Below are 53,617 nucleotides of genomic sequence, written 5' to 3' on the forward strand. Positions count from 1 at the left end.
CGCCGCGGCATGGCGGCGGCGCTGCGCGGCTATGCCCGCGCCCAGGGCGCGGACGCGCCGTCAGCGGCGGCGACGCGGGCGAGCTATCTCGCCGCGTCGGATGCGCTGTGGCGGCGTCTCGAGCGCCGGTTCGGCGCGCGCCCGGAGGCGCAGAGCGCGCGCAGCTATGGCGCGAGCCTGCCGCTGAAGGACGCGGAGCGCACTGCTTTTGAACAGTTTCTGAAGTGGGACGAGGCAGCGCGCTGCGGCGGAGATGACGCGTTCCGTCCGCCGACCCCGCAGCAGCTTATGGACGTTGTTCATACGCTCAAGAGCCGCAGCTCCGCTCGGGGCGGAGGCACAAGAACTTACCAGCAAGACGGAGCTGTTCAATAAGTTAATAAAAGGGTTGAGCAGAAAATGCCCAACCCTTTTTTGTTTATTGCAGGCGATCAACTTCAGCTGATACAAATTTCTGTACTCCACGCATTAATTCAGCCCTATGCAATAGATGAGAGGCGGAAGTATGCATACTATGCAGATATTTTGCGTAATCAGCTCATATCGATCCTCAACGAGGCCCAGTTCCTGTGTACATTACTCGTAGCGGTCTAATCGTCATTCCCTACTCCACACGCCCCTTATATTTCCCCGTACTTATAATGGACACCTTGACACGGACATGGCGCAGCGATTGTTCGTCAAGCGTAGTAGCTTTGAGACGCTTCCACACGGATGGGTGGTTCCGGTAAAGCTGCTGTCGAAGCTTGAACACGTCGCAATTCGCAGCAACACCTTTTCGGTACGTCTCTTCGATTTGCTCCTTGATCGTTTGCGCTCCAAGCTGCTCCAGCTTCGGGAGGCTCTCCTGCTCGAGCAGCTCCGCCAGCCGACCACTGATTCGTACCTCCAGGTCATACTGCACCTTACTGCCCGATATGACGGGGTGAATAGAAAATTTGGGCCTTCTCAGGAAAAGTACAGCAATAGGCTTTCCTTGCTTAGGCACTTGGAGATAGGCCTGCCCTAAATTGCGCTGCGTCCATCGAACTCCCTTCAGGTCCTCGATGGACATCCAGCTCGTCATCTTTTTATCTTTGAAGAAGTACGCTCCCGAAATTTTAAACATGGGAACATGTTTCTCGTCCTCGTTCCAGACTTTCTTCGTGATCGAGAGGGAAGGAATCATAAGCGGTTCAGTCGGCTCATGAATAGCTGCGATCGTTTTATGTCCTTGAATCGGCATGATGATAGAGTACTGTTCGTACGTATCCTGCGGCGTATACATCAGCGTTTCGAGCGGCGACATGTTCAAGATCGATTTTTGTGTAAAAATATCGGTCAGCTTCTCTTTCGTCCCGTAGACGAGCACGTTATATCGGATTTCCCGATATCGGTTCAATGCGTTATAGGTTTCGGTGATCCCTTGGCGCATCAAGCTTTCAGTAACGACGACGGCTTTAACATGACCCCAAAACAGCCGAAGCTGCGAGGTCGCGAACAGAGAGTTAATTGATCCGATAACCGTGGTGCCTACTCCTTTGCCGATCCAGCTCGGCACCTTCTTCCCAAGCTCAACGCCTTCTGACCGTGCGACATTTGAGAAATTCAATACTTGAACGTAGGTGATATACTTTCCCTCCGAATAGTCAAGACCGATAGCCGTTACGTAAGCCATGTTCTGAATATCCTTTGAGTTCCAGCAGCCTGAAAGTATCGTAAGAGATGAGACGAGCAGTAAGGCAGCAGCCGCACAACGAATGAGCTTGCGAGCGCTGAGCTTCATGACGCCTGCTCCGGCTGATGGTCAGGGTCTGCCGGGTGGACATCGGTCGGCCGATTCGGCATGTGCTTCCAAGGAACGCGGAGGAAGGAGGGGAGCAGCTCCTTCAGTCTCATCGGCGACAGCGGTGCTGTGTATGGCACACCGAACGATTGTAGTCTGGACAAGTAGGCAGCGAACAGCACGATGCCAAGAATAACGCCATACATGCCAAGGAAGCACCCGAGCAGAAAAATAAGCAGCCGCACTAAGCTGACCGTCGTGCTAAGCGTCTGGTTGATGAGCGTGACGCCGGCTACCGCCGTTACAGCGCCGACGACGACGACAGATGGTGATACAAGTCCGGCACGAATTGATGCATCTCCGATAATGAGCCCTCCGACGACCGTTAGCGTCTGACCGATCGGGTTCGGAAGGCGGACACCGGCCTCGCGGAAGATTTCGAGCAAGAGCAGCAGGATGAAAAACTCCATCTGCGGCGACAACGGCAGACCGATTCTGGATACGGAGATGGTTGCCATCATTCGGAATGGCAGCTGATCTTGATGGAACGCCATTAACGCTACCCAAATGCCCGGGAGCAGCAGCGTAACAAGTAAGCTGACAAGACGAATGGCCCTCGCGAACGAGACATAAAAAAAGTTGAAATGGATGTCTTCCGGCGATTTCATCAGCAGCGACAGCGTGCCCGGCCCGATGAGCGCCATCGGATTGCCGTCCATCAAGATGACGAACCTTCCTGCCAGCAGGCTGCTGACCGCATAATCGGGGCGGCCGGTGAAGTCGAGCATCGGCATTATCGTGTACTTGTAGTCCGAAATGATTTCTTCCAGTTGACCGATGCTGTGCAGTCCGTCGATGTCGATCTGCTGAAGCCGCTTGCGTGCTTCCGTCAATATATCCGGCGATAAAATATCTTTAAAATATACGAGCCCGACACGCGTTTTCGTTCGTGTTCCGATGACATACGTTTCATAGCAAAGCGAATCGCTTTTGACCCGTTTGCGAATAAGCGCAATGTTCGTCATAATTTCCTCGACGAAGCAGTCCCGCGGCCCTTTAATTGAAATTTCAGTGTTCGAATCGTTCGGCGTGCGCCGAGGAGGGCTCGCTATATCGAGCGAGAACAGGGTATCGATTGCGGGCATCAGCACCAGCATGCTGCCGCGAAACACCGTCTCCGCCAGCTCTTCGGGCCTAGCAGTGCGTTCAATCGGCACGAGCGGCAGCTCGCCTGTCCATTTGGTCGGCTGGGTATCGCGGGTGATGCCGTTCTCATACATGGACAGAAGGCCCGGTAGTATGGATTGGGCGATCATAGAGCCGTCGCTCAAGCCTTCGGCAAGGATGAGGACGACGTTAGACGACGGATCCTGAGTAAGCTGGTAGGAATGAAACGACACATCCTTGGATTGCGCGAAAACCGCCTTCAGCTTGTCCTCCGTCCAATGGCCGTCGGGTCCGGTTACAGGCTTGTTATTTTGGCCTTCGGGCTGCTGTTGGTTTGATCCTTGATTCGCAGATGCAGAGCCGGGATCGCTCTGCTGCGCACTTTGCTGCTTGCCGCTATCGGTTGAGCCTCCCGTGTTACCGGGTTTATTTTCATTATTGCTTTGAGCCGCTGCGTTAGGATCGCCGCCTTGATCGCTTGGTTGGTTATTGGTGCTAGGGGCGACCTTATATTTTTTATCAGCGCTGCTGGAGTCTTGTGATGTACCTGAGCCGGTCATGTGCGTACCTCCTTTGCCGGTTTCACAAAGCATGAAATCATCATCCACACAGCGGATGTCGCCAGCAGAACGATGAACGATATCGGAAAGTAGTAATGGTACAAGAATAGATAGTAGCTGTACTCGTTAATCGGCATTAACGAGATCGCAATGTAGCTGACGGCTATTAGGCCGATTGCGATGAGACGGATTTTCGAGCTTGTAATGGGCAGCAAATCGATGATCAAGAAGATGGCAAGCGCAGTACGGATGACGGCGCCGGATTCCCATTGATAGATCGAGAAGAAGTCGACATGCTCGACGTAGTTGCCCAGCTTGACAAGCCTCCACTGCTCGTACGGCGAAGTCATTTGCCTAGCTGCTTCGTACGGTCCGAATTCCGTAATAGCCCCTACGATGGGACCTAACGAAATGTAGACCATTATTAGGGCGAGCAGCGCGATGTGCCAAGGCTTTATTTTGGTCTGGATATGGTGCATCATCAGGAAGAGAAACGCGAATTCCACGTATCCGCCCCAAGCATAGATAAGTCCATCCCAGACTCTGTCCCATCCATGCTCAAGAAAAGGCTTCAGCAGCCGAAAGTCCTTCTGCGGCGAGTTAGAAATGCTGACGAAATAACCAAGTATCACGACGATAGGAAGGAGTACACCCGATGTAATCGCAATGACTCTTATCCCCCAGATCGCGCTGAAGGCGCTTATCGTCACGAGGACGAGGGCAAGCACCAATGGCGGAGTGACGGGCAAATAATTCGAAATGGTCCATGTCGTCGTATACGTAACGGTCATTGCTCCGATAAAGTATAAGCAGGCCAGCGCCGGCAGGACGAGCAGCCAGGCAAATACGGGATGCGTATGCTCTGCGAGATACGGGAACAGCTTTTGCTGGCCCATTCGCCTCATGGCGAGAGCTAGCAGCATGCACCATGGGATGAATAAGACTCCCGATGCGATGACGGTTATCCAGGCATCGCGACCGGATGCGTCCAGCAGGGCCGGATTCACAATCACATGACTAAGCAGACCGTTAGCGAGCATCACGATCATGGCTGCCTGAAGGAACGATATTTTACGGGGAATGCTAGCTGCCATGTCCATCACCCTAACTGCGAATCGCATAGTTTGGTTGTTATCTGGAGTAACATGCTTATTATGGTTGGGGTGGTTGATTTTATTCATCGGTAAGGCTGTAGATAAACAAGACGCCCATCTGCATATTGCAAACGGGCGCTCGGTATTTCTAGCTGATATTTCTTGAGTTATTTATAAAGCTGGCGGACTGAATAAAATCTCCATAGGTTTACAGGAACGAAAGCAGAGTCATGGTTCCTTACCCAATCCGACTAGAAAGCTCATGAGAATCATCGTTGCCTTGACTGCCGTGAACGACGTTTTATATAATTGACACGTTCATGATGGAGGGTTTGTACCCATTGAAGGTAGTGGCAATAATATAGCTTCAATCTCAACGGCTTAAGCGTTGATATATATTTTCAGCTGCACACTATTAGGAGGATCTAATGAATAAACCGAACGAAATCATCGTCGTCCTTGACTTCGGGGGACAGTACAATCAGCTGATCGCACGCCGCATCCGTGACTTGGGCGTATACAGCGAGCTGTTGCCTTACAACACGTCTGTTGAGAAGCTTCGCGCAATTAATCCGAAAGGTATCGTCTTCTCGGGCGGACCAGCAAGCGTATATGAAGAAAGCTCGCCGCTGGTCGATCCAGGCGTATACGAGCTTGGAGTACCGATCTTCGGTATTTGCTATGGCATGCAGCTGATGTCGCATCAGCTTGAAGGTAAGGTACAGCGCGCAGGCAAACGCGAATACGGCAAAGCGGAAGTCGACTTTACCCCTGACTTCGCGCTGACGAGCGGCCTGGATGCGAAACAAACGGTATGGATGAGTCACAGCGATCTCGTTGTTGAGCCGCCTGCAGGCTTTACGGTAACGGGCAGCACGGAGCATGCGCCAATCGCGGCAATGAGCGATGCTTCCCGTAACTTCCATGCGGTGCAATTCCATCCGGAGGTTCGCCACTCTGTCTACGGTAATGAGATGATTCGCAACTTCCTGTTCAATGTGTGCGGCTGCGAAGGCACTTGGAGCATGGAGACGTTTATTGAAGATACGGTTCGTGAAATCCGTGAGCAAGTAGGCGACAAGAAAGTGCTGTGCGGCTTGTCCGGCGGCGTAGATTCTTCCGTCGTTGCTATGCTCATTCATAAAGCGATTGGCGACCAACTGACTTGTATGTTCATCGACCACGGCATGCTTCGCAAGGGTGAGGCTGAGAGCGTAATGGAGACGTTCGTCGGCAAGTTCGATATGAAAGTGGTCAAAATTGACGCAAGCGAGAGGTTCCTCAGCAAGCTCAAGGGTGTAACCGATCCAGAGCAGAAGCGCAAAATTATCGGCAATGAGTTCATCTACGTCTTCGACGAAGAGTCGGCTAAGCTGGGCGAGTTCGATTTCCTTGCGCAAGGCACGCTGTATACGGATATCGTAGAGAGCGGTACGGCAACGGCGCAAACGATCAAATCGCACCATAACGTTGGCGGCCTGCCAGAAGACATGAAGTTCAAGCTTGTCGAGCCGCTCAAGGCGCTGTTCAAGGACGAGGTTCGCAAGGTTGGCTCCGAGTGCGGCCTGCCGGACGTCATCGTTCACCGTCAGCCATTCCCAGGCCCTGGTCTTGCGATCCGCGTGCTTGGCGAGGTGACGGAGGACAAGCTTCACATCGTTCGCGAATCCGATGCAATTCTGCGCGAAGAGATCGCCAAAGCGGGTCTAGACCGCGAAATTTGGCAGTACTTCACGGCGCTGCCGGGCATGAAGAGCGTCGGCGTTATGGGCGACGCGCGCACATACTCCTACACGGTCGGCATCCGTGCCGTAACGTCGATCGACGGCATGACGGCAGACTGGGCACGTATTCCTTGGGAAGTGCTGGAGAAAATCTCGGTCCGCATCGTCAACGAGGTCGACAACGTCAACCGCGTCGTCTACGACATCACGTCGAAGCCGCCAGCGACGATTGAGTGGGAGTAGGTCGGAGTACTTGATTTTTAGTTGATCTTCAGCAATAGTAACTCAATACTCTCTTTTATCTGCGGTATCCCGAGATAAAAGGGAGTATTTTTTTTTGTCGAATAACGGTGGTTGCCGCTAACAGCAAAACACCTTCAAGTCGTCTTCCATATCTTGCGAGAGGAAAGTATTGTCTTGAAGGTGTTGAGATTAGTCTCACGTGATGCAGTTGGTCCGCTTAATTATGCGGATTAGAAGGAATTCTTTTTAATCCGCGGTATAAAAAGAATATCGGAATAAGAAAGAGTAAAGCGAGTTCGAACAAAATACTAGGCAGTACTTATGAAGTTTCTTTTCAATCTCCAGAGGGATCTTAGCTTAAATAGTTATTAAGAGGGGATGCGGATGAAGAAGCTCGTTTGGTTCCTTTCACTTGTAATCGTTATTCTGGGGGTCAGTCTTGCGTATTCTATTCGATTAAATGTAACGAACGAGAAGGAGAGCCTTCAAAAAATAGTTGTCAGACAATCCGATAGATCTGCTTTGAGCAGTATGAATGCACTATATGAGAGATACTTGGATCATAGCAGCGATTACTTAGTCGTAATTGGATATTCTATTGATAGCGGACCGATCATAACAAGCATTAATTTAGACAAGGGCGAAATCGTTTGGATAGAGGATAGGACGAAAGATCAATATAGTGGCGGCGGTGTATTTGTAAATCAGTGTAAAGCAATGTTAAGGGAAGAGGATGACACTGGTGTGCTTTTTTCAGTCTCAAATTGTGAAGGGTACCCAGCGGACGATGTTAAAGGCTCCATACATTTTCTGAAATAATAAATACCACTCCTATCGGTTTGGGAGAACCATAACTTCAGCAGGTACATCGCCTTCCCGAATGGTTAGATACAAGTAACCTTCGTTTTTATCGTCTGGGCGAAGCACGCCTGGAAGTATTTTGGATGAAAAGGTACAAGCAGTAAGTTCACTGGATATTCAATCGTAAGGTGCGACCAATTGTTCTTTACAGCGTATAATAGATTATGGACCGAGCTTGACGAGTAAAGATTATGGGCGATTAAGCGGGATCCGGAAATTTCACAACATTCAAATGAAAGCGGTTTATTTTTAATGTGAGTTTCAGTTTGATTTAAGGTTAGCTGTTTATAGTGTCTATTAGAGGATTCATTAGATGTTCACTTAACATGCTCGCCTCTTAGTCTGATCGATACGATTATGCGAAGGGAGAAAAAGCATGAGGAATAATAAAGTAAGAATGGTGACGGTGAGCGCCCTTGTTCTTGCTATGGCGTTAAGTGCTGGTGATTGGCGTAACGATAATACGATTTATGCAAGCGGAGGTGCGTCCCTGTCGGTTTCGGCTGATCCTGAATCTGAAGGTCAAGATAGAGGCTTTAACAAGAAAGAGCAGAGTCGGGGATATGTCGGCTTTAGGCTGTTCGAGGATGGGCATATTGCGGCTGTGCTCGGATTAACGGTGGATGAGTTATCTGCGGAGCTTAAAGCAGGTAAGTCACTGGCTCAGCTGGCGGAAGAACGGGGGGCGGATGCTGCTGTGGTGAAGCTGGTCATTGAAGCCGCTCTGCAAGCTAAGTTGGTTACGAGGCTGGAGACGGGAAAGCTGACGCAGGAGCAATATGAGAAGCAGGCGGCGAGGCTTGCTGATTTTGCAGCGGTTCTGCTGTACAGCAAGCATGGCAGCTACGGCGCAGCGAGAGCCTAGCTGCAAGCGGATCGAAGCACCGTTCGCGGCGCGTCGACGGCAGAGTTACGTGAGTGAGGAATAGGACCAATGCCTGCAGATTATGCAGGTATTGGTCTTTTACATAGGTGCCTATTAGAAAACGACTGCATAAAGTACATTTTAATGTTGCCTAATCGCCGATAATAACAAGTTACTGGTTGGAATTTATGCATATTGTGCAGACACTAAGGTGCAATTATGCAAAGTCTAGCCTGAGTCTGCATAACGTGCAACAATTTTACTGGCGGCGGAGTAGAATACCACTGCAATATGCTGGTGCAGGCTGCTGATCTGTAAAGCCTCGGCTGTAACAGGTAAAAGAAAAGTAATTGACCGGGAGTCCTCGGAAATATGTCGTATTTTCCCGCTTCCTTCGCCTCGATCACTTTGCAAAAGCTTGATGCTGCAAGAAATATGACGCAGGAGCAGCTGTGATCGTGACGGGGAAATTCCGCCATTTGATGATAATTCCCAGCTATTACCGAAGGTTATAAGCCGTTTCACTTTTTAACGTTCGTAAATTCAGATTGACAAACATAGGGTCCCTCCTTAGAATGATGATTGATAATATTCGACAAACAAAAATATTCTTTTCGTATAATCTCAAGAATTGGCTTGAGAGTCTCTACGAGATCACCGTAAATGATCTGGCTACGAAAAGACGGGAAAGACGACCTGCGCAACCGGTCCCATGTGCGTGGTGTATGTTTTTCCTGTTTTTGCGGAACCTAGGAGAGATACGAAGCAGCAGCTTCCATTTTCCTAGGTTTTTTGTTTGTTCCATCACATTTTTTAGGGAGGCATATTCAAAAAATGGATCGTTTCTTTCGATTAAAGGAACACGGAACAAATGTGCGGACAGAGATCATGGCGGGCTTGACGACTTTCATGACCATGGCGTATATTTTGGCGCTGAATCCGAACGTCTTGTCTGTGACCGGACTGAGCTGGACGAGCATCTTCCTCGCGACGGCGCTTGCGGCTGGTATTTTTACAGTCGCTATGGGCATATTCGTTAACTTCCCAGTCGCACTTGCACCAGGTATGGGGCTTAACGCCTATTTTGCAACGACGGTGCTAACCTCAAATGGTACAATATCACCCGAAATCGCATTAACGGCCGTCTTTATTTCCGGTTTGATCTTTATCGTGCTGACGGTGACGAAGGTTCGCCAGATGTTGCTTACGGCCGTGCCGGAGAGCTTGAAGCATGCGATTACGGCCGGTATTGGTCTGTTCATTACGATCATCGGTCTCAAGAACAGCGGACTGCTGACGGTTGCGGTTGAGAATTCGGTTACAGAGATTCCGAAAGGCATCTTCACGGATGTACTTGGTTTCGAAACGGTTATTCACATGGGCAGTCTGGAGGATAACGCCGTCGTGCTGACGATCGTCGGTATATTCCTCATTGCTATTCTGATGGTGATGCGTGTACCGGGCGCGATTCTGTGGGGCATTATCGGTACGACGATTATCGCGATTATTATGGGCGAAGTGAACGTCAAGGAGACGCTTTCAGGTCAGACTTGGGCGCCTGACTTCGGTCAATTGAATTTCTGGAATTTTGATTTCAATGGTGTGATGGAAGCAGGCTTGATCTCGGTCGTTCTGACGTTCACATTCGTTGAAATGTTCGATACATTCGGAACGCTCGTCGGTACGGCGAGCCGTGCCGGTCTGATGAAGAATGAAGAAGAAGGCAAGAAGCGCGTCGGTAAAGCGATGCTCGTCGATGCAGTAGCAGTAGGCGGCGGCGCTATGCTCGGCACGAGTACGATTACCGCTTACGTTGAAAGCTCCGCAGGTGTCGCACAAGGCGGCCGTACGGGTCTGACTTCCGTTACGACCGGGATCTGCTTCCTGCTCGCTCTCTTCCTGTCGCCGCTTGTAGCGCTCGTTCCGGGCTCGGCAACGGCTGCAGCTCTTGTCATCGTCGGCGTGCTGATGATGTCGTCGGTGAAGCATATTGATTTCAACGATATGGTATACGCGATTCCGTCGTTCTTGACGCTGGCGCTTATGCCGTTCACGTACAATATTGCGAACGGTATTTCGTTCGGTATCGTATCGTATGTACTGCTTGCTGTCATTGCGAATGTGACCAAAAAAGGCGAGCAGAACGGCGGCTACAAGGTCCATCCGCTAATGTGGATTCTCGCGATACTGATCATCCTTCGTTATGTATATATTGGGAGCCAAGGTTAAGCAGGCCTGACGCTTCAAATCAACGAACACCCCTTACGCGGACCGGCACAAGGGGTGTTCGTTTCTTATGCGCCCCACTTCAATGTCATCGAAAGACGACAGCATGTGGACGCTTCATCGGGCGGCTCGATCGTAATGACGACGCCGCTCGGTGTATAACGGGTCTGAACACGAGAGCCGCTTACAGCCGTATTCATCAACCGATCTACTTCTTCCTGACGTCCGGCTTGCGCGGCTGTCATGAGTGTCGTGGCGAAGGAACGATCGGAGAGTCTGGCGACGATTCTGGAAGCATCCTGTAAGAGAGGCTGAAAGGAATGAGCAGACTGCCCCAATGTGGCGGGGTTAACAGGCGGAAGCTCCCGGTATCGGTATTCGTATTCCATTGGTCGGCGGGGAAAGCAACCCTGAGTCATCGTATGTTGTCCTCCTGGTTTGTTTGCTGGTATGGTTCATTTTATGGCGGGGACATTAGGCGGGTGAATAGACGGTTAGCCTCTTTCGGCGAATCGGATTGTGTTGTAGGATAGAAGAAATGACTATCGTCGGAGAGTGTAGAGCATGGATCAGCTATTAGTGTCGAAGCTCGGTTTTTGGCTGAAGCGGAACTACCGACACATATGCAATTTTCTCGACCAAAGACTAGAGCCGTTAGGCGTAACGAACTCGCAGCTTGGCGTACTGATGATGCTGTGGGAGGAGCAGGGCGTTACGCAGAAGCAGATCGTGAAGGTGCTCGGCATTCAGCCGGCCTCGATTACGTTTCTGCTGAAGGGGCTAGAGGAGAAAGGACTCATTACGCGGGTGCAGGATAAGACGGATACGCGAGTGAACCGAATTTATTTGACCGAGAGCGGACAGAAGCTGCAGTCGATGGCGATGGCGATCGTAGAGGAAGGCGAACGGAAAATTCGTGAGCAGTTCTCGGATGAAGAGGTGGCGCTTATGCTGCTGTGGATGAAACGGATCGATATGAATTTTGAGTCCTAATGGATGAGGATTGTTGAACCAACTTGATGTGTATACATTGATTATGAATTATATTCGATGTGGATAAAGGAGTCGGCAGTCATGTTATTGAAGGACGCTATAAGAACGAGACGCAGTATTGGCAAGGTGAAGCCAGATCCGGTCGACAAGACGTTGATCGAAGAGCTGATCGAAGCTGCGACCTGGGCGCCGAATCACCATGGCACCGAGCCGTGGAAGTTTATTGTTATGACAGGAGAAGGACGCAATACACTTGGTGAAGCTTATGCGCGAATTGCGAGGGAGGGGCTTGGCGATTTGGCTGCAGAAGAGCTGGAGGCTCGGCTGCATAAGGAACGGGCGAAAGCGCTGCGCGCTCCGGTCGTCATTGCGGCTGTATGCTCGCCTTCTGACAATCCGCGGGCAACAGCTGTCGAGGAGCTCGCTGCGGTGCATGCGGCAGTGCAAAATTTGCTGCTGTCGGCACACGCCAACGGGCTTGGCGCCGTCTGGCGCAGCGGCGACCCGATGTATCATCCGTTCATGCATGAAGCGTTCGGTCTGGGCGAGAAAGAGTCGCTCGTCGGTCTAATCTATATTGGGTATCCGGATATGAAGGAGCTGCCGGGCAAGCGGCAGCCGGCCGCTTCGAAGACGGTGTGGCTGGAAGGGTAATGAAGCAAGAACGGTGGAGGTGACCGTAAGGTCGGCTCCGCCGTTCTTTTTTTTGTTATGCTCTGCAGCCGGTTCGTTACACACGCTTGGCCACGTTGAAGTTGGAGCCGAGCAGCACCCAATTTTGCCGAAAAGGTGTTCCGAGCACCCAGTAGCTGACGCCTCTAAGATGCAGTGCTTTGACGAGATTAAATTTGGCCTGCACGCTTCTGGCATCCTCGAACCATACCTCATGCTGTACCCCGTTATCGTCGTAGTAGCGGTAGAACGGCGATTGGCTTGGACCGTCGAATTGGATGACTGCGCCGTAACGGGCTGCGCGACGAATTGCTTCCGGATTGCTGAGCGACGGCGCCCATTCGTTTCCCTGCACGTAGGGCAGCGTCCAGTCATAGCCGTACAGCGGCATGCCCATCATAATTTTGTTCGCTGGCATAACCGACAGCGCGTAGCGGACGACCTTCTCCACCTCGTCAATCGGTGCGACGGCGCGTGGAGGGCCGCCGGACCAGCCCCATTCGTACGTCATCAGAATGACGAAGTCGGTAATTTCGCCATGAGCGGGGTAATCATGCGCTTCATACAGCCGACCTTTTTGCTCAGCGCTCGTCTTGGGAGCGAGGCAGGTGGAGAGCAGGTAGCCGGCAGGCGCAAGCCGCGCTTTGAACCGGCGGAGAAACTCGTTGTACGCTTCACGGTCAGCTTGCGGAACATACTCGAAGTCGATGTTTAGAGCGCCGTAGCCTTTTTGCCTCATCGTCTCTAGCGTCGTATTGATGAGTCGGTTCTGTACCGTCATGTTGGTCAGCACGGCATGGGCGATGTCGGAATCGAATGTGCCGTCCTTGAAGTTAGACAATACCATCATGGGCAACACACGCTGGGAACGGGCAGTTTGTATGATCCGTTCGTCATCAGGAGCGGACAGCGATCCATCAATGGCGACATGGTAGCTGAAAGGGCTTATATAAGTAAGCAGGCTGCTGATCTCTGTTATGAGCTGTTGACCGGCCTCGTCGAATTTCTCGGTATACGCGTTCACTTCGATCGTGGGCTTCGTCAGCATCGGGAGCCGCAGCCGCTGGCCGGGATAAATATAGAATGGATATGTAATGCCGTTAAGCTGGGCAATCGTCTCCGGCGTCGTACCGTACCGACCGGCAATCGACCACAGACTTTCTCCGCGTACCACAATATGAGCATCGGCCTGAAGTGGAATAATTAGCGATTGGCCTTGCACCAGCGTTCCGTCGATCGGTATACCGTTCGCTGTAGCGATCGCAGTCGGCGTTACGCCGAATTGCTGCGCCAATCTCCACAAAGTGTCTCCCAGTTGTACAACATGGATGAACATCGTTGCTCCCTCCTATTCCATATGAGCGCCGCTGTTCGGATAAGTCGAACATTGATGCTCATTTGGTACTCGCTATTGCTACTCTATTCCGAAGCTGCTCTATTCTGTACACAAAGCCTTTATAGTTTTTGAAGTGCAAGCACCCGTCGTAACGACACAAAAGTGATGCAAGAGCGCGGCATACGGTGGACGGCGTGCTGGCTGGAATGAAGAAGTCGAGAAAAGTTGGTGCTTCCGCCGAGAGTTGCGTTATCGTCTGTCGCAATAGCGCGTGAAATGTCGAAATTTCCGATTGCCGAGGAGTAGCTTGGTTTGCCGCTGCCGTCGGATCCTTCGGCTCGATCGTTCTAGACGTTCGGAATTTTGGCTGTATTGACGAGAAGCTGCAGTTCATTGTCTAGCCCATTGACAACGAACTGCCACTCATAATCAGCAGGATTGTTATCGGTATCGAACAAGACTCCACATACGAAATTGCGGAATTTGCTTTTGAACCTCGGGTCTGTATTCAGGCGTATGCGGAAGTAAACGTTCGTGCCATCGTACGCATAATAAGCGGCCGGAAACTACTCGTTGCCGATAATGTCGGTTTCGTCAGGAGAAGCGTCACGGACCGGTTCAATGACGGTGATGTTGTTTTGCTTAACCGGGACGTATTGTGAATAGTTAGGGACAGACATAAGTAACCCCTCCGTTTCGATATGAGCTTACGGCTCCTTACCGTATATAGCGGGCATTAAGATAGGTACATGTGTAAAAGCTTGTTAACGGGAGTGTATTTGTAAAGCTAAGTAGGATGGAAAATGGAGCGAATGAAGGGGAAGGCTGTTAAAGGATTTGAAAAACACGAACTATTTTATTGATAATCAATTTAATGTTCGTCTTTGCTCGTTGACAACCTTTTGCCGGATTGATAAACTAGAGAAGGCCTGACAGATGTCGATTTCTGCGCGGCTGAAGCACTCGTATATCCTCGGGAATAAGGCCTGAGAGTATCTACCCGGGAACCTTAAATTTTCGGACTACGAGCGGATGGGAAGAGATAATAAGGCTGCTTCTTGGATGGAAGCGGCTTTCGATTGCTGCCGTACAGACAACCGGAGGCTGCAATCGAATTGTTCTCCTCTTGACCGTCTTCGTGTCCCGAAGCACCCTTATAATGGACAAGTGCTTTTGGGATTTTTTTTTGCTTTCTGGACGACATTTTCATATAAAAGGTGGTTAGATTCATGTCTGCGGTAGTTGGCGTCATTATGGGCAGCAAGTCGGACTGGGATACGATGAAATTGGCTTGCGACGTACTTGAGGAGCTTGGAATTGAGTACGAGAAGAAGGTCGTTTCCGCTCACCGGACGCCGGATCTGATGTTCGAATATGCGGAGAGCGCGGCAGAGCGCGGCTTGAAGGTCATTATTGCCGGTGCGGGCGGTGCTGCTCATTTGCCAGGTATGGTAGCGTCGAAGACGATCCTGCCGGTTATTGGGGTGCCCGTCAAGTCCTCGAACTTGAACGGGCTTGATTCGCTCTTGTCGATCGTGCAGATGCCTGGCGGTATTCCGGTCGCGACGGTTGCTATCGGCAACGCCGGAGGCACGAATGCAGGCTTGCTTGCCGCACAGATGCTGGGAGCGTTCGATCCGGAGCTTCGCGCCCGTGTCGAAGCGCGCCGCGAGCGGATTAAGCAAGAGGTGCTCGCTAGCAGCGAAACGCTGTAGAGCTTGTTGCGATGACGAATGAGTTAAGACAAGGAGGCGCAATCGCCGTGCAAGATAGAAAGACGACGCTGCTGCCCGGCAGCACGATCGGTATTCTGGGAGGCGGTCAGCTAGGCCGTATGATGGCGCAAGCCGGCAACGCAATGGGCTATCGGTTCGTTGCGCTCGATCCGACGCCGGATGCGCCTTGCGGCCAAGTGGCGGAGCAGATCGTCGCCGCATATGATGACCGCGATGCTGCGAGGGAATTGGCGCGGCGGGCAGACGTAATCACGTACGAGTTCGAGAACGTCGATGCAGGCGTAGCCGCAATGCTGATGGATGAATCGTACGTGCCGCAGGGCAGCAAGCTCCTCTATACGACGCAGCACCGGCTTCGTGAGAAGCGCGCCATCGAAGCGGCAGGCGTTCGGGTGGCGCCTTACCGTCAGATTGGCAGTGTAGAAGAGCTTCGTTCGGCAGTCGACGAGTTCGGAACGCCATGCGTACTGAAGACGGCGACCGGCGGCTATGACGGGAAAGGCCAATGGGTCATTCGCAGTGAGTCCGAGCTTACGGAAGCGTATGAGACGCTGGCTAAGGCCGGAACGGAGCTGGTGCTGGAGAAGTTCATTCGCTTCGACAAGGAGCTGTCCGTCATCGCGGCGCGCAGCACGACCGGCGAGGTGAAGACGTTCCCGGCTGCGGAGAACATTCACGTCGACAATATTTTGCATCTGTCCATTGTACCTGCCCGTATACCGGATGAGGTTCAGCGGGAGGCGGAGCAGCTTGCGGCACGCATTGCGGAAGGGCTTGGCGTCGCCGGTCTAATCGCGGTTGAACTGTTCTGGTCAGAGCAGGATGGGCTGTACGTGAACGAGCTGGCGCCGCGTCCGCACAACAGCGGGCATTATACGATGGAAGCTTGCCGGACCTCACAGTTCGAGCAGCATGTGCGCGCGATATGCGGCCTGCCGCTCGGCGATACATCGCTATTGACTCCGGTCGTCATGGTCAACGTGCTCGGCGAGCATGTTGCTCCGCTGCTTGAGCGGATGGCTCAGCCGGATGAGGCTGCTGCGAAGCATGGTGTCGCGCCGAAGGTTCATTTGTACGGCAAGAAGGATGCGGTGAAGAAGCGGAAGATGGGGCATGTCAACGTCCTGGCCGAGAATACGGACAAGGCGCTGAATTATATAGAAGATACAAATATTTGGAAGGTGTGAAGGTACGATGTTGGAGCGTTACAGTAGACCAGAGATGAGAGCGATCTGGACCGAGGAGAACAAATTTAAAGCATGGCTCGAGGTTGAGCTTTGCGCGTGCGAAGCTTGGGCAGAGCTTGGCGTTATTCCGCGCGAGGATGTTGAGGCGCTGCGCCGCAGCGCAAGCTTCAGCATTGACCGTATTAACGAGATCGAGCTTGAGACGCGTCATGACGTTATTGCGTTCACTCGCGCGGTCTCGGAGACGGTCGGACCTGAGCGCAAATGGGTTCACTACGGTTTGACGTCTACTGACGTCGTCGACACGGCGAACGGTTATCTGCTTCGCCAGGCGAACGAAATTTTGCGCGCGGATATCGAGCGCTTCATTGAAATTCTGCGCGGTCAAGCTGTGAAATACAAAGATACGCCGATGATGGGACGTACGCACGGCGTGCATGCCGAGCCGACGACGTTCGGTCTGAAGCTGGCTCTCTGGTATGAAGAGATGAAACGGAATCTTGAACGGTTCAACCGCGCGGCTGACGGTGTGCAATACGGTAAAATCTCCGGTGCAGTCGGCACGTATGCGAACATCGATCCGTTCGTAGAAGAATACGTCTGCCGCAAGCTTGGAACGAAGCCGGCGCCGATCTCTACTCAAACGCTCCAACGCGACCGCCACGCCGAATATATGGCTACGCTGGCGCTCATCGCAACGTCGCTCGACAAGTTTGCAACGGAAATCCGCGCTCTGCAGAAGAGCGAATTCCGCGAGGTTGAAGAGCCGTTCGCGAAGGGTCAGAAGGGCTCATCGGCAATGCCGCACAAACGTAATCCGATCGGCTGCGAGAACATTTCCGGTCTTGCCCGCGTCATTCGCGGCCATATGTTGAGCGCATACGAGAACGTGCCGCTCTGGCATGAGCGCGACATCAGCCACTCGTCGGTTGAGCGCATCATTCTGCCGGACGCAACGATGCTGCTGAACTATATGCTGAACCGTCTGGGTAATATCATCGCGAATCTGACGGTATTCCCAGAGAACATGAAGCGCAATATGAGCGCAACGTACGGCGTACCGTTCTCCGGCCGCATCATGACGAAGCTGATCGACAAAGGCTTCAGCCGCGAGCAGGCGTACGACACCGTTCAGCCGCGTGCGATGCAAGCGTGGGAGACGCAGCGCCAGTTCCGCGACATCATCAACGAGACAGAAGAAATTACAAGCGTGCTGTCGCCGGAGGAAATCGATGACGCATTCAACCCTTCGTGGCATTTGAAGCATGTGAATACGATCTTTACTCGCTTAGGGCTGGTGTAAGCGAAGCAAGCGAAACGCGAATAGTACGGACGAGGATACGGATTATAGATACACCAACAAGTGGAGCGGTTTCAACAATGGGAACACACTCCACAAGCAGAGAAGCAGCGCCTTCCCGAAAGCCCGGAGGATTCCGATCCTCTGGGACCTCCCTTGCAGGGTGGGTTGGGGCGGGTAGTGAAAGAGGGGGAACGTTTGATGGCATCCCAAGCATTATCGACGGCAGTCGATTATATTAAAGCGCCGCTCGTGTACAAAGGGAAAGTGCGTGAGCTGTACGATCTGGGCGAGCACTTTCTGATCGTCGTAACGGACCGGATCAGTGCTTTCGACTATGTATTAGATCCGGCGGTGCCGGAGAAGGGCAACGTGCTGAATCGACTGGCTGCATTCTGGTTCGAGCAGACAGCGGACATTCAGTCGAACCATGTCGTTCATACTGACGTGGACAAGCTGGGTGATATCGTGACGGAGCCGGAGCTGCTGCGCAACCGGATTATGGTGACGAAGAAGGCTGAACGTATCGACATTGAGTGTGTCGTACGTGGATATATCACAGGCGGAGGCTGGAGACAATACCAGAAGACGCAAGCGATTAACGGCATTGAGCTGCCGGCGGGCCTCCGCAAGAACGAGCGATTCTCGCAGCCGATCTTTACGCCTGCGGCGAAGAACGATGTCGGTCATGACGAGGACATTCCGTTCGAGAAAATGCAGGAGCTCGTAGGAGCAGAGCTCGCGACAGAGCTTCGCGACCGCAGCATCAAGCTGTACCAATATGCGCACAGCTACTGCGCGGAGCGCGGCATCGTGCTTGCCGATTGCAAGTTCGAATTTGGCCTGATCGACGGCAAAGTTATTTTAATTGACGAAATTTTTACGCCGGACTCTTCCCGATTCTGGGCTACAGACAAATACGAGCTTGACATCGAAATCGACAGCATGGACAAGGAACCGGTTCGTACTTACCTCGCCGGCTCCGATTGGGATAAGAACAGCAAGCCTGATCCGCTGCCGGCATCGGTTGTGGAAGAAACAACCCGCCGTTATCTCGATATTTACCGCCGTCTGACGGGCGCAGAACTGAACTAGCTACAGCCGGGTCGATACCCGATCGAATAGATATAACGACAACCACTCTTTAGGAGGAAACACGACAATGAAAGCAACGGTATACGTGACGATTAAAGAAAACGTATTGGACCCGCAAGGAACGGCGGTTCAAGGCGCACTCCACACGATGGGCTTCGCGGAAGTAGAAAGCGTACGCATCGGCAAGTACCTTGAGCTCGAATTGGACACAAATGACAAAGCAGAAGCAGAAGCACGTCTCAAAGCAATGTGCGAGAAGCTGCTGGCGAACGTGGTTGTCGAAGACTATCGCTTTGAACTGGAGGGCTAAGACGTGAAATTTGCGGTACTCGTATTTCCGGGCTCCAACTGTGATATTGACTGCTATAAGGCGGTAGAAGATACGATCGGTCAAGAGGTTGACTACGTATGGCATACAGCAACAGACCTGTCCGCTTATGACGCGATTCTCGTGCCGGGCGGCTTCTCCTACGGCGATTATTTGCGTTGCGGCGCTATTGCTCGCTTCGCGCCGGTCATGAACGAAGTGGTGAAAGCAGCTGAGCAAGGCAAGTTCATTCTTGGCATTTGCAATGGCTTCCAGATTCTTACCGAGGCAGGCCTGCTTCCAGGCGTACTGCGCCGTAACAAAAATTTGAAATTCCGTTGTCACAGCGCGCTGCTCGAAGTGGTGAACAACAGCACGCCTTTTACGAACCAATACAGCAAGGGCGAAATTATCGATATTCCGATTGCACACGGCGAAGGCAACTACTACTGCGACGATGAGACGCTGGCGAAGCTGCAGGCGAACAATCAAATCGTCTTCCGTTATAAAGCGGGTGCGAACCCGAACGGTTCGGTTGACGATATTGCAGGTATTAGCAATGAACGCGGCAACGTTGTCGGCATGATGCCGCATCCAGAGCGTGCGGTCGATCAAATTCTTGGCTCGGAAGACGGCAAACGGATGTTTACGTCGATTTTGAATGCATGGAGGGAACAGCATGGCGCAGCAGTTAACGGCTAAGGAGCCAACCGCAGAACAAATCGCGGATCAGAAGATTTATCAGCAATTCGGTGTGAGCGACTATGAATACGAGCTTATCTGCGGATTCCTCGGCCGCAAGCCGAACTACACGGAGATCGGCGTATTCAGCGTTATGTGGTCGGAGCACTGCGCGTACAAGAACTCCAAGCCGATTCTGAAGAAGTTCCCGATTACAGGGCCGAAGGTTCTGATGGGACCGGGCGAAGGCGCCGGTATCGTCGACATTGGCGACAACCAAGCGGTTGTATTCAAAATCGAATCGCATAACCATCCGTCGGCGGTTGAGCCTTATCAAGGCGCGGCTACGGGCGTTGGCGGCATTATCCGCGACATTTTCTCGATGGGTGCTCGTCCGGTAGCGCTGCTTAACAGCCTCCGTTTCGGCCGTCTGGAGAATGAGCGCGTGAAATATTTGTTCGAAAATGTTGTCAGCGGCATCGCCGGTTATGGCAACTGTATCGGCATCCCGACGGTTGCGGGCGAAGTGATGTTCGATGAAAGCTACGAAGGCAATCCGCTCGTCAACGCAATGTGCGTCGGTCTGATCGATCATGACAAAATTCAGCGCGGCGTTGCGAAGGGTGTAGGCAACCCGGTATTCTACGTCGGTCCGGCAACAGGCCGCGACGGCATCCACGGCGCAACGTTCGCGTCGGTTGAGCTGTCGGAGGAATCCGAAGAGAAGAAGACAGCTGTACAAGTCGGCGACCCGTTCATGGAGAAGCTCGTTATGGAAGCGACGCTGGAGCTTATCGCCTCCGGTATCGTCCTTGGCATCCAAGACATGGGTGCGGCAGGTCTGACGTGCTCTAGCGCCGAGATGGCATCCAAAGCAGGTAACGGTCTCGAGCTGTACCTCGACGAGGTGCCTCAGCGTGAGAAGGATATGACGCCTTACGAAATGATGCTCTCCGAGTCGCAAGAACGGATGCTGTTCGTTGTCGCTCCTGAGCATGAGGCACAAGCGAAAGAAATTTTCGACCGTTGGGGCGTTATTTGCGCCAAGGTCGGTAAAGTAACGGACGACGGCCGTCTTCGCCTGTTCCACAAAGGCGAGCAAGTGGCGGACATGCCGGTGAAAGCGCTCGTTGACGAGTGCCCGGTATATAACCAGCCTTCGGCTGAACCGGCTTACTACCGCGAATTCGCGGCAATTGATACGACTGCATATCCGGAAGTTACGGATCTGACGGGCGCGCTGAAGCAAGTACTCGCTTCGCCGTCTGTTGCGAGCAAAGAGTGGGTTTATAATCAATACGACTACATGGTACGCACGAGCACGGCTGTTCAACCGGGTTCGGACGCGGCAGTCGTCACGATCCGCGGTACGCGCAAAGCACTTGCGATGACGACAGACTGCAACGGCCGTTACGTATACCTCGATCCGGAAGTCGGCGGACGTATCGCGGTAGCGGAAGCTTCCCGCAACATCGTCTGCTCAGGTGCTGAGCCGCTTGCGGTGACGGACAACCTGAACTTCGGCAGCCCAGAGAAGCCGGAGGTGTTCTGGCAGATCGAGAAAGCAGCAGACGGTATGAGCGAAGCTTGCGTGACGCTTGAGACGCCGGTTATCGGCGGTAACGTCTCGTTGTACAACGAGAATGCCAAAGGCGCGATCTATCCGACGCCGGTTATCGGCATGGTCGGTCTCGTGCATGACCTTGATCATATTACGACGCAATCGTTCAAATCCGAAGGTGACGTCATCATTCTCCTCGGCGAGACGAAGGCGGAGATGGGCGGCAGCGAGCTGCAGTATGTGCTGCAAGGCAAGACGGAAGGTCGTCCGCCGCAAATCGACCTCGCGGTTGAGAAGCGTACGCAGAACGCTGTGCTGGAAGCGATTCGCGCAGGTCTTGTTGCATCGGCGCATGACTTGTCTGAAGGCGGTCTGGCAGTTGCGGTAGCGGAGTCCTGCTTCGGTACGGGCCTCGGCGCGGATGTGAATTTCGTTACGTCGCTGCGTCCTGACCATGCGCTGTTCAGCGAATCGCAATCGCGCATTCTGCTGTCGGCGAAGGCGGACAAAGCAGAGAAGCTGGTTGCGCTTCTGAACGAGCGCGGTGTTGCGAACGCGACAATCGGTAAAGTAACGGCAGCTAGCACACTGAACATTCAAGTGAACGGCAACCAGGGCATTTCCGCACCGGTTGAACAACTGGAGAAGGTCTGGAAGGAAGCGATCCCATGTCTCATGAAGTGAAGCAGCCGTTAAAGCTGTGGACCGGAGACCATTATAACGAAGGTATCGGACGGGACGATATTTTTGACAAATTGCGTGAGGAGTGCGGCGTGTTCGGTGTGTTCGGATGTCCGAACGCCGCTTCCCTTACTTACTACGGTTTGCATGCACTGCAGCACCGTGGCGAGGAAAGTGCAGGGATTTGTACCGTTGAGGGTAACAACCCTCGGAGCTTTAACTACCACCGCGGCATGGGTCTTGTGAAGGAAGTGTTCACGCAGGATGTGCTGTCGACGCTGAAGGGCGACCGTTCAATCGGTCATGTCCGCTATTCGACGTCGGGCGAGAGCAGACTTGCGAATGCACAGCCGCTTATTTTTAAGTACCGCGACGGTGACCTTGCCATCGCAACGAACGGCAATCTGGTTAATGCGCCAGAAATTCGTCAGGAGCTTGAGCGCAAAGGCTCGATCTTCCAGACGTCGAGCGATACAGAGGTTATTGCTCACTTGATCGCTCGCTCGGACAAGGATTTCGTCGAGGCGGCTCGCGATGCGCTGCAGCGCGTTGTCGGCGGCTTCGCGTTCCTGATCATGACGAACGATAAGCTGATTGTCGCTTCGGACGTTAACGGACTGCGTCCGCTCGCGATGGCGAAGCTCGGCGACGGCTATGTGTTCTCCTCGGAGACATGCGCCTTCGAGGTTGTCGGAGCAGAATTTGTCCGCGATATTATGCCAGGCGAGATGCTTGTGCTGGATCGCAACGGCATCAGCGAAGAACGGTTCGCACCGGCTTCGCGTAATGCGGTGTGCGCGATGGAATATATTTATTTTGCTCGTCCGGACAGCGATATTCACGGTGCAAACCTGCACATGACGCGTAAGCGGATGGGGCAGCGTCTTGCCTTGGAATCGTTCGTCGATGCGGATATTGTCACCGGCGTACCGGACTCTTCGATTTCGGCGGCGATCGGCTATGCGGAGCAGACGGGTATTCCATATGAGCTTGGCTTAATCAAGAACAAATATACGGGCCGGACGTTCATCCAGCCTTCGCAGGAATTGCGTGAGAAAGGCGTGAAGATGAAGCTGTCGGCGGTTCGCAAAATCGTCGAGGGCAAACGCGTCGTTATGATCGACGACTCGATCGTCCGCGGCACGACGTCGCTTCGCATCGTCAACCTGCTTCGTGAAGCAGGCGCGACCGAGGTGCACGTTCGCATTACTTCGCCTCCTTTTGCTAACCCTTGCTATTATGGCATTGATACGCCGGACCGCCGTGAGCTGATCGCTTCGTCGAAGACGGTAGAGGAGATTCGTCAGGCGATTAACGCGGATTCGCTTTATTTCTTGAGTGATGAAGGGCTTGTTGATACTGTAGGCATCGGTTCGAACCTCGAGAATAGCGGGCTGTGTATGGCGTGCTTCAACAACCGTTATCCGACGCCGGTTAACGAGGAGTCGGATAAGAGCTGCAGCTGCTAAGCTGTAATGGAGGCATAAGGGCTGCGCGTACCCAAAGTACGTGCTGCCTTTTATCGATACAATTGGGATAGGCCCGTTAAACGGGATTACGATGTTGAATAAGGAGTGACGTGAAGGTGTCATCTGAAGCTTACAAACAAGCCGGCGTCGATATCGCGGCAGGCAATGAAGCAGTCGAACGGATGAAAAAGCATGTGAAGCGGACGTTCCGTCCGGAAGTGCTGACCGATCTTGGCGGCTTCGGCGGCCTGTTCGGCCTGAACAAGGACAAATACGAGGAGCCGGTACTCGTATCCGGTACCGACGGCGTCGGAACCAAGCTGAAAATCGCCTTCGCGATGGACAAGCATGACACGATCGGCATTGACGCGGTCGCAATGTGCGTGAACGATATTATCGTACAGGGCGCTGAGCCGTTGTTCTTCCTCGACTACCTTGCGTGCGGAAAGGTTGAGCCGGAGAAAATTGAAGCGATCGTCAAAGGTATTGCAGACGGCTGCCAGCAAGCAGGCTGTGCGCTGATCGGCGGCGAAACGGCCGAAATGCCAGGCATGTACCAAGGCGAAGAGTACGATATCGCAGGCTTCACGGTCGGTATTGTTGACAAGAAGAAGATTATCGACGGCTCGACGATTGCTCCTGGCGACGCGGTTATCGGCGTAGCATCGAGCGGCATTCACAGCAACGGCTACTCGCTCGTTCGCCGTCTCCTGCTTGAGCAAGCTGGCTACAGCTTGCAGGATGCGCTGCCTGAACTGGAAGGCAAAAAGCTGGGCGACGTGCTCATTGAGCCAACGAAAATTTATGTTAAATCCGCGCTGGCGCTTGCTGAGCAAGTGAACGTCAAAGGCATGGCGCATATTACGGGCGGCGGCTTTATTGAAAATATTCCACGCGTGCTGCCGGAAGGCGTAAACGTGAACGTCGAGTACGGCTCGTGGCCGATCCAGCCGATCTTCAAGCTGATGCAGGATAAAGGCTCCATCACGAACCGCGACATGTTCACGACGTTTAATATGGGTATCGGTCTCGTCGTTATCGTTCCGGCTGATCAAGCAGATAAGGCGCTGAGCGTGCTTGCCGAGCAAGGCGAGAAGGCTTACCGCATCGGTGACGTAACGGCAGGCAGCCGTATTGTAACGTTCACGGGAGCGCAAGTGTAATGAGTAAATTACGCGTTGCGGTATTCGCATCCGGTCAAGGCACCAATTTTCAGGCGCTGGCCGATGCGGTCCGGGACCAAAAGCTCGATGTAACCATCGAGCTTTTGGTGTGCGATAGGCCTTCGGCTCCGGTGGTGGAACGCGCCAAGCTAGCCGGAGTGGATGCGTTCGTATTTAAGCCGAAGGATTATCCGTCCCGCGAAGCCTATGAAACGGAAATTGCTGCGGAGCTTGAACGCCGTGGTATCGAATTGATCGTGCTGGCGGGATATATGCGGATCTTGACCCCAGTGCTGGTTGATGCCTATTATGGGCGGATGATTAATATTCACCCTTCGCTGCTGCCGGCCTTCCCGGGCGTGAACGGCATCGGGCAAGCGTTGGAGTATGGTGTGAAGGTGACCGGTGTAACGGTACACTTTGTGGACGGCGGGCTGGACAGCGGTCCGATCATCGCGCAGCGGGTCGTCGAGGTTGGTCCGGACGACACGGAATCGTCGCTCGCCGAGCGGATTCATGCTGCGGAGCAGGCGCTGCTGCCGTGGGTCGTGCAGCAAATCGCTCACGGCCTCGTCCAGCTCGACGGCCGCCGCGTGACGATCGGGTAAGGCGCCGCGACGGAGGCGCACTCGCGATTGCAACGCGGGCGTCCGGCCAGCGGCGCGCGATGGCGTCGGCGCGTGAGATAGGTGCCGAAAGCACCTAATGGCGGCGCAAGCGGCGACGTCCGCGAAATAGGTGCCGAAAAGCACTTATTTACTGCGGGCAACTGGCAGCAGCGGCGGTAAAGACAGCCGTTTCGATAAAAGCAGCATTACAGCGCAGGCTTTCGTGCGATAGGCGGTCGACATACCTGCTGGGCACGGGAGTGTGCAAATAAGGATATAAGGAGGGCCATCAAGTTGGCTATTCGGAGAGCGTTAATTAGTGTATCGGACAAAACAGGTATCGTTGATTTTTCCCGCGAGCTGGCGGCATTGGGCGTACAGCTGATCTCGACGGGCGGCACGAAGAGCTTGCTGGAGAAGGAAGGCGTGCCGGTTATCGGCATTTCGGATGTAACGGGCTTCCCTGAAATTCTCGACGGACGTGTCAAAACACTGCATCCTGCTGTTCACAGCGGACTGCTGGCGGTTCGCGACAGCGAAGAGCATCAGCAAGCGATGAAGGACCTCGGACTTGATTACATCGACCTCGTCATCGTGAACCTGTATCCTTTTGCTGCGACGATTGCTAAGCCAGACGTAACGTATGAAGATGCGATCGAGAACATCGATATCGGCGGTCCGACGATGCTTCGTTCGGCGGCGAAAAACCATGCGTTCGTTACAGTTGTAGTCGATTCGAACGACTACGCAACAGTGCTGGAAGAAGTGAAAGCAGGCCAAGACACGACGCTCGAAACGCGCAAGCGTCTGGCAGCGAAGGTGTTCCGTCACACAGCTGCTTATGACTCCCTGATCGGCGACTACCTGTCCAAGCAAGTGGGAGAACCGCTGCCTGAGAAGTACACAGTAACGTACGAGAAAGTCCAAGACCTCCGCTACGGCGAAAATCCGCATCAAAAAGCGGCCTTCTACCGTAAGCCGCTTGCTCAAGCGGGCAACATTACAACGGCTGAGCAGCTGCACGGCAAAGAGCTGTCGTACAACAACATCAACGATGCGAACGCGGCTCTTGCAATCGTGAAGGAATTTAATGAGCCGGCCGTTGTTGCGGTTAAGCATATGAACCCATGCGGCGTCGGCATCGGTAAAGACATCCATGAGGCGTATCAAAAAGCGTACGCGGCTGACCCAACGTCGATCTTCGGCGGCATCGTGGCAGCGAACCGTACGATCGGCGCAGATACGGCAGAACTGCTCAGCCAAATTTTCCTTGAAATTATCATTGCACCTGACTTTACGCCAGAAGCGCTGGAAATTTTGACGAAGAAGAAAAATATTCGCCTGCTCAAGCTCGGCGAGCTGCAAGCAGCCGGAGAGCGCAAGCCAGAGCTGCTCGTGACGTCGGTGGACGGCGGCATGCTCGTGCAAGAAAGCGACGTTCACTCGCTGACGGAAGCGGACCTGCAATGCGTTACGAACCGCAAGCCGACGGAAGAAGAGCTGAAGCAGCTGCTGTTCGGCTGGAAAGTCGTGAAGCATGTGAAATCGAACGCGATCCTTCTGGCGAAAGACAACATGACAATTGGCGTAGGCGCAGGTCAAATGAATCGTGTCGGTGCGGCGAAAATCGCTATCGAGCAGGCGGGAGAGAAAGCCAAAGGCTCAGTGCTTGCCTCGGATGCTTTCTTCCCAATGGGAGATACGGTTGAGGCTGCGGCGAAAGCTGGTATTACGGCGATTATTCAGCCGGGCGGCTCCGTGAAGGACCAAGAATCGATTGATGCGGCGAACGCGAACAATATCGCAATGGTATTCACGGGCGTACGTCACTTTAAGCACTAGGCAACAGCTAATCGACTTTAGCAGTCGCCAATACAGCTGCCGCATCGGTATGCAGGCTGCAATGCCGTAAGTAATGACCGGAGCGGATTCGGATCACACCTTATACGGACGGACGCGATGCGATTGCATGGCGTCCATTCGTTCATTCAATGGCATACCAAAAGACAAAATGCCGGCGAACGGGCCGGAGAGAGCAATAATGGGAGGGTCTATGATGCGTATTCTAGTAATCGGCGGCGGCGGTCGTGAGCATGCCATCGCATGGGCGTTGAAGAAGAGCGAGAAAGTGAAAGAAATTTATTGTGCACCAGGTAATGCTGGTATCGCACAGGTGGCGGAATGCGTGCCGATCGCTGTCAATCAATTCGATGAGCTGATCCAATTCGCAAGCGACAATTCGATTGATCTTGTCGTTGTCGGACCGGACGATCCGCTTGCAGAAGGTATCGTGGATGCTTTCGAAGCGAAGAACATTCCGATTTTCGGACCTCGCAAGAATGCGGCAGAAATCGAAGGCAGCAAAATTTTTATGAAGAACCTGCTCAAAAAATATAACATCCCGACGGCGAAGTACGAGACGTTCACCGATTACGAAACCGCTCTCGCATATTTGCGTCAGCAGGAAGCGCCGATCGTCATTAAAGCGGATGGCCTTGCGGCCGGCAAAGGCGTAACGGTTGCCGCAACGCTCGAAGAAGCGGAGCAAGCGCTGCGCGCAATGATGGTCGAGAAAGTGTTTGGCGAGTCCGGTAACCAAGTGGTTATCGAAGAGTTTTTGTCCGGTCAGGAAATGTCGATCCTGGCATTCGTCGATGGCGAAACGGTACGGGCCATGGTTCCGGCACAAGACCATAAACCGGTATATGACGACGACAAAGGACCGAACACGGGCGGCATGGGCACTTATACGCCGCTGCCGCACATCGATCCAGCGATTATCGAAGAGGCAATCGAGAACATTATTAAGCCGACCGCCAAGGCGATGGTCAGTGAAGGTCGTCCGTTCCGCGGCGTCCTATTCGCCGGTCTCATGATCACGAAGGACGGTCCGAAAACGATCGAGTTTAACGCACGGATGGGCGATCCAGAGACGCAAGTGGTGCTGCCGCGGTTGAAGACCGATTTGGTGGATATCATTTTGGCAGCGATGAACGGTCGTCTCGACCAGCTGGACATTCAATGGGACGATGAAGCTGCGGTATGTGTCATTATGGCATCGGAGGGCTATCCAGGCTCGTATCCAAAAGGCCGCGTTATTGAAGGCATCGCTGAGGCTGAAGCGCAAGGGGCGCTCGTCTTCCACGCGGGCACGGCGTTTAAGGATGGTCAAGTTGTGACGAGCGGTGGACGCGTGCTGGGCGTCGTCGGTCGCGGCCGCGATATTGCACAGGCGCGTGCACGCGCATACGAGGCTGTCAGCGTCATCAAATTCGAGGGCAGTCATACGCGCTCGGATATCGCAATGAAAGCATTGCGGTAACGTACGAAGGGGTTGTCCAGAAAGTCAGTGCCAGCTGACTGACGGATGGCCCCTTTCCTTTCTTTATTTCCTCATTCGCAAATAGGCCGACACAAGCCTAACGCGAAAAGTATGCACAAAGTGCACTCTTCCTCTACTCCTCTCTCATCATATGGCAAAATTACCGCAGTGGATGCAGGAATTCGAGCTCGACGCAGAATGACAGAATGAGACGGGGTGCTAACGCAGCCCTTGAAGACGACGAAAAATTTGTGAGTTATATTCGGTGAAAAGCAACTGGGACTAACGCCGTCTGCTGCAGGATCGGGCTTAGGTCTTGAAGATAGGCGGCGAGCAAGTGGGCGTAGAACTAAAGAGCCATATAATTATGATGATCTCCACACAAAATTTAGTTTGATATAAAAGTAAATATGTAAGGTGAGAATAAATAAAAATATCGAGAAAATGTTTTTCGCAAACATGGTTAATGCTTATGGACTATAGATATTTTACGGAAAAAATCCTATTATACCAGATGTAAGTGATGCCCAGGCATCGAGGATCGGAATAGATTATCGTTCGAGCAACCCAAATGTTTTGCCCATTGACAGTGAAACTTTAGTTAGATATCATAATATCGAATTCAAGAAATGGAGGGATTTGTCAAATGTCTAATTCGTTATATCAACGCTCGAATCTGGCCCGTGTACCTGAGCTCCAGAAGCTTATTCCGGACGGAGCGAATGCATTCTTTAAGTTCATGCATGAGGCGTTCGCACCGCGTTTGTTATCTGCTCGTACCAAAGAATTAATTGCAGTCGCTGTGACCCATGTAACAGGCTGTCCATACTGCATCGATGTTCATACGGGAAAATTCAAAGGCTATCAGGGCACGCCGCAGGAAGCGGTTGAAGCGGTGCTCGTTGCAGGCGCGGTCAATGCGGAGACGGTTCTGTTCCACAGCGCTAACGCTATTAACACGATGAACGGCAAAGGCGGCCCAGAGGACCCGCTGTATGCTTCATCTAACATGGATGTGTACAACAATGAAGCGAAGCAAATGTCGCCGGCCGCATTCGAAGCGTTCGACCGCTTTACGGAAGAAGCATTCCGCGAAGGTGCGGTGGATGCCAAGACGAAAGGGCTGATCGCCTTCGTTATCGCGCATGTTAACGGCTGCGCCTACAGCATTGACCGCCATTCCCGCCGTCTTGCTGAGGTTGGAGCGACGCGCGAGGAAGCGCTTGAGGCGCTATTTATCGGCGGTGTTGCGAATGCGGGCTATGTGTTGACGCACGGCATTAACGCGCTGAACGCGTTCGACCAGGCAGGAGTAGCAGCGAACAGCTAAAGGCAGCAGCATACAAGCTAATGTGAGGGAGTCAATCGGCATCTAGACAGCCTATATGGCTGGATGCTGCCGAATGCCGAATGCATGCTCAACCGGGCGCGACCAGTGCAGGCGCGCCTGGTGACAATCGATGAAAGGCAGGTGATAAGATTTGACGACGACGACGATTGTCATTATTTGCGTGTGCGTCTGTGTATGTACGGTAACGGCGTTTGCAATGTTTCGGAAGAAGAGAAATGCACGCTGAACAACAAGGAAGAATCAACGAGGAAGTGAATGAACATGGACCAGTTGAACGATCAGCAAGAACGATTGACCGAGCTGGATGAGCACGCTCGCCGTCAACGGCGCAAAGGGATGCTGTGGGTTGGCATTTCTTTCATTCTATGCCCATGTCATCTCCCAATTACGCTCATGGTATTGTCCTTTCTGCTCGGCGGCTCTGCACTCGGTGTCGTGTTCCGCGATAACTTGATTATAGCGGGTATTCTGACGACTTCGATATGGGCCGCTGGCACCTGGTATGGTTTTAGAAAAATGCGTACGGCGACCTGCTCCATTACTCCGCGCGCCAAATAATTTTCCTACCGTAGCCCGTTATCGGAGCTGCGGTTTTTAAAGACAATACAAGGGGATGACGGAAGTGGGAATGAAATATACCGCGGACGATGCGGCCGCCGTCAGGTCGGCTGCATCGGAGCAGGAAGGGCAGAAGCCGGGCATGATCCGAGTGATGGTGATCAGTCTTGCCCTGTTCGTCATCCTTCTGGACAGCACCGTCGTCAATATTGCGTTATCCAGCATCATTGAGCGGTTCGGCATGAGTCTTGATACGGCGGCGTGGATTATGAACGGGTATACGATGACGGTAGCGATGCTGCTCGTGTTCATGGGCAGGCTGGCGGATCGTGTCGGAAAATACCGGCTGTATCAGATCGGCTTGCTCGTGTTCTTAATCAGCTCCCTTCTCTGTGCCTTGGCGACGGGACCTGAGCTGCTCATTGTCTTTCGTGTCCTGCAAGGCATTGGCGGAGCGATGGCGATACCAGCCAGCATGGGTCTTGTCCGTACGGCTGCGCCTGAAGGCAAGGTCGGTGCAGCGATGGGTATATGGAGCGCGGCAGGGGCATTGGCGATTGCATCCGGTCCTGCGCTTGGCGGCGCGTTGACTGAGCTGGCAGGCTGGCGGGCTGTGTTCTATATTAACGTTCCGGTCATCGGAGCTGCACTTTTGTTCATGCTTCGGTTGTTCAAAGATTATCGGGAAGAGAGGGTGAAGTTTCGGCTTAACCCCATCTCGACCATATTATTAAGCGGGTGTATTTATCTCCTGACGGATTCATTGCTCTCTGGGCAGGAGCAAGGCTGGACTAGCTGGCGAATCCTTAGCGGCTTCAGTTGTGCGGTCGTACTGTTCCTCGCCTATATCGTAACGGAACGAAGATCGAGCACCCCGCTTGTTGATTTCCGTCTATTCCGCAACCGGGCGTACATGGTCGGTGTAAGCTCGAATTTTTTGGGCGGTATGCTGCTGATGGGGATTATGATTTTGGCTCCGCTCTATTTTACTGAGGTACGGCATTATTCTACGATTCACGCATCGTTAGCAATTACACCACTATCCGCCATTCTACTCGTTGCTGCTCCCCTCGTCGGCAAGTGGGCCGAACGTGCCGGCGCCGTCCGGCCGCTAACCGCAGGCTATGCCATCGCTCTTATCGGGTGCGGGATGATGGCTGCCATTCAATCCGATTCTTCCATGCTCTACATCATAGCTTCACTTACGATCGTCGGAACCGGCGTCGGCTTCATTGCCGTCACCAGTCTGATGCTAAGCACGCTCAACGTTCACCCTGCCGATATCTCGATGGCCTCCGGCGTATTCGCGATGATGCGCAATTTGGGAGGTGCCGTCGGTGTCGCTTTGTTCGTGTCGGTCATGCTCAGCTCATTCCATGGGTCTGCGGCAGCGATGGAGAATGCTGTAACGGCGCAAGTCGAGCAGTCCGATTGGCAGCAGCAGGCCAAGAGCGAAGCGATTGCCTCGGTGCATGCTTACTACGCATCGTCTGCTGCGCAAACCGCTGATGAAGCCGTGCTGGCAGCGCTTAGCCTAGGCTCGCTCGAAGAGGAGCAGTCCAGTCAGTTGAAAGCTTGGCTGACGGCTGAAGCCGAGCGGGCCGAAGCGTCTTCCATGGGGCGCGCCTACTTGGGAGGAATGGTTCTGACGGTGCTGTTCATGACGGCGCTGCTCACTCTTCGCGGACATCGGGCTACGCAGGCGGCAAGCAAGTGAGATGTAGGTATGGTGAATCCAATAGGGCTGAAATGATGCAGATGATGCAGTTGGTGCATAAGCTGCTGCAGCTGTTGATGCAGACGAAATCATTAGTTGACCAATAAAGGAGAATGATTATGCAGCAGACCGATAACAACCCAATATCGTTGGAAGCGTTAAGGGCGATAGGGATTGACCCTGTCGCCGCTGTCCTTGCCTCGACAAGGACGCTGCTCAGACAACCGCAGCAGAAGCAGGAGGCCATTCGATTCCAGCTGCTGCAGGATAGCTTCCGTTATCATTACGAGAACAACCGCGTCTACCGTGAAATTGCTGAAGAGCGCGGCGTACATCCGGATCAAATCCGGCAAATGGAAGATCTGCTTCGCATTCCGTCCATTCCGATTAAGAGCTTCAAGGATGTTAACTCTCATAAGCTGCTGACCTTGCCGCTCCAAGCGCTGGAGCATGAGCTTCGCAGCACGGGTACAAGCGGGATTCCGAGCATTTCGCGGCGGGACTCCATGACGGTCGACCGTACAGTCGTCGGCATATACGCTATCCTTCGCGATATGTTCGGGTTATTCGGCGGAGCTGGTCTGTTCTTGTCACCGTCTGCAGAGGATATGCCGGAGATGGGATTGGTGAAGCTGATCAGCATGTTCTCCGGTCTGCTGGATACGACGAGCTATTTCATCCATCATTCCACGTTTAATCCTCAAGAAGCGATTGATCAGCTGAACAAATGGGAAAATCATCATACGCGCCATATTATCGGCCCTCCGTTCGTCATTGACAGACTGGTCAAGTACATGGCGGAGAACGATATAAAGCTGCAGCTTGACCGGAATACGAAGGTCATTACGCTCGGCGGCTGGAAGCGCCATACCGGACAGGAAATCGATGCGGTTGGATTCCGCGCTGCATGTGCGGCCGCTTTCGGCATTACGGAAGGACAAGTCCGGGACATGTATGGGCTGGTCGAGACGAATTTCATGGCGGTGGAATGTGAGCATCATCGCAAGCACATCCCTCCTGCCGTTCACTTCTCGGTACGCAGCCTGGAGGAGCCAGGCCGCGAGGTCGCTAATGGTGAGCTGGGACTTCTTCATGTCATGGACCCTTCATGCAGGTCGTATCCGGGCTTTATCCAGACAGAAGACATCGTTTATTTGAGCGATGGCGAGTGCGAGTGCGGCCGTCATGGTCAAGTGGTTCATTATATGTACCGTGCACGCGGGGCGGAGATCGGATGCTGCGCCATTAATCTGGAGAAGCACATGGAGGATAAGGAGCAAAGCTGGAGCAGCTGCTCTATCCAGAACCGATGAACGATAAGCCGACTGATCAATCAGAGGGGGGACAATCATGTACAACGAGATTGTAGCGAAGCATTTTATGGAGCCGGTCAATGTCGGCGAGCTTGAATCGCCGGATGAGACGGTTCGGATCGGCAACGCTGTATGCGGCGACACCATCATTATGCATTTGGCGCTTCAGGAAGGTCGCATAACCGATGTGAAATACCGGGCATACGGCTGCGCTGTATCCATCGCGACGGCGAGCATTGCCAGTGAGTTTTTTATGGGCAAGGAATTGAAGGAGCTCAGCGCGCTGGACAATGCAGAGCTGGCTGCCCTTCTCGGTGATCTGGAGCCGAATCAGAAGCACTGCATCGACATTATGCTTGAGCTGCGTGAACAGGTATGTGCGACGGTTCAAGGAGTCGGCGGCTGATGCGAAGCGAGACGTATTTCGACTATAACGCGACATCGGAGCTGGACGAGCAAGTACGGCAGGCGATGATCGACAGCATGAGTGTGTACGGCAATCCGTCCAGCCGTCACAGCTACGGGGCGGCTGCCAAAACCATCGTCTCCGAAGCGAGAGCAGCGGTTGCTCGTTTGATGGGCTGTGAGCCAGAAGCGATAAAATTTACGTCCGGAGGCAGCGAGTCCAACAACTGGGCGATCAAAGGGCTGTTGGAAGCTAACGGAGCTCGCGGAGAAGCCCATATTATTACGACGGAAATTGAGCATCCATCCGTCCTGCAGGTGTGCGCGTATTTGGAGCGAACGGGGCGATCGCGCGTCACTTATTTGCCGGTTAACCATTGTGGGGCTGTATCGATTGAAGAGCTGCAAGCGGCTATTCGCCCGGATACGAAGCTCATTACGATCATGCTCGCGAATAACGAGATCGGAACGATTCAACCGATTCGTGAGGCGGCGCTGCTGGCAAGAAGCCGCGGCATTCTCATGCATACGGATGCGGTGCAGGCAGCCGGCAAACTGCCGCTTAACGTCCGGCAGCTTGGCGTCGACGCACTTTCGATGTCCGCCCATAAATTTGGCGGCCCGAAAGGAGTTGGAGCCTTATATGTACGGCCGGGCGTAGAGCTGGAGCCGCTTATTCACGGCGGCGGACAGGAGTTCGGGCTGCGCAGCGGGACGGAGAACGTAATTGGACTGGCCGGCTTCGGCAAGGCAGCGGCGATGATTGACCGGGCGAAGCTGGAAGCGCAGCTGAAGCGCTGGAGCGAACTGAAGCGCATGGCCGTCGGCAGACTGCAGGAGCTCGTGCCGGACTGCCGATTGAACGGATCGGCGGAAGAAAGCGAGGCGCTGCCGAATACGATCAATTTCGAAATCGGCGGTATTCGAGGCGAATCGCTTGCCGGATACATCGGCGTTAAGCATGGAGCGGCCGTATCGGTCGGCTCGGCTTGCAGCGCGACGAAGCAGTCGATGCTGTCCCATGTACTGCGCGCGATCGGCAGGAACGAAGAGCAGATTCGAAGTGCGATTCGGATTAGTCTCGGACCGGCGGTAAGCGAAGCGGATATAGAGCGGTTATGCTGCCAGATTGCTGAAGCGGCTTTACATTTGCGGACGGTTGCGGCAGTAGGCAGTGTATAGAAATCTTATACTTAAATTGGAAGCGGGAGTGTGTAAAAGTGTCGCAACCGATTGATTTGAGGGGACATACCTTAGAATCGATTCGTCAGACGATTAAACAGACGATATTGATCAAAAATTTGGAGCTGCGCGGAGTTACCGAAGCAGATATCGGCGACGATATGCCGTTGTTTGGCGAAGGGCTTGGGCTTGAGTCCGTCGAGGCGTTCTATATTGCAGCAGGCTTGCAGGAAACGTTCGGCATTCAGATTGATCGCACGAAGCTGCATCAGATGAGAGATCATTTTCGTTCCGTCAATACACTAGCCTTGCTCGTCGCCAGCTGTCTGGCGGATAAGTAGGGAGGGAACGCGATGATGAAGACAGGAGCGATGTTTCAACATTTGGTCGATCTGTTGGAATATCGGGCGTGGTCGCAGCCTGACTTAGTGCTGTATACATTTCTGGCGGACGGAGAACGAATCGAGCATAAATTGACGGCGGCAGAGCTGAGAGAACGTGCCGTCGCGACTGCAGCTGCGCTGCAGCAGATCGGCAGCCCCGGCGAACCCGTGCTGCTGCTGTATCCGCCGGGCATCGAGTTTCTGGTCGGCTTCATGGGCTGCGCTTATGCCGACATGATTGCCGTGCCGGTCTATCCGCCTCATCTGCGCAAGCCGACGCCAAGACTTGCCGCCATTAGCAAGGATACGGGAGCAAAGATCGCGCTGTCGACGCACAAGCTGTGCGAGGATGTGCGGGAGGCGGCGCTGCAAGGCGATCATCTGTCGTACTTGAACGGACTTCGCTGGCTTGCAGCCGATAAGCTGCCAGAGGGGTTAACCTGGAATCCACCAGCGATCGATGGCAACGGAGTCATGTTCCTGCAGTATACGTCCGGCTCGACGTCAACTCCGAAGGGCGTCATAGTGTCACATCAAAATTTGTTATTTAATATGTCGATGATGGCGAAGTACTTCCAGCTGTCGCCGCAGACACGGGGTGTCAGCTGGCTGCCGGCTCATCACGATATGGGCCTCATCGGCAAGCTGCTCACGGCACTGCATACCGGCTACAGCCTGACCTTCATGTCGCCGGTCAGCTTTATGCAGAAGCCGCTTCGGTGGCTGCAGGCTATTTCGCGTACGAGGGGGACTTACAGCGGAGCACCGAACTTCGCTTACGAGCTGTGCGTAGCCAAGTTCAAGGAGGAGGCGGCCGAAGGGCTTGATCTGAGCAGCTGGGAGACGGCGTTCAACGGAGCCGAACCGGTGCGGAACCAGACGTTAGAGAGGTTCGCAGCGTGCTACGCGCCATACGGCTTCCAAGCGAAAAGTCTTGTGCCGGCTTACGGTCTGGCTGAAGCTACGTTATTCGTGACCGGCTGCCGCCGGGACTCCGCGGCTTGGCGGACGATCACCGTCGATAGCCGAAGCGTACAGGCGAGCGAAGTCGAGCTTACAGAGCCGGACGCGGAGTATGCACAGACGATGGTAGCATGCGGCAGTATTCCGCCGGAGCAGAAGCTTGCCATCGTCGATCCGGCGACGTCGAACCGTCTGGCGGACGGGACGATCGGAGAGATTTGGCTGCATGGCGCAAGCGTTGCGAAGGGTTATTGGGGTAAGTCGCAGGAGTCGAGCCAGTCGTTCGAGGCGCGCATTGCGGGCGAAGGCGATACGAAGTATTTGCGCACAGGCGATCTCGGCTTTACGTTGGACGGCGAGCTGTATATAGCAGGACGGATGAAAGACGTGATCATTATTCGCGGCTGCAACCACTACCCGCAGGATATCGAGCTGACGGCGCAGCAGGCGCATCCCGCTGTCAAAGAGGATTGCATTGCCGCATTCGTCGAGCAGCGTGACGGCGACGAACGGCTGGTCATTGTCGCGGAGATTAATCGGGAATACCGGGTGCGCGGCAGACAAGGGGAGAACGGAGCAGCTGAGATTAAGCGGCTAGTGGCTGAAGTATCTGCAGCCGTTCGGCAAGCGGTATCTAATGAGCATGAATTGACTGTGCACAGCGTCGTACTCATACGAGTAGGCACAATTCCGAAGACCTCGAGCGGCAAAATCCAGCGTCAGTACACGAAGCAGCTGTATGAGCAAGGAAAGCTCGAAACGTTGTAAGAGAAGGGGGCAGCGTGGCGACTGTGTTGAACAATCGGGAAAAGATAGAGTTATGGCTGCGGGAACAGGTTGCTGCGAGATTCGGGATTGACCGGGAAGAAGTGGACGCGTCCCGTCCATTCTCCTACTATGGCATCGATTCTGCGGAAGCGATGATCATGTGCGGTGACTTAGAGCAGCTGCTTGAGCGGGAGGTTCCGCCGACGATGCTGTGGGATTATCCGACGATTCATGAGCTTGCCAGCGCTGTTGAGCAAATAGGCGGAGTAAGGGAACGCCGGGAGCAGGAAGAATTGAAGCGGGAGCAGACAGCGCCGACGCGGGAGCCGGTTGCGATTGTCGGCATTGGCTGCCGATTTCCTGGCGCCAACGGTCCGGCTGCGTTCTGGCGTCTGCTGCGGGAGGGGGTAGACGCTGTCGTGCCGTATCCGGCAGCCCGCGAAGAGCTCGGCCGGCAGCTATCGTTCGAAGGGCCATACCGGCAAGGGGGATATCTCGAAGGGATCGATCGGTTCGATTATAAGTTTTTTCACTTGACTTATCGGGAAGCGGTTCGGATGGACCCGCAGCAGCGGGCGCTGCTGGAGGTGACTTGGGAGGCGTTCGAGGATGCCGGCATCGTGCCGGACGAATGGAAGGATACGCGGACCGGTGTATTCATCGGGATATCCAATAGCGATTACGGCCGTTCGTTGCTCAACGATCCGGAGCAGTCGACGATTCATGCGATAACAGGCAGTTCGCTTAGCATCGCGGCGAACCGGCTGTCGTACGCTTTCGATCTGAGAGGTCCTAGCGTGGCGGTCGATACGGCATGCTCCTCCTCACTTGTCGCCCTTCATCTGGCTTGCCAGAGCATCTGGCATGGAGAATCCGATCGGGCGATTGTGGGCGGCGTGAATCTGCTGTTGTCGCCATCCATTACGGATAGTCTCGACAAGGCGGGCATGATGGCGGCTGATGATCGGTGCAAATTTTTGGATCAGCGCGCTGACGGCTATGTGAGGGGCGAAGGGTGCGGGGTGCTGCTGCTTAAGCCGCTCTCCAAGGCGCTAACAGATAAAGACGACATTTATGCGGTGATTGCCGGCAGTGCCATGAACCAGGACGGCCGCAGCAATGGGCTGACGGCGCCGAACCGGCTTGCCCAGGAACGGGTGCTGCAAGATGCGTACCGCAGCGCCGGCATCGCGCCTGCCGCGGTCAGCTTAATTGAAGCGCATGGAACAGGAACGTATCTCGGAGATCCGATCGAGGTTGAGGCATTAAGCAACGTGCTTGGCGCCGGCCGTCCGAGCAACCGGACCTGCTGGATCGGCTCCGCTAAGACGAACATCGGGCATCTAGAATCCGCTGCCGGTATAGCTGGCGTTATTAAGGCGGCGCTTGCGATCAAGCATCGGCAAATACCGGCAAGTCTTCATTATACTGAACGGAATCCGCATATTAGCATGGATCAAATGCCGTTTTCCGTACCAACCTCGCTTATGAATTGGCCGGATGACGGACCCGTAGTCGCTGGAGTCAGCTCCTTCGGCTTCGGCGGGACGAATGCGCATGTCGTTATAACCGAGCCGCCTGATCCGCCTGCGAGTATCGCTAATTATGCTGCCGCGGCTTCAGCTAATCTGACCGCACAGAAGGTGGAGCAGCAGGAGCTGCTGCTGTTGTCGGCACGTACTGCTGGATCGCTGCGCGGACTGGCGGCGAAGCTGGCCAAGGAGATGGCGGAGCTGAAGGACCGGCCGTTTGGCCGCTTGTGCAGGTCGCTGTCAACATGCCGGAAGCGGGAGGTACACCGGCTGGCAGTAACGGGCGCAAGCTATGAGCAGCTTGCAGAGCGGCTGTCGGCATTCGCCTTAGGCCAATTGAGCGGCGGGTTAGCCTCAGGTGCTGCCCGTTCCAATTCAGCAGCTGTATGGTTGCTGTTCCCGGATGCGGACAACCTCTCCCAAGAGACGGTTCAACTATTCGAGGAATGGCGGAATGATTTACAGCTTAGCCAGCCGGTTGCGATGCTGACCCGGTTGTATGAAGACCGGTTCGGAGAGTTGCCTTCCTCTTCGCTTGCAACGGAGCTATTTATTTACCAAATTGCGATGAGTCAATGGCTGCAGCGGCAAGGTGTTCCATTAGCCGGCTGCCGGGGGATTGGCGCAGGCAAGCTGGCGGCGGAGTGCGTGATGGGCACGCTTACGCTGGAGGAGGCGCTGCTGAAGCTGCGAACGGATAGCGGTGCGCCGTTGAAGGATCAGACGGATACAGAGCAAAGCTGGCCGTCTGAAGGAGACGCCGCTGTCGTTGCGGTGCTGCATCCGCTGCTGAATGAAGCATATCGGCTAGTAACGGATCATGCTGCATCCGTTGTGACGGCATCTGGCGATGCGGGCATGCCGCCGACGCTTGCGTTAGCCGGCCAGCTGTTCGCTGTCGGCGTCGACATTCGTCATCCACGCGACCGAGAAGTCGGAGTAAGAGGCAGCCATATGCTGCCGACCTATGCATGGGAGACGGAATCGTGTTGGCCTTCCAATACGGACGGCGCGTCGCCGTCATTCGTCTGCTTTTGTTAGAAGGGCGGGGGATAATGATGCGTGAGATCGATACGTTAATTATCGGAGGAGGTCAAGCCGGCCTTGCTGCCGGCTATTATTTGCAGCAATCGGGAGTGCCGTGCCTGATCGTCGATGCGAATGAAAGGGTAGGCGACAGCTGGCGCAAAAGATACGATTCGCTGAAGCTGTTCACGCCGCGCAGATACAGCGCCCTGCCGCCGATGGCGATGCGGGGCAAGCCCTGGGAGTACCCGAATAAGAATGAGATGGCGGACTACTTGGAGGAATATGCGTTAGCGCTGGAGCTGCCTGTGCAGATGAATACTCATGTAACGGCGGTATTCAAGCGGCAGGGGCAGTTTATCGTGGAGACGAATCAGGGAACGATAGTTTCCAACCGCCTTGTCGTTGCAAGCGGTCCGTTCCAGAAGCCGCATATTCCGGCATTCGCGGAGAAGCTGTCGACAAGAGTCAAGCAGCTTCATACGTCGGAATACAGACATCCAGGCGATATGCCGACTGGTCGGCTCGTCATTGTCGGCGGGGGCAATTCCGGTGGACAAATCGCTTATGAATGCGCTTCGACGCATAAGGTTGTACTGTCGGCAAGCAAGCCTATTAATTATTTGCCGTATAAGGTGCTGGGCAGAAGCTTATTCTGGTGGTACGAGCGAATTGGACTGCTGCGCAAAGGGCCGGAAACAAGGCTCGGCAGCAAGCTGAAGAACAAACAAGACCCGCTGTATGGCTTCGAGCTGAAGAAGGCGATTGCCCGCGGCGAGCTGTCGCTCGCGCCAAGGGCGGTTGATGCAGAGGAAAGCACGATGATATTCGAGGACGGCTCACGGCATGAGACGGACGGCGTGTTATGGGCGACCGGCTTTCAGTCGGATTACAGCTGGCTTCAAATTGACGGCTCGAAGGACACCAGCGGCATGCCGCTGCATGAGAAGGGCGTCTCCCCCGTTGCCGGGCTCTATTATGTCGGTCTTCCGTGGCAGACATGCCGAGGTTCTGCCTTGATCGGCTGGGTCGCACTGGATGCTTCGCGTATCCGGGATGTGATCGTCGGACAGTTCAAGAGCGGGAAGACGGTTAAGGCGGCTGCAGATCAAAGCCGTGCTGCCGCTAATCTTAAATAGATTTTACGTGCAGCCATTCTTATATAATGCGTATATTGCGGAGATGAACAAAGACAAGAGGGCAATGAGAAAAAGGGATGTGGCCGCATGGATCAATTGCTGGTATCGACAACCGGGTTTTGGTTGAAAAAAAATTATCGCAATATTTGTAATTTTCTGGACCAACGACTGACTTCATTAGGGGTGACGAACTCACAGCTTGGCGTGCTTATGATGCTCTGGGAGCAGGAAGGGGTCACGCAGAAGCAAATCGTGCAAGTGCTCGGCATACAGCCAGCGTCATTGACGTCACTGCTGCGGGGACTTGAGGAGAAGGCGCTTGTTCATCGGGAGCAGGATAAACACGATTCCCGCATGAACCGTATTTATTTGACTTCTCTTGGCAGGTCGATTAAGGAAGAGTCGCTGACAATAACGGAAGAGGGTGAGAAGCTGATCCGGTGTCATTTGACCGAGGAAGAGGTTGCTTTGCTGCTCACTTGGATGAAGCGAATTAACGACAGCTTCGAGCCTTCGCCGTCTTAATGGGATTATGAAGCAGCCTGCACGCTTATTCGCTGCAGCCTATGCGGTCTGTGACCGTAAGCGAAGGATTTGGCTGCATGAGCGGCAGGCTTACAATTCCGTCACTCCTTATAGAATAAGGAGCTCCGTTTGGTCATCACGTATAGGATGGCGACGATGACACCAAGCACCAAAATCGTGCCGATCCAATGCTCCGTCAACCATTCGATCCATAATGGCATTGCCAACATCTCCTCTCTGCTCCGCAATTGATACGATTATTATGAGCCGCCCACAAAAAGCTATCCCTATTGACCGGTTGGATATGCTTTTACCCGTTGACAATGTCAAGGGAAGGGTGGTATTCTTTTATCAACAATTCATACTAAGTTGGTAGGAATAATATACATTAATCATACGGAGCATCCAAATATCTGTACATCTACCGAATGTAGTCGGTGTTTATCAGGACAATAACACAATACGATCTAGAGCAACGAAGAATAGAAGGCGGGGATGAAGATGGAAAAACAGCTGATTCTGAAGCACGAGCATTTGAATTTGACGGCAACCCTTCACTATCCAGCTGAAGACGGCAATGAAGGGAAGCGACAGGCAATTATTATTTGCCACGGCTTTATCGGCAGTCGCGTCGGGGTGGACAGGCTGTTCGTGAAGACTGCCCGTGCCCTTGCTGCAGCGGGGTCTTACGTGCTTCGTTTCGACTATGGCGGCTGCGGCGAAAGCGATGGCGACTATGGCGATCTGGGGCTCGAATCGATGATTGCTCAGACGCGTACCGCGATCGATTACGTTTCGTCTATGGATTCGGTAGATCCTCAGCGAATCGTACTACTCGGTCACTCGCTTGGCGGAGCGACTGCGCTCTTGACGTCGGTTCGCGACCGGCGGGTCAAGCGGCTTATTCTTTGGTCGCCTGTCGCCCATCCATTCTCGGATATCGTCCGGATTGTCGGCCGCTCCAGCTATGACGAGGCGATTCAATCGGGCAGCACCGATCATGCCGGATATTCGCTCAAGCCTGTGTTTTTCAGCTCGCTGCAGGAGCATCAGCCTTTTCAGGAGGCGCCTCGGTTCGGAGGAGACGTCCTGCTTGTACACGGTACGAGCGACGATGTCATCCCGGCGGACTACAGCTTTCTGTATCAGAAAGTGTTCTGGACGCGCAGCGACGGCATATGCGATAAAGAAATTATTTTTCAAGCCGATCATACGTATTCGACCCGTAAGCACCAAGAGGAAGCGATTACCGTCACAAGAGACTGGCTTTCCAGTCTCGATCGCCGTCATGAGGAATGGCATCATTGGAGTATATAGCATGCTTTTGCCCGGCTTAGCGTTCTGTCATATACGACCTCATTTCCACAGTGGGTGGAGGTGAGGTCGTTGTTGTGTTCTTATGACACATAAATTGATACGGCAGCGCTGAATGTCACACACCCCAAGACAACTCCCCCTCTTATGTGGTTAAATGGGAATGGAAAGAATTATTGGCGTTATTGGTTAGGTAGCCGCGTCTTAGGTTCAGATAGAGCCGCTTGTATGCTGTCTATTACTTTCGACAAAGGTGGAATACTATTCATGGTTAAACGCTCGTTACGCGTACATCATTTGACGGCTTTGCTGCTGGCTGCAGCACTTACGGTTACCGCATGCGGCTCCAGCGAGAAGAAAGAGCCGAAGCAATCGACTGCTGTGGAGACGCAGCCGACGATGACGGAGCCTGTGCAGTCTGAACAGACGCCTGTGTCGGCATTTACAGCACCGCTTACAGGACTTCCGGTCGAGCAGGAAGCGAAGCTTAGGCCGATTGCTGTTATGGTCAATAACTATAAGGCAGCACGACCTCAATCCGGCTTGACGCAAGCCGATGTAGTATGGGAAGCGCTTGCTGAGGGCGGCATAACGCGGCTGGTAGCCATATTCCAAAGCGCAACGACAACCGACCCGATCGGTCCGATTCGCAGTATTCGGCCTTATCTAATTGATATCGGCGATTCTTATCATGCTGTGCTTGTGCATGCCGGAGCGAGCAACGATGCTTACGATATTCTTCAGCACCACGGCGGAAGAGACTATTTGGATGAAATCTCGAATGCTGGCGCCTATTACTGGCGGGACAAATCGCGCAAGGCGCCGCACAATTTGTACTCCGATCTGGGCAAAATGCGCGACGGCGCAGAGCGTAAAAAATATACGGCCGACGTACCTATTCCATCCTATACGTTCGCTTCAGAAGGAGCGGGCACGTACGACGGAATTGCTAACACTATCGACATTAAGTTCCTGTTGGAAGATTATAAGGTCAATTACAGCTATGATGCAGCGAAAAATGTGTATCTGCGTTCCATTAATGGAGAGGCGCATATCGATTTGAACAACAACGAGCAGTTGTCTGCCTCGAATGTCGTTGTCATCGGTGCAGATCAACAGGCCTATGACAATGTTGGACGAATGAAGGTCGATCTGTCCTCGGGCGGCAAAGCGCTGCTGTTCCAGAATGGACAAGCTGTTGCTTGTGAATGGACGAGGCAAGGCACAGAGGCGATCCGACTGGTGAAGGACGGCAAGGAGCTGCAGTTTATTCCAGGGCACACCTACTTCCACGTCGTTCCGAATAAACCAACCTTCGAAGATCACGTGAAATTTGGGTGAATGCACTCAATTCGGGGAAAGCTGTAAATGCATCCGTCAATCTTGCAGAAAATTGTTAACGCAGTGTTAAATCATTTACGAAAACTTAACATTGCCTTTCAAGCGTGTTAAGATAGTGACGGCTCATGTTTACAGAAACTTCTGAATTGACGAAGGGGACTAAAGGAGCATGTTATTTAAAAAGAAAGATATTTTTTTCAAAACGTTGGAAGAGATGGCGGATACACTCGTAGTCGCGGTCGAATATTTCGGTGCGAATGTCGTTAATTTGAAGGACGTCAGCGCATTTGCTAAGAAAATGAAGGAATATGAGAAGCATTGCGACCAGTATACGCACACCATTCTGACGGAGCTGAACAAAACGTTCATCACGCCAATCGAGCGCGAAGACATTATGGCATTGACGATATCGCTCGACGATGTGCTCGATGGCATTGAGGCGTGCGCTTCCCGTTTCGAAATGTATCAAATCAAAGAGCACGACGATTATATCGGTTTATTCGCCGATAATCTTGTTCGCTGCTCGCATCAGATTAAGAAAGCAATCTATTTGCTGACAGAGAAAAAGCTGCTTGCGATTCATGAGCCGAGCATCGCAATCAATGAACTAGAGAACCAAGCGGACGACCTGCTTCGTGTCAGCATCACGAACCTGTTCAGTAATGTGAAGGACCCAATCGAGCTCATTAAGAAGAAAGAAATTTATGAGCGACTGGAACAAACGACCGATTGCTGCGAGGACGTCGCCAACACCCTCGAGTCCATTATTATGCGTAACAGCTAATCTACGAGGGGCAGGGCGATATTCTCATGCACATAGATACAACTTATTTAATGCTCGGTATCGTTGTTTTTCTAGCGTTAGCATTTGACTTTATTAACGGTTTCCATGATACGGCTAACGCCATTGCAACGACCGTATCAACTCGAGCACTCAAGCCGCGGGTTGCTATTCTGATGGCTTCGGCCATGAACTTCGTTGGCGCGATTCTGTTTACAGGAGTGGCGAAGACGATCGGCGGTAGCGTAGCTAATCCGCTTGTGCTCGAGAACGGGGTTGAGATCGTTATTGCGACCCTAATCTCAGCTATTGCCTGGAATTTAATTACGTGGTGGTTCGGCATTCCGTCCTCCTCCTCCCATGCGTTGATCGGCTCGCTTGCAGGCGCAGTCGTTTCAGCTGAGGGCTGGGGCAGCATTAATGCGGGCGGGTTTAAGGACATCGTCTTGGGACTGGTACTCTCGCCGCTCATTGCGTTTTCAATCGGCTTTATCGTTATGACGATATTGAAGAAAGTATTTGCTAATTTCAGTCCTCATAAGCTTAACAAAGGGTTCCGCAGCGGACAGATTCTGACAGCTGCCCTTCAGTCCTTCGCGCACGGTACGAACGATGCTCAGAAGGCGATGGGGATTATCGTATTCGCGCTTATGGCAGCGAATGTACAGGAGACGGACAACGTGCCGCTGTGGGTCAAAATATCGGCAGCGCTCGCTATGGCTCTCGGTACGTCGATCGGCGGATACAAGATCATTAAGACGATGGGGACGAAAATTTTCAAAATCGAGCCGATTAACGGCTTCGCAGCTGACGTTACATCTTATTCGGTTATTATGACCGGTACGATGCTGCACTTCCCGGTCAGCTCGACGCACGTTATTACGTCCTCGATTCTCGGCGTCGGCAGCGCGAAGCGCTTCGCCAGCGTGAAGTGGGGCATAGCCGGGAAGATCGTCATGTCTTGGATTATTACGATCCCGATCTCGTCGATCTTCGCAGCGCTTGTGTTCCAAGTGATCAAGCTGATTTTTCTATAATTACAACAAAACCGCGTGCTCGTCCGGATGGGTGAGGTCGCGGTTTTGTGCTGCATATAGAGATTTATAGAATAGGCGATAGAAGCTTGGACAACGATTCGTTGAACTTGCTCCAGGCGGAGCGGTTATTATAATCGGTTAAGGTGAACGGCTTGCTCAGCTTGACGTCGTTCCAGTAGATGTCCTCAAGCCGCTTGGCCGTCGTTCGGTCATAGAATATCGCATTCACCTCGAAATTAAGCTGCAGGCTGCGAATGTCGAAGTTAGCTGTGCCGACCGTAGCGACAGCGCCGTCGATGACCATCATTTTGGCATGGAGGAAGCCGTTGTCATACAGGTAACATTTGACGCCGGCTTGCAGCAGCTCGCCGACGTAGTAACGGGTCGCCCAATGAACAAACATATGATCCGCAATACTCGGAATCATAATGCGGACATCGACGCCTGATAACGATGCAACGCGAAGGGCGTTCAGCAAGCTCTCATCGGGGACAAAATAAGGCGTCTGTACAAGGATCGTCTTCTTCGCCGTATAAATCATATGCAGCAGTGAATTTTCGATGTAGCGCCATTGATCGCTCGGCCCGCTTGCAACCAGCTGCATCGCCAGCTTCTTATCTGGTGCCAGCTCCTTGGCCGCAGGCAGGAAGAACTCTGGTCGGTGCTGGACGACTCTATGCTTCGCAAGGCTCCAGTCCATTAGAAAGAGCGACTGCAATGAAGCGACGGACTCGCCTGTAATTCGCATATGCGTATCGCGCCAGTGGCCGAAGCGAGGGTCCAGTCCCACGTATTCGTCGCCGACATTGAACCCTCCTGTGTAGCCGATTCGGCTGTCGATTACGACAATTTTGCGATGATTACGGTAGTTGATCCGATAGTTTAAGTAGCGGATGCGGGACGGAAAAAAGATCGCCCGTTGAGCTCCCGAAGCGTCAAATTCTTCGAAGAAGCTGTCGCTGAGCTGGTTCGAGCCGATATCGTCATAGAGCAGCCGGACATGAACCCCTTCCTTCGCCTTCGCAATTAGTGCATCGCGGATTCGGCGTCCCCACACGTCATTATTAAATATGTAATATTGCATATGAATATGGTGCTCTGCGGCGGCAATATCAGCTAACAGCCGTTCGAATTTCGCGAGCCCATCGGTGAAGAAATCGACCTCGTTGTGCAGCGTCAGCAGTGAACGCTTCGAATTGAGGTCAATTAGCTTACGGTACGGATCGATGTTGCCGTCCTCGTCGGCGGGCCAGCCTTCGGCAAGCATGCGAGCCTGTTCTGTAATGGCTGCGTTCAGCTGCTCCCGGTATCGCCGATCGAGGCGGTATAGCTTTCTTCGCCGCATATTTTGTCCAAGGAACATATATAATGCGAAACCGAGCACCGGCACGAACAGCAAAACCATCAGCCATGACCAGGTGGCTTCGACATTGCGCCGTTCCATGAAGACGAGGACAGCCGCGAGCAAAATATTAACGGGAAGAAGCAGAAGGAGCAGGAATAAAAACAGTTCTGCAGTCCAAGTCATCGGTGGGACACTCCTAAGATGCGATGGGATAAGTCGTTGCATCTTGCATCTTACCTATTTTCGGTATTTGCGTCAAGAAAGATGCACAGCTCGTTGAAAATTCAAAATAGCGATGAAAGGCTCCTTTCCATCCATCGCTATTATGAAGGCTTGAAACGGACTGGCGTTGATGTTCCGCAACGCCGAGCAAGCGGGCTTCGCATCTAGCGAGTCCGCTTGCGTGGGCGGCGTCGCGGTGTGGTGCTTGCAGCGGCGCCTTTGCCTGTGTTCGATTTGCGCCGCTTACGGCGACGACGACGGATGATCGGCTCGTCGCCATCCTCGACGGATGCTTGGGCAGATTTGTTCTCTTTCTTAAACGAGCCGAGCAGTACTTTGATTAACGGAGCCATCTGCTGCACATTCGCAACGATCTTCTGCACCTTCGTGACGTTGCTGAGAATGCCGTCGATGCCGCCAAGCCGATCGACAACGCCCTTGAGCTCGCCAAGCTTCTCTAATGAGAATAGGCTGCCCTTATCCTTCGACGTATCTACGATTTCGGTAACGGCCGTTTCGACAGGGGGGGCAAGCGCCGTCTCCACAACATTCGGCGTGCTTACGCCGGTTGTCTTAAGGCCGGGTGCCGGGAAGCCAGGCGTTCCTCCACCCGGAAAGCCTCCCGCGAAGCCGAACGGTTCGTTGATGCCGGGAAAAGGCTGATTTTGCTGCCGAGCGTTGGGATGCGGTGGATAGCCGTTCATTGGGCCATGACGCATATTCACTCCAGATCACAACCTTTGACGGTAGACTCTTTCCCTCTTAGTGTATGGGATAGGCGAATATGCGGATTGGACGGATGCCCGGGTTTGGAGCTTTTCTGGGAGGAAAATAAAACGAATACCGCGCGCCTGCAGCGCCCTTCCATCCATTAAAGCGTGAATGCGGCAATGCTTGATTATACGTAACGAACGCTTTACAATTGAATAGATTAGTTCTCATACCTTATAGGGGTGACATGAATGCAGCTAAAGAAGCTGAACGATAAAGCGATCGACCAGCTGTTCGAAGCGGTGCTGACGCTGAAGACAGTGGAAGAGTGCTATATATTTTTCGATGATCTGTGCACGGTGAATGAGATTCAATCGCTGTCGCAGCGGCTTGAGGTTGCGCGAATGCTCGGCAAGGGCGCGACATATAATCAAATCGAAGCGGAGACAGGTGCGAGCACAGCGACGATTTCCCGGGTGAAGCGGTGTCTTAATTACGGCAACGACGGGTATAAAATGGCGCTGGAGCGTCTGGGACGATAGACGATGAAGTCAACTATTGGCATACTTGTCATATCTCACGGCTCGCGAGAGAAGGAATGGGTTCGCCTCGTCGATGAAGCGGTCGCCGAAGCGGCTGAGCTGGCGGCCCGGCAGTTGGCGGCGGAGTCCGGCGGTGCTGCTGCCGATCCGCGAACGGTACGGTTCGAATCGTCGTATTTGGAGCTGGTAGAAGGAAGGCTTATTCAGGACGGAGTAAATCGGTTGGCTGCTGCGGGCGTCACCGAGATATTCGTCCTTCCCTTGTTTATCTCGTCGGGCAGCACGCATGTCGACGACATTGCCCAGTCATTCGGGTTCCCGCCGGTTAACGAGCGCGCCGGGGAGATGGCTCCGTTCGTTGTGCCGCCGGGCATTCGGCTTACGATGGGTGAACCGATTAACGACGATCCCGAAATTGCGGAGAGGCTATGGCATAATATACAGCAGTTGTCGTCCGATCCGGGACGCGAAGCGTTGCTGCTTATTGCGCATGGCAGCCAGGATGCAGGATTTTACGAGCGTTATCAGAACAGCATGCAGCACTTAGCCGAGCGTGTTCGCGCACTCGGCGGCTTGGCTCGTGCACGGACGGCAATGCTGCTTCCGAACGAGGCCGGTACAGTGCTTGCGCAAATGCGAAAGGAACGGCCGGAAGAGACGGTATTGGTTGCTCCTCTTTTTATCAGCAAAGGATATTTTACGAATCAGGTTATCCCGTCTCGGCTGGCGGGTCAGGACTATCGGTATAACGGCCAGGCGCTTCTGCCGGATTCGGCAGTGTCGCGCTGGATGGTCCGGCAGTCGCTTAGCTGGCTGAACGGGTTGGAGGGTGTAGGTCATGCCGAACGGCAACATTAAACGAGCTAGATTAATCTATAATCCGACCTCAGGCCGGGAAGAAATTAAACGCCGTCTGCCGGATTTGCTGCAGCGGCTGGAGAGCGGCGGCATCGAGACGAGCTGCCATGCGACATCGGGAGAAGGAGATGCGACCAGAGCGGCGGCGGAAGCGGTCGAACGAGGCTATGATCTTATTATCGCGGCTGGAGGCGACGGTACGCTGCATGAAGTCATCAACGGTATGTCGGAGAGACCGAACCGTCCCCCGCTTGGCATCCTGCCGCTCGGGACGACGAATGACTTCGCGCGGGCGCTCGGCATTCCACGCAATTGGGAGTACGCCTGCGACCTTATTATTGAAGGGTATACCCGTCCGATCGACGTCGGTCTGGCGAATCAGCGTTACTTCATTAATATAGCGGGCGGCGGCTCTTTGACGGAGCTGACCTATGAGGTGCCGAGCAAGCTGAAGACGATGATCGGACAGCTCGCTTATTATATGAAGGGTTTGGAGAAAATGACCCGGCTGCGTCCGACCGAGCTTCGCATTGAGGCGCGGGGACATGAGGACATTCATGAGGAGATCATGCTCTTCCTCATCTGTAACAGCAACTCCGTCGCAGGCTTCGAGAAGCTTGCACCGGATGCGAAGCTGGATGATGGAATGTTCGACGTCGTCATTTTGCGCAAATGCAACCTGCCGGAATTTATTCGAATCGCGACGATGGCGCTGCGCGGCGAGCATTTGAACGACAATCATATCGTACATCTGCGGACGGATTATTTGAAAGTGACATCACCGGATTATGTACAGCTGAACCTCGACGGCGAGTATGGCGGAACGCTCCCGTGCACGTTCTCTATCCTGCCGTCGCACCTTAACATCTTCGTCGACGAATCGGGTGCTTCGTCTTACCGGTAGTTGGTTTTAGATAAATATGGAAGAGTTACGATCGCTGTCCTGCCGCAGCGCCGTTGTCGAAGACGGCGGCGGAGGATGGCGGTTTTTGTATAAATAAACACAATGGCGCGGATGCTGTAGCCTGTAGGATTGCAGGATTGTGTGGGTCTTATGATAAGGTTGGGTAAGGAGATTATTGCAGGTTTCGCATGGAGCACGGATCTGTGATATAGCGGGATATATTGAAGGAATACGAAATTGTGAGCGGAGTGTTGGATAGGATGAGCAAGAAGGGCAGGCCGTCAGCGGCGGCAGGGAACAAGGCAAAGGCCGGAGCAGGTTCGGGCTCTCAGGGTAAGCGCAAGGATTGGCGGTCTTCGCCGCGTCCGTCGGGTGAACAGCGGGAAGGCATTGGTGCAGGTGTCGGGAAGCGTAATTCTCAGCCGACCTGGAAGGCTGGTGCAGCCGCTTTTGTTGAGGGGAAGGAATCAGTGGCAGCAGCAGGTGGTAGTGCTGGGCAAGGACGGGCGAAAGTGCAGGCCGCGGCGGCAGTGAGTAAGAATGAAGAGCATGTCGTTGACATTGTCGGCCTGACGCATGATGGCGAGGGCGTTGGCCGCGCGAACGGGTTTACGCTGTTCATTCACGGCGCGCTGCCGGGCGAGAAGGCGCTCGTCAAGGTGCTAAAGGTGAAGAAGCAGTATGGCTATGCCAAGCTGCTGCGCTTAATAGAGACAAGCCCTGATCGTGTCGCGGCGCCATGCGAAATCTTCAAGCAGTGCGGCGGCTGCCAGCTGCAGCACATGAGCTACGAAGCGCAGCTGCGCTGGAAGCGCCAGCACGTCATCGACAGCTTGACGCGGATCGGCAAGCTGCACGTTGCAGGCGAACCGGTGCGGGCAGCTCGCGCGAGCGAGGGGCAGGAGCAGGGGGTGTCTGGGGCTGTTGCGAGTGAGAGTGCAGGCGCTGGGGCATCGTCGGATGCTGCGCTGTCGTTGGAAGCTCGGTTATCGGCTGACTCGGATGTGGATGTTGCTGTTGCTAGGGTCGATGCTGGGGACGCTGCGGATGGTGCGGGCAGATTCGGCGCTGCGGCAGGTTCGGGTGCGGACGGCGGCATTGTTAGTGCAGATCCGGTTGCAGATTCCGCTACAGGTGCGGATTCCACTGCCGGTTCCAGCGCTTTGCTCCACTATCCCCTTGACTCAGGAATTATCGTACACCCGACGATTGGCATGGATGAGCCTTGGCGTTACCGCAACAAAGCGCAGGTGCCGATCGGCATGGCCGTTGCCGACTTGGAGGACGGTGCGGCGGGCGGCTTGATCGGCGGCTTCTACGCCCAGGGCAGCCATCGCATCATTAACATGGATTCATGCTTGATTCAGCATGAGCGCAATGACGACGTCGTTCGGCTGATCAAGCGGCTCGGGACGGAGCTCGGCATTACCGCCTATGACGAGGCAACTGGCCGCGGCCTGCTTCGCCACGTCGTCGTTCGGACTGGCTTCGTCACCGGCGAAGTGATGGTCGTCCTCGTCACGAACGGTGCTCATATTCCGCATAAGGACCAGTGGATCGCAGGCATTCGCGCTGCGCTGCCGGACGTGTGCAGCATTGTGCAAAATATTAACACGCGCAATACGAACGTTATTTTTGGCGAGGAAACGAGGACGCTTTGGGGTAGTGATGTTATCTATGATGAGCTAGACGGGATTCGTTTTGCCATCTCGGCGCGTTCCTTCTATCAAGTGAATCCGGAGCAGACCGTCACTCTCTACCGCAAAGCGGTCGAGTATGCGGGATTGACGGGTGAAGAGACCGTCATCGACGCTTATTGCGGCATCGGCACTATCTCGCTGTTCCTTGCTCGGCAGGCAGGCCGCGTGTATGGTGTCGAGGTTGTGCCTGAAGCGATCGAGGACGCGAAGCGGAACGCTTCGCTTAATGGGATCGCCAACGCCGAGTTCGAGGCCGGCTTGTCCGAGGTCGTCATCCCTCGCTGGCGTGAAGAGGGCATCACCGCCGACGTCATCGTTGTCGACCCTCCTCGCAAAGGCTGCGACCCCGCGCTCCTCGACACGATTATACGTATGAAGCCGGAGCGGGTTGTGTACGTGTCGTGTAATCCGTCGACACTGGCTCGGGATTTGCGTGTGCTGGAGGATGGCGGGTACAGAACAGTGGAGGTGCAGCCGGTGGATATGTTTCCGCATACGGTGCATGTGGAGTGTTGTTCACTGTTAATTTGGAACGGAAATAACGAATGAGAAGTTAATGTGGGATTGCCCTCTCTTCATTGAGAGGGTATTTTTTGTCTTCACAAGGAAGCGGGAGTTGGATGCTATAAGGCACTTGGGGGTGGTTTAAAGGTAAATAAATGTCTCTGTTCTTAATATTGGGCAGTACACATCTTCTCAGCAACCAGACATAAAAATTTAAACGATACGAAAAGGAAATGCCAACATATGGTACAATATGTCTAGGTCATTGTTCTGATGAAAGTTGTTTGGGGTGAACAAAATGGAACGGGAAGAATTATGGAAGTCATTGATGATGAACGGTTCTATAGTTATGTTTTGGAGACAAAGCATACTAGAAAAATACGTCGAAAATATAAGTGAAGAAGGGTTTAATGTATATCTTTTTGACTGTGAATCATGGGATAAGAAAACTTGTCTTTTGGAATTAGGTTATACTCTCGAGTTCCCAGATTACTATGGTAAAAACCTAGATGCTTTTAATGACTGCCTTTCGGATATTGATCCTAGCAATGAAGGCTTCGTATTAGTCTTCAAGAACTTCGATAAGTTCAATGAACGAGATAAAGAAACTGCGTTCCATGTGCTAGACATTATTCAAAACAATTCTTGGAGATTACTTGTAGAAAACCAAAAAAAGTTGATGGCGTTTTTGCATTCCAACGACCCACAGTTACATATTCAATCGGTAGGAGCAATGCCTGTACTGTGGAATAACGAAGAGTGGCTTGATAAGAACAGAGGTCTATAGGGACGTGAACAAGACGAAAACTGTAATGTGGGGGGATGATATGAAAAAATATACTTGTCCTTACTGTGGATATATGACTTTAGATGAACAGCC

Annotated in this window: 46 protein-coding genes and 2 riboswitches; of the genes, 39 read left to right on the top strand and 7 right to left on the bottom strand. The window is 53.4% G+C overall.

All coding sequences use genetic code 11. From position 1 onward, the window contains the following. A partial coding sequence (locus PXY01_RS22440) for a hypothetical protein (protein WP_164744488.1) occupies nucleotides 1-375 on the top strand: 375 nt, incomplete at its 5' end. A 229-nt stretch (nucleotides 376-604) separates the two neighbouring features. Here the strand turns inward: PXY01_RS22440 and PXY01_RS18950 are convergent. Genes PXY01_RS18950 through PXY01_RS18960 form a run of 3 tightly spaced genes read right to left on the bottom strand, consistent with a single transcriptional unit; the run spans nucleotide 605 to nucleotide 4,586 of the window. Then, nucleotides 605-1,765 (bottom strand): Ger(x)C family spore germination protein, encoded by a 1,161-nt coding sequence (locus PXY01_RS18950; protein WP_127572172.1) that lies wholly within the window; start codon nucleotides 1,763-1,765, stop codon nucleotides 605-607. Further along, nucleotides 1,762-3,492, bottom strand: coding sequence for a spore germination protein (locus tag PXY01_RS18955; protein WP_127572174.1), 1,731 nt, complete (start codon nucleotides 3,490-3,492; stop codon nucleotides 1,762-1,764). The genes PXY01_RS18950 and PXY01_RS18955 overlap by 4 nt, the downstream gene beginning before the upstream one ends. Next, on the bottom strand, nucleotides 3,489-4,586 hold the full coding sequence (locus PXY01_RS18960) for an endospore germination permease (RefSeq protein WP_127572176.1): 1,098 nt from the start codon (nucleotides 4,584-4,586) through the stop codon (nucleotides 3,489-3,491). Before PXY01_RS18960 ends, PXY01_RS18955 begins: the two co-directional genes overlap by 4 nt. 428 nt (nucleotides 4,587-5,014) lie before the next feature. Between PXY01_RS18960 and guaA the strand changes: the two genes are divergently transcribed. The 4 genes from guaA to PXY01_RS18980 all read left to right on the top strand — a co-directional run bounded on the left by guaA (nucleotide 5,015) and on the right by PXY01_RS18980 (nucleotide 10,508). Then, nucleotides 5,015-6,553, top strand: a complete 1,539-nt coding sequence (gene guaA, locus PXY01_RS18965) for a glutamine-hydrolyzing GMP synthase (RefSeq protein ID WP_127572178.1) — start codon at nucleotides 5,015-5,017, stop codon at nucleotides 6,551-6,553. Nucleotides 6,554-6,937: 384 nt separating this feature from the next. Further along, the gene (locus PXY01_RS18970) at nucleotides 6,938-7,372 is read left to right on the top strand and encodes a DUF4362 domain-containing protein (protein WP_164744489.1); all 435 of its coding nucleotides are present in this window, start codon (nucleotides 6,938-6,940) and stop codon (nucleotides 7,370-7,372) included. A gap of 418 nt (nucleotides 7,373-7,790) precedes the next feature. Next, complete coding sequence (locus PXY01_RS18975; protein ID WP_127572182.1) at nucleotides 7,791-8,279, top strand: hypothetical protein; 489 nt, start codon at nucleotides 7,791-7,793, stop codon at nucleotides 8,277-8,279. A gap of 594 nt (nucleotides 8,280-8,873) precedes the next feature. Next, nucleotides 8,874-8,974, top strand: a riboswitch (purine riboswitch). A 139-nt stretch (nucleotides 8,975-9,113) separates the two neighbouring features. Further along, nucleotides 9,114-10,508, top strand: coding sequence for an NCS2 family permease (locus PXY01_RS18980; RefSeq protein ID WP_127572184.1), 1,395 nt, complete (start codon nucleotides 9,114-9,116; stop codon nucleotides 10,506-10,508). Between the two features lie 65 nt (nucleotides 10,509-10,573). On the opposite strand, the gene PXY01_RS18985 is transcribed toward PXY01_RS18980, so the two are convergent. Beyond that, nucleotides 10,574-10,924 (bottom strand): YuzC family spore coat inner layer protein, encoded by a 351-nt coding sequence (locus PXY01_RS18985; protein ID WP_127572186.1) that lies wholly within the window; start codon nucleotides 10,922-10,924, stop codon nucleotides 10,574-10,576. A gap of 145 nt (nucleotides 10,925-11,069) precedes the next feature. Between PXY01_RS18985 and PXY01_RS18990 the strand changes: the two genes are divergently transcribed. After that, nucleotides 11,070-11,498 carry a MarR family winged helix-turn-helix transcriptional regulator gene (locus tag PXY01_RS18990; RefSeq protein WP_127572188.1) on the top strand — a complete coding sequence of 143 codons (429 nt, stop codon included), beginning with the start codon at nucleotides 11,070-11,072 and terminating at the stop codon, nucleotides 11,496-11,498. An 81-nt stretch (nucleotides 11,499-11,579) separates the two neighbouring features. Next, nucleotides 11,580-12,152, top strand: a complete 573-nt coding sequence (locus tag PXY01_RS18995) for a nitroreductase family protein (RefSeq protein ID WP_127572190.1) — start codon at nucleotides 11,580-11,582, stop codon at nucleotides 12,150-12,152. 76 nt (nucleotides 12,153-12,228) lie between these two features. Here the strand turns inward: PXY01_RS18995 and PXY01_RS19000 are convergent, their stop codons facing one another. Then, a complete protein-coding gene (locus PXY01_RS19000; RefSeq protein WP_127572192.1) occupies nucleotides 12,229-13,506 on the bottom strand; it encodes a glycoside hydrolase family 18 protein in 1,278 nt (425 codons plus the stop codon). Nucleotides 13,507-14,449: 943 nt separating this feature from the next. Continuing rightward, nucleotides 14,450-14,551: riboswitch (purine riboswitch) on the top strand. Nucleotides 14,552-14,735: 184 nt separating this feature from the next. On the opposite strand from PXY01_RS19000, the gene purE reads away from it, so the two are divergent. The 27 genes from purE to PXY01_RS19135 all read left to right on the top strand — a co-directional run bounded on the left by purE (nucleotide 14,736) and on the right by PXY01_RS19135 (nucleotide 45,951). Next, nucleotides 14,736-15,221, top strand: a complete 486-nt coding sequence (gene purE / locus PXY01_RS19005; protein WP_127572194.1) for a 5-(carboxyamino)imidazole ribonucleotide mutase — start codon at nucleotides 14,736-14,738, stop codon at nucleotides 15,219-15,221. 11 nt (nucleotides 15,222-15,232) lie between these two features. Next, nucleotides 15,233-16,429, top strand: a complete 1,197-nt coding sequence (gene purK / locus PXY01_RS19010; protein ID WP_127572196.1) for a 5-(carboxyamino)imidazole ribonucleotide synthase — start codon at nucleotides 15,233-15,235, stop codon at nucleotides 16,427-16,429. 7 nt (nucleotides 16,430-16,436) lie between these two features. Next, nucleotides 16,437-17,732 carry an adenylosuccinate lyase gene (gene purB / locus PXY01_RS19015; RefSeq protein WP_127572198.1) on the top strand — a complete coding sequence of 432 codons (1,296 nt, stop codon included), beginning with the start codon at nucleotides 16,437-16,439 and terminating at the stop codon, nucleotides 17,730-17,732. A gap of 198 nt (nucleotides 17,733-17,930) precedes the next feature. Beyond that, the gene (locus PXY01_RS19020; RefSeq protein ID WP_127572200.1) at nucleotides 17,931-18,824 is read left to right on the top strand and encodes a phosphoribosylaminoimidazolesuccinocarboxamide synthase; all 894 of its coding nucleotides are present in this window, start codon (nucleotides 17,931-17,933) and stop codon (nucleotides 18,822-18,824) included. A 67-nt stretch (nucleotides 18,825-18,891) separates the two neighbouring features. Further along, nucleotides 18,892-19,134 (top strand): phosphoribosylformylglycinamidine synthase subunit PurS, encoded by a 243-nt coding sequence (gene purS / locus PXY01_RS19025; RefSeq protein WP_127572202.1) that lies wholly within the window; start codon nucleotides 18,892-18,894, stop codon nucleotides 19,132-19,134. A gap of 3 nt (nucleotides 19,135-19,137) precedes the next feature. Next, complete coding sequence (purQ, locus tag PXY01_RS19030) at nucleotides 19,138-19,833, top strand: phosphoribosylformylglycinamidine synthase subunit PurQ (protein WP_127572204.1); 696 nt, start codon at nucleotides 19,138-19,140, stop codon at nucleotides 19,831-19,833. Further along, nucleotides 19,811-22,057, top strand: a complete 2,247-nt coding sequence (gene purL, locus PXY01_RS19035) for a phosphoribosylformylglycinamidine synthase subunit PurL (RefSeq protein ID WP_127572206.1) — start codon at nucleotides 19,811-19,813, stop codon at nucleotides 22,055-22,057. The genes purQ and purL overlap by 23 nt, the downstream gene beginning before the upstream one ends. Then, the gene (gene purF / locus PXY01_RS19040; RefSeq protein WP_127572207.1) at nucleotides 22,042-23,523 is read left to right on the top strand and encodes an amidophosphoribosyltransferase; all 1,482 of its coding nucleotides are present in this window, start codon (nucleotides 22,042-22,044) and stop codon (nucleotides 23,521-23,523) included. Before purL ends, purF begins: the two co-directional genes overlap by 16 nt. A 116-nt stretch (nucleotides 23,524-23,639) precedes the next feature. Next, on the top strand, nucleotides 23,640-24,686 hold the full coding sequence (gene purM, locus PXY01_RS19045; protein ID WP_127572209.1) for a phosphoribosylformylglycinamidine cyclo-ligase: 1,047 nt from the start codon (nucleotides 23,640-23,642) through the stop codon (nucleotides 24,684-24,686). After that, nucleotides 24,686-25,294 carry a phosphoribosylglycinamide formyltransferase gene (gene purN / locus PXY01_RS19050; RefSeq protein ID WP_127572211.1) on the top strand — a complete coding sequence of 203 codons (609 nt, stop codon included), beginning with the start codon at nucleotides 24,686-24,688 and terminating at the stop codon, nucleotides 25,292-25,294. The genes purM and purN overlap by 1 nt, the downstream gene beginning before the upstream one ends. A 294-nt stretch (nucleotides 25,295-25,588) precedes the next feature. Then, nucleotides 25,589-27,136 carry a bifunctional phosphoribosylaminoimidazolecarboxamide formyltransferase/IMP cyclohydrolase gene (purH, locus tag PXY01_RS19055; RefSeq protein WP_127572213.1) on the top strand — a complete coding sequence of 516 codons (1,548 nt, stop codon included), beginning with the start codon at nucleotides 25,589-25,591 and terminating at the stop codon, nucleotides 27,134-27,136. 214 nt (nucleotides 27,137-27,350) lie between these two features. After that, nucleotides 27,351-28,616, top strand: a complete 1,266-nt coding sequence (purD, locus tag PXY01_RS19060) for a phosphoribosylamine--glycine ligase (RefSeq protein ID WP_127572253.1) — start codon at nucleotides 27,351-27,353, stop codon at nucleotides 28,614-28,616. Between the two features lie 646 nt (nucleotides 28,617-29,262). Next, nucleotides 29,263-29,946, top strand: coding sequence for a carboxymuconolactone decarboxylase family protein (locus PXY01_RS19065; protein ID WP_127572215.1), 684 nt, complete (start codon nucleotides 29,263-29,265; stop codon nucleotides 29,944-29,946). A 282-nt stretch (nucleotides 29,947-30,228) separates the two neighbouring features. Further along, nucleotides 30,229-30,525, top strand: coding sequence for a hypothetical protein (locus tag PXY01_RS19070; protein ID WP_164744490.1), 297 nt, complete (start codon nucleotides 30,229-30,231; stop codon nucleotides 30,523-30,525). A gap of 70 nt (nucleotides 30,526-30,595) precedes the next feature. Beyond that, nucleotides 30,596-32,242, top strand: a complete 1,647-nt coding sequence (locus PXY01_RS19075; RefSeq protein ID WP_246028007.1) for a DHA2 family efflux MFS transporter permease subunit — start codon at nucleotides 30,596-30,598, stop codon at nucleotides 32,240-32,242. Between the two features lie 119 nt (nucleotides 32,243-32,361). Then, nucleotides 32,362-33,555, top strand: coding sequence for a LuxE/PaaK family acyltransferase (locus PXY01_RS19080; RefSeq protein ID WP_164744492.1), 1,194 nt, complete (start codon nucleotides 32,362-32,364; stop codon nucleotides 33,553-33,555). Nucleotides 33,556-33,592: 37 nt separating this feature from the next. Continuing rightward, complete coding sequence (locus tag PXY01_RS19085; protein WP_127572223.1) at nucleotides 33,593-33,961, top strand: iron-sulfur cluster assembly scaffold protein; 369 nt, start codon at nucleotides 33,593-33,595, stop codon at nucleotides 33,959-33,961. Continuing rightward, a complete protein-coding gene (locus tag PXY01_RS19090; RefSeq protein WP_164744493.1) occupies nucleotides 33,961-35,142 on the top strand; it encodes a cysteine desulfurase family protein in 1,182 nt (393 codons plus the stop codon). The genes PXY01_RS19085 and PXY01_RS19090 overlap by 1 nt, the downstream gene beginning before the upstream one ends. Before the next feature lie 38 nt (nucleotides 35,143-35,180). Next, on the top strand, nucleotides 35,181-35,483 hold the full coding sequence (locus PXY01_RS22645; RefSeq protein ID WP_218028234.1) for an acyl carrier protein: 303 nt from the start codon (nucleotides 35,181-35,183) through the stop codon (nucleotides 35,481-35,483). A gap of 12 nt (nucleotides 35,484-35,495) precedes the next feature. Continuing rightward, a complete protein-coding gene (locus PXY01_RS19100) occupies nucleotides 35,496-37,256 on the top strand; it encodes a fatty acyl-AMP ligase (RefSeq protein WP_127572227.1) in 1,761 nt (586 codons plus the stop codon). 14 nt (nucleotides 37,257-37,270) lie between these two features. Continuing rightward, the gene (locus tag PXY01_RS19105) at nucleotides 37,271-39,829 is read left to right on the top strand and encodes a type I polyketide synthase (protein ID WP_127572229.1); all 2,559 of its coding nucleotides are present in this window, start codon (nucleotides 37,271-37,273) and stop codon (nucleotides 39,827-39,829) included. After that, complete coding sequence (locus tag PXY01_RS19110) at nucleotides 39,775-40,953, top strand: flavin-containing monooxygenase (RefSeq protein ID WP_164744494.1); 1,179 nt, start codon at nucleotides 39,775-39,777, stop codon at nucleotides 40,951-40,953. The genes PXY01_RS19105 and PXY01_RS19110 overlap by 55 nt, the downstream gene beginning before the upstream one ends. Nucleotides 40,954-41,040: 87 nt before the next feature. Then, complete coding sequence (locus PXY01_RS19115; protein ID WP_127572233.1) at nucleotides 41,041-41,478, top strand: MarR family winged helix-turn-helix transcriptional regulator; 438 nt, start codon at nucleotides 41,041-41,043, stop codon at nucleotides 41,476-41,478. 501 nt (nucleotides 41,479-41,979) lie between these two features. Next, entirely contained in the window at nucleotides 41,980-42,795 is an 816-nt protein-coding gene (locus PXY01_RS19120; protein WP_127572235.1) for an alpha/beta hydrolase, read from the top strand. Nucleotides 42,796-43,059: 264 nt separating this feature from the next. Beyond that, nucleotides 43,060-44,133: a DUF3048 domain-containing protein gene (locus PXY01_RS19125; RefSeq protein ID WP_127572237.1), complete on the top strand. Its 1,074-nt coding sequence runs from the start codon at nucleotides 43,060-43,062 to the stop codon at nucleotides 44,131-44,133. Between the two features lie 169 nt (nucleotides 44,134-44,302). Next, nucleotides 44,303-44,917 (top strand): DUF47 domain-containing protein, encoded by a 615-nt coding sequence (locus PXY01_RS19130; protein ID WP_127572239.1) that lies wholly within the window; start codon nucleotides 44,303-44,305, stop codon nucleotides 44,915-44,917. Nucleotides 44,918-44,949: 32 nt separating this feature from the next. Beyond that, nucleotides 44,950-45,951, top strand: a complete 1,002-nt coding sequence (locus PXY01_RS19135; protein ID WP_127572258.1) for an inorganic phosphate transporter — start codon at nucleotides 44,950-44,952, stop codon at nucleotides 45,949-45,951. Between the two features lie 64 nt (nucleotides 45,952-46,015). Here PXY01_RS19135 and cls read toward each other — a convergent pair whose 3' ends face one another. Both cls and PXY01_RS19145 read right to left on the bottom strand, forming a co-directional pair. Continuing rightward, the gene (cls, locus tag PXY01_RS19140) at nucleotides 46,016-47,479 is read right to left on the bottom strand and encodes a cardiolipin synthase (protein ID WP_127572241.1); all 1,464 of its coding nucleotides are present in this window, start codon (nucleotides 47,477-47,479) and stop codon (nucleotides 46,016-46,018) included. Nucleotides 47,480-47,682: 203 nt separating this feature from the next. After that, on the bottom strand, nucleotides 47,683-48,243 hold the full coding sequence (locus PXY01_RS19145; RefSeq protein ID WP_127572243.1) for a tyrosine protein kinase: 561 nt from the start codon (nucleotides 48,241-48,243) through the stop codon (nucleotides 47,683-47,685). A gap of 237 nt (nucleotides 48,244-48,480) precedes the next feature. Here PXY01_RS19145 and PXY01_RS19150 point away from each other — a divergent pair, with 237 nt between their 5' ends. The 5 genes from PXY01_RS19150 (at nucleotide 48,481) to PXY01_RS19175 (ending at nucleotide 53,524) form a co-directional block, all read left to right on the top strand. Then, on the top strand, nucleotides 48,481-48,771 hold the full coding sequence (locus PXY01_RS19150) for a YerC/YecD family TrpR-related protein (RefSeq protein ID WP_127572245.1): 291 nt from the start codon (nucleotides 48,481-48,483) through the stop codon (nucleotides 48,769-48,771). A gap of 3 nt (nucleotides 48,772-48,774) precedes the next feature. After that, nucleotides 48,775-49,629: a sirohydrochlorin chelatase gene (locus tag PXY01_RS19155; protein ID WP_127572247.1), complete on the top strand. Its 855-nt coding sequence runs from the start codon at nucleotides 48,775-48,777 to the stop codon at nucleotides 49,627-49,629. Continuing rightward, a complete protein-coding gene (locus PXY01_RS19160) occupies nucleotides 49,610-50,533 on the top strand; it encodes a diacylglycerol kinase (RefSeq protein ID WP_127572249.1) in 924 nt (307 codons plus the stop codon). Before PXY01_RS19155 ends, PXY01_RS19160 begins: the two co-directional genes overlap by 20 nt. Before the next feature lie 260 nt (nucleotides 50,534-50,793). Further along, entirely contained in the window at nucleotides 50,794-52,782 is a 1,989-nt protein-coding gene (rlmD, locus tag PXY01_RS19165; RefSeq protein WP_127572251.1) for a 23S rRNA (uracil(1939)-C(5))-methyltransferase RlmD, read from the top strand. 253 nt (nucleotides 52,783-53,035) lie between these two features. Next, complete coding sequence (locus PXY01_RS19175) at nucleotides 53,036-53,524, top strand: barstar family protein (protein WP_246028006.1); 489 nt, start codon at nucleotides 53,036-53,038, stop codon at nucleotides 53,522-53,524. The last annotated feature ends 93 nt before the right edge of the window (nucleotides 53,525-53,617 follow it).

The sequence above is a fragment of the Paenibacillus xylaniclasticus genome (genome assembly GCF_004001065.1).
Classification (GTDB): domain Bacteria; phylum Bacillota; class Bacilli; order Paenibacillales; family Paenibacillaceae; genus Paenibacillus_T; species Paenibacillus_T xylaniclasticus.

What these genes read in the sequence shown, in the direction of transcription:
- purF (WP_127572207.1), top strand. Translation starts at nt 22,042, where the DNA reads ATGTCTCATGAAGTGAAGCAGCCGTTAAAGCTGTGGACCGGAGACCAT.
- guaA (WP_127572178.1), top strand. Translation starts at nt 5,015, where the DNA reads ATGAATAAACCGAACGAAATCATCGTCGTCCTTGACTTCGGGGGACAG.
- purK (WP_127572196.1), top strand. Translation starts at nt 15,233, where the DNA reads ATGACGAATGAGTTAAGACAAGGAGGCGCAATCGCCGTGCAAGATAGA.
- PXY01_RS18950 (WP_127572172.1), bottom strand. Translation starts at nt 1,765, where the DNA reads ATGAAGCTCAGCGCTCGCAAGCTCATTCGTTGTGCGGCTGCTGCCTTA.
- PXY01_RS19020 (WP_127572200.1), top strand. Translation starts at nt 17,931, where the DNA reads ATGGCATCCCAAGCATTATCGACGGCAGTCGATTATATTAAAGCGCCG.
- PXY01_RS19000 (WP_127572192.1), bottom strand. Translation starts at nt 13,506, where the DNA reads ATGTTCATCCATGTTGTACAACTGGGAGACACTTTGTGGAGATTGGCG.
- purN (WP_127572211.1), top strand. Translation starts at nt 24,686, where the DNA reads ATGAGTAAATTACGCGTTGCGGTATTCGCATCCGGTCAAGGCACCAAT.
- PXY01_RS18980 (WP_127572184.1), top strand. Translation starts at nt 9,114, where the DNA reads ATGGATCGTTTCTTTCGATTAAAGGAACACGGAACAAATGTGCGGACA.
- PXY01_RS18975 (WP_127572182.1), top strand. Translation starts at nt 7,791, where the DNA reads ATGAGGAATAATAAAGTAAGAATGGTGACGGTGAGCGCCCTTGTTCTT.
- PXY01_RS19155 (WP_127572247.1), top strand. Translation starts at nt 48,775, where the DNA reads ATGAAGTCAACTATTGGCATACTTGTCATATCTCACGGCTCGCGAGAG.
- PXY01_RS18955 (WP_127572174.1), bottom strand. Translation starts at nt 3,492, where the DNA reads ATGACCGGCTCAGGTACATCACAAGACTCCAGCAGCGCTGATAAAAAA.
- PXY01_RS19075 (WP_246028007.1), top strand. Translation starts at nt 30,596, where the DNA reads ATGAAATATACCGCGGACGATGCGGCCGCCGTCAGGTCGGCTGCATCG.
- PXY01_RS19120 (WP_127572235.1), top strand. Translation starts at nt 41,980, where the DNA reads ATGGAAAAACAGCTGATTCTGAAGCACGAGCATTTGAATTTGACGGCA.
- PXY01_RS19150 (WP_127572245.1), top strand. Translation starts at nt 48,481, where the DNA reads ATGCAGCTAAAGAAGCTGAACGATAAAGCGATCGACCAGCTGTTCGAA.
- PXY01_RS18990 (WP_127572188.1), top strand. Translation starts at nt 11,070, where the DNA reads ATGGATCAGCTATTAGTGTCGAAGCTCGGTTTTTGGCTGAAGCGGAAC.
- PXY01_RS19175 (WP_246028006.1), top strand. Translation starts at nt 53,036, where the DNA reads ATGGAACGGGAAGAATTATGGAAGTCATTGATGATGAACGGTTCTATA.
- PXY01_RS19160 (WP_127572249.1), top strand. Translation starts at nt 49,610, where the DNA reads ATGCCGAACGGCAACATTAAACGAGCTAGATTAATCTATAATCCGACC.
- PXY01_RS19130 (WP_127572239.1), top strand. Translation starts at nt 44,303, where the DNA reads ATGTTATTTAAAAAGAAAGATATTTTTTTCAAAACGTTGGAAGAGATG.
- rlmD (WP_127572251.1), top strand. Translation starts at nt 50,794, where the DNA reads ATGAGCAAGAAGGGCAGGCCGTCAGCGGCGGCAGGGAACAAGGCAAAG.
- PXY01_RS19125 (WP_127572237.1), top strand. Translation starts at nt 43,060, where the DNA reads ATGGTTAAACGCTCGTTACGCGTACATCATTTGACGGCTTTGCTGCTG.
- PXY01_RS18985 (WP_127572186.1), bottom strand. Translation starts at nt 10,924, where the DNA reads ATGACTCAGGGTTGCTTTCCCCGCCGACCAATGGAATACGAATACCGA.
- cls (WP_127572241.1), bottom strand. Translation starts at nt 47,479, where the DNA reads ATGACTTGGACTGCAGAACTGTTTTTATTCCTGCTCCTTCTGCTTCTT.
- purE (WP_127572194.1), top strand. Translation starts at nt 14,736, where the DNA reads ATGTCTGCGGTAGTTGGCGTCATTATGGGCAGCAAGTCGGACTGGGAT.
- PXY01_RS18970 (WP_164744489.1), top strand. Translation starts at nt 6,938, where the DNA reads ATGAAGAAGCTCGTTTGGTTCCTTTCACTTGTAATCGTTATTCTGGGG.
- PXY01_RS19085 (WP_127572223.1), top strand. Translation starts at nt 33,593, where the DNA reads ATGTACAACGAGATTGTAGCGAAGCATTTTATGGAGCCGGTCAATGTC.
- PXY01_RS19100 (WP_127572227.1), top strand. Translation starts at nt 35,496, where the DNA reads ATGATGAAGACAGGAGCGATGTTTCAACATTTGGTCGATCTGTTGGAA.
- purB (WP_127572198.1), top strand. Translation starts at nt 16,437, where the DNA reads ATGTTGGAGCGTTACAGTAGACCAGAGATGAGAGCGATCTGGACCGAG.
- PXY01_RS18960 (WP_127572176.1), bottom strand. Translation starts at nt 4,586, where the DNA reads ATGGCAGCTAGCATTCCCCGTAAAATATCGTTCCTTCAGGCAGCCATG.
- PXY01_RS19115 (WP_127572233.1), top strand. Translation starts at nt 41,041, where the DNA reads ATGGATCAATTGCTGGTATCGACAACCGGGTTTTGGTTGAAAAAAAAT.
- PXY01_RS19080 (WP_164744492.1), top strand. Translation starts at nt 32,362, where the DNA reads ATGCAGCAGACCGATAACAACCCAATATCGTTGGAAGCGTTAAGGGCG.
- PXY01_RS19070 (WP_164744490.1), top strand. Translation starts at nt 30,229, where the DNA reads ATGGACCAGTTGAACGATCAGCAAGAACGATTGACCGAGCTGGATGAG.
- purL (WP_127572206.1), top strand. Translation starts at nt 19,811, where the DNA reads ATGGCGCAGCAGTTAACGGCTAAGGAGCCAACCGCAGAACAAATCGCG.
- purS (WP_127572202.1), top strand. Translation starts at nt 18,892, where the DNA reads ATGAAAGCAACGGTATACGTGACGATTAAAGAAAACGTATTGGACCCG.
- purD (WP_127572253.1), top strand. Translation starts at nt 27,351, where the DNA reads ATGCGTATTCTAGTAATCGGCGGCGGCGGTCGTGAGCATGCCATCGCA.
- PXY01_RS19065 (WP_127572215.1), top strand. Translation starts at nt 29,263, where the DNA reads ATGTCTAATTCGTTATATCAACGCTCGAATCTGGCCCGTGTACCTGAG.
- PXY01_RS19090 (WP_164744493.1), top strand. Translation starts at nt 33,961, where the DNA reads ATGCGAAGCGAGACGTATTTCGACTATAACGCGACATCGGAGCTGGAC.
- PXY01_RS18995 (WP_127572190.1), top strand. Translation starts at nt 11,580, where the DNA reads ATGTTATTGAAGGACGCTATAAGAACGAGACGCAGTATTGGCAAGGTG.